Genomic DNA, 54541 nt, shown 5'->3' with positions numbered 1-54541 from the left:
AATACCTATTCCGCGCGGCGCGGGCCGTGGACCTGCGTCCGGTGCGCGCCAACCGCATGCGCAAGTCCGTGGGCGGGGAGCGCACTTTCGGGGAAGACCAGTCGGAAGACGGCGAATTGCGCGAAACGCTGGATCGGATCGTCGACATCGTGTGGGAGCGGATCGAGCGCGCCGGCGCCAAGGGCCGTACCGTCACGCTGAAGCTGAAATACAACGACTTCACGCTCCACACCCGGGCGAAATCGGTCGCGCAGCTGGTGGCGGACAAGGCGACCTTTGCCGCCATGGCACGCGAATTGCTGGAAGAGGAATTGCCCCTGCCCCGCCCCATCCGCCTGATGGGCCTGACGCTCAGCAACCTCGAAGGCGTGGTGCCGAAGGACCGGCGCCCGCCCGACGCGCAGCTATCGCTGCTCTAGGGTCAGGACCCATTACTGGCGCGGAGCGTGGTTGGGAGCAATTGGCCCCAGCGAAGCGCTGTGCAAGGAACGGGAGCGCGGGAAATGCCGTGGCATTTTCAAGCTGCCGTGACGCTGCACGGGGGCCAATTGACCCAATGCGAAGGACGGCCAGATGACTTCGATCTCGAACAAAACCGCGTTGGCGAAGGCATCCAGCCTTCGCTGCCCGCAGTTTCGTCCGATATCTTCGTCATCTTGCCGCCACGCCCGTGCCAGTAATGGGTCCTGACCCTAAGAAGGCCTGCATCCGCCGCCGGGTCAGCGGGCTCATGTCGTCCGGCAGGTCATCGACCCAAAACAGGCGTGCCGCCAGCACCTCGCGCCCGTCGGGGTCGAACCTGCCCGCGATCGGGGCGGAATAGAGATACGCCGTATGCGGGGAGCCGGAGATGACTTCCTCGATCCGTTCCACCAGCTGCAAGTCGCCCAGTTCGAGCCCCAGCTCTTCGCGCAGTTCGCGCCGTGCCGCTTGCGCCGGGTCCTCGCCGCCCTTGCAGCCGCCGCCGGGGAAGGCCCAGCCGGGCCGGGCGTAGCTGTGGCGGACCATAAGGACGCGCCCCTCGCCGTCATATGGGATCACGGAGACACCCTGCAGCGGCACCTTGCGCAGCACGCGCCAGCGATGGCGCAGCTTGTGCGCGGTGCGCAGGGCGGCGCGGTGGAGCGGGCGCGGGACCAGCCCGATGATCAGGCGAAGCATGTCACCTTCTGCCTCGCCGCAGCCAGCAGCCGCGCGATGGGCAGGTCGTTCTCGCCTGCGACGGCCGCGTCGAACACCGCGCGCTTGTCGGCACTCCCGCCCAGGGTAAACAGCAGTTCGCCGGCGCCGAGAATGCTCGGCATCGTCAGGCTGATGCGGTCGAACGGGGCTTCGGGCGGCAGCGGATCGGGCGTCAGGCGCACAATGGCGCGCGGATCGTCGGCCTGCGGATCGGTGTTCGGGAACAGCGAGGCGATGTGCCCGTCGGCGCCCATGCCGAGCCAGGCGAGCGCAAACGGCGGGATCTGCTCCATCACCGTCAACGCGGTCACTTCCGCGCCGACAGGCTCGAAAATCGCGCGGATGCGGCCTTCGTTGCTGGCCTCGTGCGATGGGTCGACCACGCGGTCATCGCCCGGCCAGATCACGATCCTGCTCCAGTCGAGATCGCGTTTCGCCAGCAATTCCATCACCGGGAACGGGGTCGATCCGCCCGGCACGGTGATGGTTACCGGTCCCTCCCCTTCGGCCAGCGCCGCGGCGAGGCGGTTTTCCAGCCAGTCGGCGATGACGGAATGGTCGGCGTTTTCGATGATGTCGACGTTGGTCATGGATGCTCCATAGCAAAGGGCCGCGATGCTGTGGAAGCACCGCGGCCCGATGAATTGCGTTGCAGGGGTGGGGTCAGCCGCCCAGTTGCGACTTCAGGAACCAGACCCGTTCTTCGGCCAAGTCGGTCCAGTCATCGATCAGCCCGTCGGTCGCGTTGTCGCCGGCCGCCTCGGCATGGGTCTTCAGCTCCTTCAGGCGCTTCACCATCCCGGCGTTGTCGTCGTGCAGTTCCTGCAGCATAGCGTCGGGCGACAGGGCGGTGTCGTCCTGGTCCACGATCTTGGTGTGCTTGGCGACCGAGGCGATGGAGGTCAGCGTCTTCGCATCCTGCTTGCGCACCCGTTCCGCAATCGCGTCGATCTGGTCGCGGATTTCGATGGCCTGCTCGTCGAACAACAGGTGCAGGTCACGAAAACGAGGGCCGACGATGTGCCAGTGGAAATTCTTGGTCTTCCAGTAGAGCGCAAGGTGATCGGCGAGGAGGCTGTTCAGTCCGTCGATCAGCGCGGTTTTGGAATTGTCGGTGTTGCTCATGGGAATGCCCTTATTTTCTCGTTGTGTGCTCGACCAACGGCCCGCGCGACGAAGGGTTTCCGCGATTTCGCGCGAGAGTTTCGATAAGTGTAATCGTTCAGACGATGCCGCGCGCGGCGAGCGCGAGCAACAGGCCCGTTATGCCAAGGAGCACGCCGATGACCAGGCGAATGGCCTCGAGCCAGCGCCATCCGGCAAGCTCGGCCCCCAGCATCCAGCCGAGCGTCAGCGCCGCGCCCGATCCCAGCGCCCCGCCGATGGCCGCAAGCGCGGGCATGGCGGCCCCCACGGCGACCGCAAAAACGAGGAACCGCGCCGCGTCGGTCAGCGCATAGCCGGACAGGACGATGGCGATCGCGCCCAGCGAGCGGGTCGGTTCGGCGGGCGCCGTGTCCTTGCGCGGCCAGCACAGTTCCACCGCGCTGAAGAAGAGGGCAATTCCGAGCAGCATCTGCTTGGCCGCCGGAAACAGCGTCTGGCCCATCAGCGCCCCCGCCCATGCGGCCAGTGCAGCGAAGGCGATGGCCACGGCCCAGCCGACGACCAACAGCCCTGCATGCGGGCCCAGCGCCTCGCGCAGCCGTGCCACCAGCAACTGGTCGCGCGCGCCCATTGAAGCGAGCGCAGCGGCGAGGAAGGCGAGGAACAGGGTCGGCACTTGGGCTTACCTCAGACCCTGCTCGGGTCTGGAGCGGGTGAGACCCCGCAAACGGCGGATTTCCGCCATTTAATGAAGCGCGAGTGCGCCACGAGGGTCTCCATAGTTTCCACAAGACAGACTATCGGGCTTCCCGCAGGGTTCGCCATCCGGTTCTTCGGTTTCCCCTTGAAGGGAACTCGTGCCACCTGCCAGGTTCAGGATCGCCGCCCCTTGATACAGGTGACTACTCATTAGGTGAACGTAACGCTCGGCCGTGATTTTGATGTCCGAGTGGCCGAGCCAATCCCGCAGCCCGAGCAGGTCCATCCCACCGAGCGCCAGGCGGGTCGCGCAGGTGTGCCGCATGGTGTGCAGGGTAACGTCCGACAGGTCGAAGCCGCGCTCCTCCATATCGGCCCGCAGGTTCAGCCACAGGTAGCCGGGGCCGCCCGAGCCGGGCTTCCACGGGAACCAGCGGCCCTTGATCGACAGCGCGTTCAGGGTTGGCAGCAGGGAGATCACCCGGTCGCTCAGCGGGACCTCGCGGGGCTTGTCGTTCTTCGTGGTGTAGCGGGCGAGCCCGAGGAACGTGGCGGAGCGCCCTTCCTTCGTCACGGGGTCGATCCACCGCTTCGTGGTCACGCTGGCCGGTCCGACGCTCAGCGCCTCGCCGATGCGGAAGCCGGTGTCGAGCATGACCGTGAGCAGCAGGCCCATCTGGCGCCAAGGGCGCGACGGTTCGTCCTCGATCCGCTGCGCAATGCAGGCGAACACCGCCTCCTCCTCGGCGTCCGAAAGGACCCGGTCGCGGATATTGCGGACCTTGTAGGTCGGGAAGTTCGGGGCGCGCAGCAGCAACGCCTTGCCGGTCTTCGGGTCCTCCTCTGTCGTCGCTGCATTCAGCGCAGCGCGGAGGGACCCCATGAGTTTCTTGACGGACGCCTCGGCGTAGTTGTGGCGATCCCGAAGCTGCGCCTCGATCGCGGTCACATGGGTGGACGCGATGTCCGCCAGCGCCAGCTCGCCGTGGCCGGCGTCATCGAGTGCCTGGGTGAGGAGGCGGACGTTGCTCTGGATCGTCGACTGCGACTTGCAGGTGCGCCACAGGCCGGTCTGGCATACGTCGAGCCACCGCGCGACGGTCATCACGCCGGTCGTGGAAATCCGTTTTGTGGAAGCGTCGGGGCCGCGTCCTTTCGCCGCGATGATCCCACCATTCCTCGGATGCTTCGGATGGGTGCCGGCGAGCCAGTCGGCGCGCTGCCGCTTGGCTTCGTCCATATCCCGCGTGTCGAGTGAGACGCGGCTACGCTTCAGCTCACCCGTGGCGGGGTCTGGCAAGCGCACTTCGATGAAGTGAATGCCGCTCGGTTTAGTGCGGATTTTCATGTCAACTCTCCGTGCCCGTCAGGGCCATAGCGACCTCGGCAACGATCTCCCGTCCCTGCGGGGTGAGGCGCAGGAACTTCTGCCGCTGGTCGGCGGGGTTCGTTTCGCGGGTCAGCCAGGCGAGCCCCTTCTGATGCTCACCCCGGCTGTAGCGGACGTTCTCGCGGTCGAGGAACGCCTGATAGGTGGAATGCAGGCTCCGACCGATGGCCGGGCCGATGGCTTCCTTCAGTTCAGTGAAGGTAGCTGGACGACCCGCAATGTCGGCAATCGCGGCGCTCAGGAAGAACGCGGTCTGCGCCACGGTGATGCGTTCGGGTGTCAACTCTGCCAGCACTATCAATGCCGTGGACAAGTCGGTTAAGTCGCCGACGTGCCGATAGAGCCGGTCGTTCGCCGCGTCTGCCGCCCGTTGGTTCATGTGTATTCCCCGCGCCTTCGGCGGCACTCCCGCCCTCCGGCTCGATATACTCTGTTGGTTTGTCATGTGAAGGTTTCCCAAAGTTTTTTTCGGTGTGACCCATGATAATTCGTTCCCATTCCATAAGTTCGATTGGAGAACAAGGCAGGAACAAATCCTACATTGCAAGCCATATCTTTGACCCCTTCCGAAAAGTCTGCGTAACGGAACCTTTCGGCTAAGTGAAGTATATTATTTGTTAATGACATCGGCCTCCTCCAGACGCCCCTCGACCGTCGAAACGGCCAGCATCAGGCCGCCGAGGATCGCCACCGCGGCGCCGACGAAGGCGAGCCCGGCGGCGTGGGCGTGTCCCGCCTGCGACAATGGGTGGACTAGGTGCCAGGCAGCAAGCCCGGCGGCGATGCTGAGGGCGGCGCGGGTCATGCCGATGCTTCCCGCGCTAGGCGCTCGGCGGCGCGTTTGGCACCGGCCATAGAGCCGCTTTCGACAGCCCCTCCGGTGCGATGGCAGAGCGCACGGAAGGTCCGACCCCGCCGGCTGGCCGATCCGATAGGCGTCCGCGGGGTGCCGGCGGGCTTGTCGAAAAGCCACCAGCCCCCGGACGGACAGCGGGTCCAGTGCAGGTCGGTCATGCCGCACCTCCCGCCAGCTCGATCGCTTCGCGCATGGCTTCCGGGGCCAGCTCCTTGGCGCGGGCCTCATCGCCTTTCCGCAATGCGGCGAAGAAGTCCGGGCAGGCGTCCTGCCATTCCTGCGCCCACTTCACGCAATCCCGCTTCAACGCATCGCGGCGATCCAGCGGCCCCATAGCGCGCCCGGCGGGTAGCCCGGTGGCGACGTGCGTGATCGTCCAGCCCTTGCCGACCGATACCTCGCCCTTCCAGACGGTATGCCGGCGGTGGACTGCCATATCCCCCACGACGGTGCAGGGCACTTCGACCGTCACGGGGTCCCCGCCGGTCCTCATGTAGGGGTGGATCGTAATTGCGACGGTCCCGCGCTTTGCGCCGCTCACGACACACCTCCTGCCGCGCTGCGCATTTCGCCGGCGCGCTTCTGGAGGGTCACGAGCTGCTGCGCTGCCTCGGCCCTCTCGGCGATCCGCGCGGCGACCTTCAGTCGATCCGCGGCGGACAGGGAAAGGCCTTCGACGCTCGCGTGGACCGACACGGCGGACAGCATGGCCCGCGCCTCGGCGTCCCGGTTGAACCGCTGCGTATAGAGCGAGGGCGCGGCGGCCCCTGCGTGTTGCGCGGCGCGATGGTGGAAGGCGGTCACGCCGGGGTTGTCGGATGCCATCACCTGATCGGCGAGGCGTTCAATGCGGGTATTCATGTGGGTTCTCCTGTTCTGTTTTGTGGAAGTGCCGGTCAGTCGGCAGAGAGCCTGCCGTCGGCCACGGCGAGCTGTTGAATGATCCCGCCGAACTCGCGGCGAAAATCCACGGCGGCCTTGCCGTCCATCAGGCGCAGCTTCGCTTCATCGGCGTCCAGCCACTCCCGCAGGGGGTGCGACTGGCAACCGGCGGTCATGTGCGTGTCGTCGAGGGTGACTGTGTAAGCAAGGCCGGAGATCACTAGGGGAGAGCGGGACGCTAAGCCGGAGACCCACGCATCGCCGGAGACCTGCGCATCGTCGTAGACCCGCGCATCGTCGTAGACCCACGCATCGCCGGAGACCTGCGCATTGCCGGAGACCCGCGCAGTGCCGTAGACCCGCGCATTGCCGGAGACCCGCGCAGTGCCGTAGACCCGCGCATCGTCGTAGACCCACGCATCGCCGTATTGAGAAAGGTTAGCTTCGGCCTCGACATACCCGCCGAGGGTGCCGGCGGCGATCCCAAGTCCCGCAATCGCGGTTACGGCGCGGATACGGTGCAGGGTGCGACCAGTCACCTTAATGGTGTCGTCAGTGAGCTCGTATTTGGTGGTCATTGAAATTCTCCTGTTCTGTCTTGTGGAAATTACTCGCCGAAATAGAAGGCGCCGGCGAAGGTCATCAGCGCGTCCGTGTCGGCCGTGTCGGTGTGCAGGTCGGTCCAAGGCGTTCCCCAGTCCTGCCATTCCAGCGCGGCAGTCGAGGCGTAACCGCCCGACAGATCGCCGGTGATCCTGAGGGCAGGCCCGCCGGTCGTCAGCAGGATCAGGTATTCCTCGGCCTTCAATTCCTTGCCGGCGTCCGCCCAATCGCTGCGCACCTGGACGCTCAGCGGGGCTTCCAGCATCGCGTCGATCGCGTCCTGCCCTTCGTATTGCTCGTCGGCTTCGTATGCCTTCACCATCGCGCGGATGGTCTCCAGCCAGCCTTTAGCGTTGTCGATTGCTGCATTCGTCTGTCCCATGAGGGTTCTCCTGTAATTCTCGGCCAGCTCGTCAGGCGCAGGCGGCCATCCCTGCGCGACCCGCCGGAGCGGGTTTCGCCGTTGTGTTGTCAGTCATAGGCCCGCGCTTCGCAGTCCTCGACGAACGCCTCCCGCGCCGCTGCCAGCGCCAGTCCTTCATCCAGACAGGCGGCGACGTGGTCCCAATCCTGCCCCGACGTGGTCGCCTTATGGTGGGGCCGCGGGTCGGAGCTCCCGGCATCGGCGGCGACGCGGAAGCCGCCTGCAAAGTGCTTTGTGGGCAGGCTGCGGTCGCCGCTGTGGTCGTTAAACCATGAGATCAGTGACAGGCCGCCTCCGAAAAGGCGGTTGAGATAAACCATCGCCCCGACCCCGTTGCAGCGGGCGATAAAGGTGATCGACGCGCCGTGTCCGCCGATCCGCGGGCTGTCGTGGCGGTCGACCGTCGCGCCGTGCTGTTCCGCCACGGCGGACAGGGCAGCAAAGAGCTTTTCACGGTCGGCCTTCCGGGAGGCGTTGAGGGTATTGAGGGTCATGGGGTTTCTCCTGTTCTGTTTTGTGGAAGTGTTAGGCGGCAGCGGCGCTGTCGGCAGGCTTGCCCCACTGCTGCCAAGGCATCTTGATAGGCTCCGCCGCCTGCATGGCATCCTCGGCAGTCGCATAGGCGATAGGCGTCACCTGCTGGACCGGCTCGAACTTGCCCGGCGCGTAGCCGATGAACCAGCAGCCGGCCTTGCCTGCGCCGAGTTCGTTGGCGCGTTCGGAGGTCGGGAAGGCATAGCCAACATATTTGTGGGTGGAATAGATGGACATTTGGTATCTCCTCTTTCTGTTTTGTGGAAGTTTTAGGCGAAGCCGACACGGGAAAAGCGCACCCGCTCCCGCCCAATGTAACGGCGAAGGAAGGCCTCTGCCTTGTCCGCGCCTTCGTTAATCGGCAGGCCGCCGCCACAATCGTTGCCTGCGTAGGACCACGTCACGTCGCCGACTTTCAGGTGCGGGGCGTCCGTGCTTTCCACCTGCTGTTCGTATGCTTCGATCCAAGTTTTGCCGGTACAGGTTTCAATCCGCATACGCCGGCCGGTTTCTTCAAAATTGGTCATAGGGTTTCTCCTGTTCTGTTTTGTGGAAGTGTTAGGCGGCAACGGTTGTGGCAACTTCGCGGTAATCCGCAAAAACCCACGCCATTGACAGCTCTAGATCATCCGTTGGCGCAGCTTCGATGGCGTCTACCAACGCCGTAGCTTCGTCCCCCTGCACAAATACGCTCAGGGTTTCGGTCCCGTTGAACCGAAGCTCAACCGCAGCCCCACCGCCCCACGTTATAAGGGCGTAGGCGCCGGCGGTTTCGTCATGGCGGGTCATAATCAATCTCCTAATTCTGGCAGGATCGCCGGGTGAAGGCCGCGGGTCACAGTCACGGCCCTCACCGGGCATCCCTGCAATATGCAGGATCGCTCATAGCTTCGCTTGCGGGACGGGCCGGAACCCGCCCCCGCAAACAACCGGCCCTTGCTATCGGGCCGACCGGCGCACCGGCTTTGGACCATCCCTAGGCCCCTCCCCGCTATGCGGTCGGGAGGACAACCTGGCCGGGTTCTCCCCGGCCCCTCAGCAATCCCGCTTGATCCTCGCGGGCCGCCTAGGGTGGCTATTCACAGTGACGTTGCCGCCGCTGTTGAACCCCATATGCTTCCACAAGCCGGATAGTGCAAGCAGGAAAGTGCGCTTAACGGAAACTTTTTTCACTTTCGATTGAAAACATTGGGAAACTTTCTGGAGATCGGCGGGCTGGACAGGTGCCAGCTCGGCTCGATCCGCCCCGAAACTTCCACAGGACGGATGGGAGGCCCTAGGATGGCCCAGGATGGCCGGGAGACGCCCTTGGCACCTACCGGGGCCGGATGGCTCCCGATGCAATCCTAGGGCGGTTTGCGGGCGGCTGAGGGCATAGATAGGCGGCAGGCCTTGGGCGGGCTCAGGGTGGACCTTGGGGTGGATCGAGGGTGGACCTTGGGGCGGACCAGCGGGAGGCCGGCGGGCGGACTTTAGGGCGGACCTAGGGCGGACCTCGGGTGGATCGAGGGTGGACCTCGGGCGCGTTGCGGGCTGGACCAAAAAAGCAGGGCAAAGCGCACGGAAGGGCGCACAGATCGACCATCTCAGGCCCGATCCCGCCCCTCGATCCCCTGCCTTCCCCCTAGATAGACCATCGAAACCCCGGATACGCTAAGGGGTGCGCCATAGGTGCGCCATATCGCGCCGCCCAGGGTGCGGCCGGCAGTATAGAGGACCGCGGCGCGCGGGCGCGGCACTGGCCGACCCCCGACCCACCCCCCACGGGGGGGAACCGGCGGCTGCTGCGGGGGGCGTATCCCGCTTCGTAATTTTGCACCGAAACCAATCGGCCCCACAACCCCGCGGAACTCCTGCGGTTTCAATTTCCACCCACCCTTGGAGGGCAGGATATATTGTAGGAAGTTCCTTAGGTATACCTTAGGTCGTCCTTAGGAGGTCCAAAGGAGGCCCTGCTGTTTTTTGTAGGGAGGAAGGTGGGGTGATCCCCCTTCCCTCCTCCCTTCATCACCTCCTACGGCCCATCCCTCGGCGTCCTCGGACACCACGGGCAGGCTTGCCGATCGAACCCATGACCTGCGAAGCGAAGAACCTCCGCTCCCACTCGGCCTCTGCCTTGGCCTTCCGGTCGCCTTCAGCCTTGATGGCGTCGGCGTTCAGATAGTCCGACCAGTGAGCAGCGGCCATCGCCAACACGTCGACCTTGTCGTCATGCTTCAGCGCGCCGCGGACTGCCTGCATATGCGTGAGCTGGAACAGGCCCCGGTGGGTGGTCTCCTGTGTTCGCAGGTCTTCCCGCAGGACCTCCAGGTCGACCACAAGGCGGTGCTGGCGCATTAGGGGTTCGAGGGAACGGATGATCCGCTCCTCCTTCATCCCATGCGCCCGCATCCCTTGGATGCCGGCAGGTCGGATGCGGTTGACGTGGGTCTCCAGCAGCTTGCCGAACATCCCGTCCCCGAAGTTGTCCTCGGGCACGATGACGTCGACCTTATGGTCCGCGCTAATCTGCGCCAGGGCGGCCAGCGTGTCGTCCCCGTAACCGTCCTTGAAGCCTCCCCAGGCCGTCAGGAAGACATACCCGGCGAGGAACTTGGTGACGGCGTAGGTGGTGCGGTCTCGGCCGCGCCCGGAGGGGTCGATGTGCATGGCGGACGCTTGGTAGGGCAGGAACTCCCCGCCGATGTGCATGGGGCGGAACAGGCGGTCGCCGTCGAAGCCCACATTCTCCACGTCCTTGATGACCTGGTCGGGACCGCTGCCCCACACGAGGCGGGCCGGAGCAACCTTTCGGTCGAGCTCCAGGACCATCAGGTCCCGCGTCTTCAGCGGGTATCGCTCGGCGTCCGACAGGGTCGTGTCGAGCTGGAACTGGAGCAGGAAGCCTGCACCCTTGTAGTCGGCCTCGCGCTCTATCAGGTCGAGATCGTCGAAACGTGCCGGGTCGGTTGGGGCGCCCCCGAGGGTTGAACCGCTGGGGTTCTGGAGGGTCTCGTCGGCCTCCATATCGGCGAGCAGCATGGGTGCGATTGCACCAGCATAGTTCGCCATCTTGGCCTTCAGCGGATACCGTGCAGGCCATATGCGGACCTCATAGCCGCGCTCCGGAAGGCCCCGGTAGATCGACTGCTCGGACTGCGGGGTGCCGAGGTAGACGATCTCGCCGCCCGGCTTGGTGATAGCCGCGTATTCCTTGGTCTTCTCGGCCAGCTTCTCCCGCATGGTCTCCGTCTCGGAGTTCTTCGGGACCTCGACGTCGTCGGAGATCGTCAGGTCGGCGCGAGAGCCGGTGAGCTGGCCCACGATCGACATAGCCTTGACCGACGGGGACTTGTCGGGCTTCGCCGCGCCCACGTCGAAGGACAGGGTGGACTGCCGCTGCCCCGGCCGGGCGCGTAGCTCGGGCCAGAGGTCGTCGCCGGCGGCGCTGTCGATGATCTGCTTGATGAACCCGGCGATCTCGGAGGCGAGGGTCTCGTTGGCGGAGACGATTGCCACCTTCAGGTCGGGGTTCTTCCAGAGGCGCCAGACAACGTAGGCGGCCGTAATGAAGGTCTTGCCGACCCCGCGGAACGCCTGGATGAACCGGCGGGCGGGGCCGCCGACCAGATACCGGGCGATGTCATACTGGACCCTCGTCGGCTCCGGGAGGGAGAGGACGTGGAGCCAGACATACCAGAGGAACTTCAGGAAGCTGCCCTGGAGCATTTCGCGTGATGTCAGAGGGTTGCCTTTCAGGGGATCTTGGGGCAGTCGGGGGCTATGAAGCCCGCCGCCGCTCTCGCCGCCGCACTCCTGCTGTCCGCCTGCGCGTCCCTGCGGGTGTTGCCGCCGGGCGTCGACGGCAACTCGGAGTTCGTCACGGTCTCGAATGTCTGGAACACGAACGACGCGCTCCCCTACGCGGAGAAGCACTGCGCGGAGTATGGGAAGGTGGCCCGCGCCTCAGGGCAGTCGGGCTACACCGTGACCTTCGACTGCGTTACCGCCGAAGGTCCATAGCTTCCTCGTCGAGGTCGAGGTCGGCCAAGGTCCCGGCCAAAGTGTCGACCCGCTCAGCTTTCGCCGGGGCGTCCACGCCGTTGTCCTTCAGGAACGCGCGGGCCTTGTCGATAAGCTGCGGGTTCAGCGGGGCGTAGTCGGGGTTGTCGACGAGATCGCCCTGCTCGTTTTTCACTTGGCGGGGTTGGGCGGCGCGGTGCATGGCGCGCTCCAGTTCGTCCTTCAGGCCGCCGGCGACGAGGCCGTGAATGGCGTCCATCAGGTCATCATTCGCTCTGGACATCAGGTGCCTCCACGCCGGTCTCTCCGGCCAATTCGCGCTCGATCCGATCGAGGCGGATGCGGGTGTTCTCGCGGAAGGAGTTAATGCCTCCCATCCACACACCGCGCTCTGTCAGTTCTTTCTGGTCGCCCTCTTGTAGGGTGACGATACGTTCTGTCGCCGCAGTGAGGCGATCGAGCCGCTCATCGTGCGAAAGCGTCATCGACCCGAACCACAGGACGACCGCGGCCACGGCACTCGCGCCGACGCCGTAGATGATCTTGTGGGGTTCGATGGGGTTGCCCGGCCGGATGGCCGCAGCGATCGCAGCGATGTCCTGCGAAGTCAGATTGCTCATTGAATACTCTTTCGGGACCGCCGGGGCCTCCCGGAGGAGACCCCGCGGTCGGTTATGTGGCGGCCGAAAGTTCGACCTTGATGTCACACGCGGGCTTGCAGGGGACGTCCCCGGTTGTCCGGGCGACGTAGAGATGCACCGCGTTGGTGCTGAAGGGGCCGACCTCAGTGGTGGCTGCGATGTAGTCGCTGCCCAGCTGGTCGACCGTCGAGGTCTTGGGGACGATCGTGGAGGCCACGCCGCCGGATGCCGAGACGAGCAGGCTTTGCGCGATGCGCGCCCCTCGAGGGAACGACGGGGACACGATGGTCCCCTTCACATCGACGCTCAGCGTGGCGCCGTTCGGCACCCGAAGCTGCATCACGCGCTGCTGCGAAATCGCCTGCGCGGCGGAGTAGCGAAGCCGCAGGTCCATCCGCAGGTCTCCGGTGATCTTCTCCGTGAACGGCTGGCCGACCAGCTCCTCCCACTTGACCGGGTCCGGGTTTCGCACCTCGGCGCTCACTTCCACCTTGGGAGAGGTGAATGCCGCGGATGCAGAGAACACCCTTTCGGCGTCCTTCGCGTCCACGGTGCCGAGCAGGCGGAGGTCCGAGACCGCCCCCTCGAACCGATAGACCGTCGTGCCGAGGTCGGCGGTATTGTCCACGCTCTCCTCGCCTGGGGCGTTTGCAGGGCGTTCGGCGGTCTTGTGGAACCCGCGAAGGATGCAAGTCGCCAGCGACCCGCCGATCATGTTGAAGACCCGGCGGGGGAACGTCGGACCCACGCAGTTGACCGTCAGGTCGATGTGGTGGTTGTTCCCCGCCACACGGATGGCTGAGCCGGAGCTATACAGCGAAGAGTAGACATAGGCACCTCCGGCGACCGTGCGCCGCAGCGAGCGCCAATCCCGGACCTCGATCGAGCCAGTGACGATCGTTTTATTCGTGTTGCCCTGGAAGTCCAGCGCCGCCCCGGTTCCCCCCTCGACCACGACGTTGTCCATGCGGAGCTCGTCGTAGGGAGCAAGGATCGCCGAAACGTCCTTCCGGCTTCCCGAGGTGGCCGCGCAGGCGTCCCGGTGGGCTTGGGTCGTCACGATGGTTACGTTCTTCAACGAGGCCTTTCGGCATTTCAAGCCGAGGACCGCTTCACCGCTGCCGGCGTCTTCGAGATAGACGTTCGACATTTCGAGGAAGGCCCCGCCTCGGCCGATGCCTTCAGCGTCGTCCATATTGGTCGTGCTGTCCTTCGGCCGCAGGCCGATGAACACGCTGTCGACGATCTTCTGATGGCCGCTGCTGTTGAAGATGAAGTGGGCGTCCGGGTCCGAACTCGTCAGATTGGTCACGTATTCCCGCATATCCACACCCTCGACGCGCATGAACACGTTGCTGGCGTGGTCGAAGCGGAAGCCTTCCCGGCCGCCGTTGCGAGCGATCACGTTGCGGATGCTGATATGCCGGATGGGATAGGACTGCTCGGACTGAAGCACGTCGTAGGGATACTTGGTGGTCTGAGTGGCCCGCGCGCTGAAATAGGCTCCGTCGAGGACGAACTTTTCGATGTAGCTGTCCGCGTGTTGCCCGGCGTCGATGAAGACCGCCTGAGACGACCAGTCCTCGAACCGCGTGGCTCCGAGGTCCCACACGAGCCCCTTGTAGGCCGTCGCGGGGCTCGACAGGAGCCGGAAGGCGCGCTTGAAGTTCCGCAGCAGCGGCGCTCCCTCAATCTTGATCGAGTAGCCTTCGCCCTTGAACATTTCGGTGTAGTCGATGTTGGCCCCGACGAGCGTCACTCCTTCGGCGAAGTGCAGGTGGACCCGCGAGCCGGCCGGTGGAACGATCGGGTTCTGGATGCGGTAGGTGCCGGGCCCGAACTCCAGCGGGACGCCCAAGGCCACCGCGCGGGCAATAGCGGTTGTCAGGATAGGCCCGTTGTCGCCGGTTCCGTTGCCGATCGCGCCGAAGGACCATGCCGACAGGGATTTCGCGTTCATGGTGTCGAACACCTGCGATCCCGACGCGAGGCGTTCGGCGAACACGATGGTGTTGCCGGAGCGGTAGAGGAAGAAGTCCCCCTGCACCGTCGCCGCTTCGCCCAGCGCCTTCGTCTGATAGACGTTCTCGGCCGCCGCGATCGCCTCCCGCGACACGTTCACCTGGTCGGCGACCAAACGGGTCTCGCCGAGCGCGGCCTGCGCCGGTGCCGCGAGGTCTTCTGGCGTGAGAACGCCCGGCTGGCCTTCGTCGTCGAACATCAGGAACTTGTTGGCCCTCTCGGCCGCCTTCGGGAGGTTCCGCAGGGCATCCTCGGAGGTCGGCCCGCGTAGGGCACGGGGGACCTCCTGCTCGATCGAGAAGCCCAGCTCCTCGGCTCGCTCGCGCGCCTGTCCGATAGCGTCGTTCAGGTCGGGACCGTTCAGGATCATCCCGTCGGTGAACTGCTCCTCGGCCTCCGACACGTCGGTCTTGCGATAGACGATGACTTCCGCGCCGGACGCGGGTGCTTCGTCGACAACCACACGGGAGGAGGACACGAAGTTGAACGGGACGTCGATGCCGTCCACCTTGACGTGGACAGTCGACGCCCGACGATAGTTGAACGTGATGTCGAACTCGCGGTTGGCGCCGTCCCCGACATAAGGGGAAATTGTGGACATTCAGATTTCCTTGGAAGGCCCGACGGCCTCCCGAAGGAGACCGTCAGAGCTCAGGTTGGGGAAGCCCTTCGGCTTCGACGTCTTCTTCCGCCCACCGCTCCGCTTGCTCGCGGGCCACGCCTTCGGCGATGTAATCGGTGAGGGATTTCGTGTAGCTGCGCTTGGCGGCATAGCTGGGACTGCGCTCGGAGAGGATTTCCCACGCCGGCTTGTTGAAGGCCCGCATGGTCTTCACGACCTCCGCCCGCTTCTGGTCCTTCGACGGGAGCGCCTGGAACCAGGGGTCAGCGAACAAGGCCTCGAGAGCCTCGTGCATCGTCTCCCCGTATTGGTTCAGGGCCTCCTTCGCGCGGACGCGGCGGACCTCGGACAGCTCCTCGCTGGTCAGGTCGAACCCGTCAGGGTCCGACTTGCGGATGGTGCTGATGTCGATGCCAAGGTCCCGAAGCTGACGCTTCACCGGCGACATCGGGCCGCCTTCGGACAGTTCGGAGTTCCCGAAGTTGATCCCCAGCGTCCGCCCCTTCACTTCGTCCCCGAGGGGGTCGATGCGCGGGGCCATGCCGTAGCCGGCCCCTGGGATGTGCCGAAGGATTTGGTCCATGAAACCGACGGCCTCTACGGAGGACGACCGGAAGGTCTCGTTGAACTGCCGGCCGATACCCGCCATTGGCATGAACCGAGCGACGGCGCCGGTGGCGACCTGCTCGATCCTGCGCCCGGCCTCAGCGTCGGATTTCGCCGTGAAGATTTGCGTGATCTCCTGAAGGCCCTGCAAATAGGACTTCTCCAAGATCACGTCCTTGGCCCCGAGGAACGCTGTGGCGAGGCCCGTCTGAAGGGCCTGCTGCTGGTCGTATTCGGTGCCGTCGGCGAAGCCGTCCTTGAACGCCTGCCCGATGATCGCGCCCATCCCGAGGGTGAACGCAAAGGGGTCCAGACGGCCGAACTCGATGAACCCCCCGCCAGGGAAGTTCAAGCGGTTCGGCGGACCCGCGTCGAGATTGCCAGAGTTCTCATAGCCGCCGTTGGTAGCGACCACGATCCCCGCCGCACCCGCCGCCAATCCGGCGTTGAACACGGTGGTCCCGACTTCGACCTTCGCCTTCATCAGCTCGGCCGCCAGCTTCTCGTCGGCGCTGGCACCGGGCCGCGCGCCGCGCGCCAGCACGTCGGTGACTTCCCGGCTTGCCTCGGCGAAGGGGCCGTAGTTCACGACCCCCTGCTCGAACAGGCGGATGGGCGTCTTCACGTAAGGAAGCACGACCCCAAGCCGATCCATCTTGGACAGGAAGGTCGATGAGGCCTTGCCGAGGGACGACTGCGGGCCATCCATGAACAAGACCTCGTCGGCCTCCTTCTGGATGATGCCGTGGAGGTCCGCGAGGAACGCTGCCTCGCCCTTCAGGTCATCGCCGGCGACCAGCGCCGCGTCCACGCGGGCCATAAGGTCGGCCGTCGGGAGCTCGGAGAGTTCCATCGCCCGGCGCTGGGCGTAATCCGCCAACTCCTCCTGCGGGACCCCGACCTCCAGCGCCTCGCGCACAGCGAAGCGGGTGGCCTGGGAGTAGGTCTCCTTGACCCGGATGAACTCGCGGCCCCAATCGTCGATCGCCCCGGTAAAGAGCTTCATCGACGCGCCGCCGAGTGCATCGACGGTGTTGGTCGCAACCGCGCGGGCGCGGTGCAGGTGGTAGACGATGTTCCCGAAAGCGGTGTCGCCCCGCTGCTGCTCGATCCGCTGGTTGAACTCGTCGGCGTCCGAGACGTCCAGACGGACCCGTTCGCGGAACTCGCGGAGCTGCGGCGGCACGTAGCCACTGGACAGCATCGTCGACCGCTTCATTCGGGCCTTCTGCGCGACCTTGCCGGACCCCCAGCCAACGGCGGCGATCTTCTCGACATCGGTCCAGAACTCCCACTTGATGCGCTGCACGAGCGCCGAGAGCCCCTTGCGGTGCGCCTCCCAATAGACCGACCGCCCGGCCTGCCGCTCCAGTTGGAGGGCCAGCCCTTCGTCGGCCCTGCCGGCCTTGATGAGGCCGCGGGCGGCCCAGCCCTTCGCCAGGTCGTTCCTGAAGAAGTCGTGGAGGACCATCGAGATCGAGTTGAACAGGCCGGTGGCGGGAGTGAGGGCGTTCGAGCGCATGAACAGCGACACGGAATTGACCGCGCGGGTCCACGTCGAGAACGCCTTGGCATTTTCGGGATTGAGGAGGACCTGCTCCAGCTTGTCCGCGTCCGCCAGCGTCCGCACCTTGCCGAGCAATTCGCCCAGCGCCGTGTCGTCCATTTCGCGGAGGGACTGATCGACCCGCTGCCGGATGACTTCAGGGTCGGCCGCCTCGTAGAGATCGTCCATGACCTCGACGCTGCGTGCCTTGGCCCCATGGGACAGCATCCCCAGGGTCCGACCGGCGTTCGACAGGATGCCGCGGGCCAGCGTGAACCGCTGTGCGGCGTCCGTCAGCTCCTCGGCAAGACGATCGCGAGCGCCTTCGACGCCCTTCACCACGTCCGGGTAAAGCTCCTCGCGGAGCCGGATGACCTTTGCGGTGGTCGTGAAGACGACGTGCTGCGCGATGCGGGTCTTGACGTAGCCCTTCTTGCCCGCCTCGAAGGCGTCCTCCAGGTCGTCGAGGGTCACACCGCGCTTCAGCTCGGCCGACACCTCCTGCTCCATTCCCTTCAGGGTCCGGGTGCGGATGCCTGCCTTTGCGGCGAGGGCCTCGGTTGCCTCCTCGAACAGTTCGGCCGCTCCGACGAGTTGCTCGGAGGTGAGCGTTTCGTCGCCCAGGTCGAGCATCAGGAGCGAGCGGTAGTGCGGATCGTCCACGACCTTGCCGGTGGCTTCCGCCTGCTCGATCTTCTGCATCAGGCGCTGGGCCTGCTGCGGGCTGATCTCGCCAAGTCGCTTCGTGAGCGCCGCGCGGGCCGCACCGGGATCGCCGAGGAGTTCTCGGGCGGTCAGCAGCGCGCCTTCGGGGAGTTCGTCGGTCACGCTTTCGGTCGTCTCGCGGGCGCCCATCTTGACGCTCGTGTCGAGACCGGCCGGGTCCTTGACGGCTTCGCGGGCCGTGCGGGCCGACGCGAGTTCGATACCCTCGTCTTCCAACTCGACTGCCGCGCGGGACGGCAGCGCGCCCGGCTCGAACTCCACGGCCTTGCCGCGGCGAAACAGGGTTGCCCCCTTGCCGATTGCAGCGCGCCCCGCAGGTGCGAGGATCGCCCCGAAGACGTAGCCGCCGAGTGCGCCGGTCGCGCCGTGGACCACTGCGGAACCGAAGCGGTCCCCGAAGTCGCCGTCGCCGGCCCCGAAGCCGTAGGCCGCCCCGTAGAGCGCCCCGGCCCGGCCAAGCTCGAAGCCACGGGCGGTTGCGCCCATGACCCCGCCGGCCTTGACGGCCCGTGCGGATGCCGCGGTGCGCCCGCCCCAACCGAGGAAGGGGACGAAGCCGCCCACGACCTGGCCGCTCAGGTAGGACCCGCCGTTCTCATCGGATGCTTGGCTCAGGGTGGCGCGGTTCTGCTCCACGTTCTCGTCGTAGAGGTCCCAAAAGGGGCGATCCGAGTTCCAGACGTTGGCCCGGCCCTTGGTGCCCCCGAGGGCGTCGACGAACGCCCCGGCCTCGTCGAGGAAGCCGAAGGTTACGGTGTCGCCCACGCCGAGGCCGAAAGCCCCGAAGCCGTCCACTTCCTCGCGCCGGACGCGCGATGCGGCGACCGTTCGCCCCGGAGCGGGCCGTGAGGTAGTCTTGGGGGAGGCCGACGACTGCCGGCGGCGTTCTTCAAGGAACTGCTTGGTTGGCACGTCGGCCTCCTGTGGTTGGTTATTGGCTGGGGAAGGTGGCGGCGAACCAGTCGTCCATCGCCTTCTCGAACCCGTTCAGGTTCAGGGACTTGGGGTCATAATGCCCGCGGCCCATACGGACCCGGACCTTGTCGAGCTTGCTCTCGATCAGCCGTGCGGCCTGTTCGCGGGTCATCCCGCGGGGGAGCCGCCGGGGCAGCAGGCCGACATAGACGTCCTGCCAGCGGTCCAACGTGTCAGCCGCTTCCGCATACTCAGGCGATGCCTGGCGCAGGGTGACGTTCTTGGACAGTTCCGACGTGACGCCGGAGAGGACTGCGGCTCGGATTTCGGGGTCCGTGATGCCCGGCAGGAGGTCCGTGAGCCGGCTGCTGGCTTCCGAAGGCGTCAGCCGGCCGGCGTAGAACGGTCCGAGGATGGACGCGATGTAGTTCTCGGCCTGCGCCTCGCGGCCTTCGTTACCGACCTGCTCGACCTCCCGCTCCGCGCGCTGAACCTCGGCGCGTTCGCGGTCGAAGTCCTGCCGCATTGCGGAGATCAGGCGGTCGCCTTGGTCCGGCCGGATGGTGCCGTCGCGGATGGCTTCCTGCACTTCGGTGACGGTGGGATAGGCCCCCATCCCGTTCATGCGGGAAATGTATCCGAGCGTGGCGTTCTGCTGGCTATCGGCGAGGTCCTGCTCGAACTTCCGGTCGACCTGGTTGGACAGAGTGCGGCGGAACTCTTGCAGACTGAGGCGCTGCTGCGAGGACAGCGCGAGGTTGCCCTGCGGGTCGTCCACGAGATAACCGCCGGCCGCCTTCGCCGCCTCGCTGGGGAGCGTCGGGTCGAGGACCGAGGGGTCCACCGCGGCGCCTTGGGGGATGTCGAAGGCTGCTCCGCCGCCCCCGCTGCGCGGGCCTTCCGTGCCGACCTTGCCCTCCATGTAGGAGGAGAAGGAGACCTTCTTGCCGTCCGGGGTCGTAGTGGTGACGTGGAAGTGCGGTCCCGTGGACCGGCCGGTGTTGCCCGACAGGGCCACGACCGACCCGGCCTCGAAGCGGTCCCCTTCTTTGAGGACCTGCGAGGACAGGTGGGCGATCCCGAGGATGGTCCCGTCGTCCAACTTGATCCGCATCTGCTTACCGCCGCGGCGACTGGACCACGCCTTCACGACCTCACCGCCCAGCGGTGCCTTGAACTCCGTCCCGACCGGGACCGGATAGTCGTCGCCGCTGTGCGGCCCGCTGGACCGCTGCGCGCCGAACTGGCTGGACCGGGTGATGGTCCCGAAGCCGTCGAAGGGCGAAGCGTAGGTGGCTTTCGCCGGGACCTGCGCAGCGCGGGCTTCCGCGCCGGCCGCGGAGCTCCCGAAGTCAGACGCGAGTTGCGCGTCGGAGGCGCCGGGGTCGATCGTCTCGATCGCCCGCGGGATGTCCGGACTGCCCCCGCCGGCCCGCTCGGAATACCCGAGGAGGCTGTCGAGGATGCGCAAGGCGTTCTCGCCCTGCCCCTGATCCACCATCGTCGCGGCAACGTCCTTCACGGTCGTCACGAGTTCACCCATAGCCACCCGCCGGTCGACCGTGGGGAGCAAGGTCGACAGGGCGTCGTCCCATTCGATGTCCTGCCCGGCGAGCATCTGCGCCCGAACGGTGCCGGTCATATCGAGGACACTCTCCTCCGCCATCTTCTCGTCGATCAGCGCGTTGGCGCTGGCGAGGGACGAGGTGCGGGTGGAGGCCATCTGCTCGGCGATCCATCGCTGCGCCGCGGGGCTCTCGAAGGAGCGCACATTGCCCTCCTCATCGACCGCGAACTCCAAGAAGAAGTTCTCGACGTATTCCGCCACCGCGGCCTTGCGGTCTTCGGGGTCCGCCGCCGTCTGGCCGGCAATCAGCTCCTTCAGGCCGGTGTCGAAGTCCGGCAGGCGTTCGGTGAACTCCCGCTTGGCGCGGCCGAGGCCCACGTTCTCACGATACGCGCGAGACCGGGCGGCGCGCTCTTGGTCGATCTGCCCGGTCGTGCCGTCCACCAGCCCGTCCGCACCGGCGATTTCCTCGCTGCGCTGGAACTTGGCGTCGGCGAACTCCTGAAACCCTTCGGCGCCGCGCTGGGCGAGGCCGAGGGCGTCCCGGAGTGCCTGCGTATCGTCGGCCCGTGAGGCGTTCCGCTGGTCGACCTGATAGTTTCGGCGGGGGGCGTCGGTGTCCTGCTGGCGGAACATCGCCGAGCGGTTCCGCGTGATGCGGTCCTGCCCCGTCTGGCGTTGCTGAACGCGCGAAAGGTCTTCTGCCATAGCTTAGTTCGTCCTGATCTTGGCCGCCTGGATGCTGGAGAAGCCCTGTGCGGCTGCGCCCCCAATCTGGAGACCTGCGCCGAGCGCGGTGGGCTTCTGGATGCGGGAAGCCATGCTCTCCGCTTCGGCCATGTTGGAGCGGTGCCGGCTCTCCATGTTGCCGATGATGCGATCCTCCCGCAGCTCGGACTGCATTGCGCTGTCCAGTAGGAGGGCCTCGACGGACCCGGAGGCGAGCGACAGCCCGCTTTCGCCGGCCTGCGCGCGGGCCTTGCCCTGCTCTCGGCGGGCTTGCCGCATACTGTCGAAAAGCTCGGCCGAGGCGACGTCCTTGGTCTCCTCGCGGGCCTGCGCCATCTGGTCGCGCAGCGCGGCCTCCTGCCTGTTCGCAGACTTGATGCTGCTGATCGTGGAGGCGGCCGTCGAGGCCACAGTGATCGCGGCCGTAGCGATGGTCGCCGTTACAGGGTCACACATGACCGCTCCTTGCGTATATCTGAAAGAGGTGCCCCGAGGGGGTGAGGTGGTCCGCCCGCGCCGTGAACCCGCCCCACTCCAGCCAGCGGCGGGAGACGGTGTTACGGATGTCGACGTAATTCCACAGGACCCCGTAGGCGTCCTGCATGACCTGCACGAACCGGGGGGTCTGGCGAGCGACGGAAAGGCCGTCAGCGGCGAGGTCGTCCGTCCCGAGCAGCCATGCGACCCCCACACCAGGGAGCAGCGACGGGGCAGCGCCGAAGACACCTGCCGGCTTGCCGCGGGCTTCGATAAGCCAACCGTGGGAGGACAGCAGGACGGACTGAGGGAGGACAAGCTCCGGCGCGATGCCGTGCATTGCCTCGATCTCATCCCGGTCCTGCTGCCTGAGGTTGCGGGCGATGTGCGACAGCGCAGCAGCCGCCTCGGCCGCCGGTAGATCGGCCAAGTCGTGTGCGGTCGCCATCAGCGCCTCCTGTTGTAGAACCCCTCCCATTCGGCAGAGGTGAAGGTTGTGCCGCCGTGTCCGCGGTCGCTCAGCTCGATCACTGCCGCTTCGGCGCGGCCGGTAACGGTGAAGGAGAAGCTGCCGCTCCCGACAGGCGCCTTCCCGGCAACCGATGTGGATGTGCCGAGCTTCCCGCCGTTGAACCGCGAGACCTTCGCAGGGAGCTTTGCGGTCAATTCGGGGATCGGAGGGACGCCGTAGGGCCAGACCGTAGCGGTGAACCCCATCGACGACGCATAGTTCACGGTGAACTGGCGCAGCATCAGGGACCCGGTCGTTACCGGGACGCCCTGCGGGGTGACTTGGAACTGCTCCGACACGCGGACGCGGAAGTCCCACAGGATGCCGGCGGTGACGGTTCCGTAGCCAGTTCCCGGAACGGTGACGGTTCGGTCGTCGGACCAGATGGCTTCGGCCAACTCGATCGAGCCGTAGGCCTGCATTCCGTCGTTCCCGCCCACCAGCGCGAGGGTGTCCTTCGCCTCCCCGGCGAGGTCCCACGGGAGCGTGTAGGTGGTCGTTCCGTCAGCCTCAACGCCGGCGATCTCCGCCTGTCGGTCCAGGTGGACCAGGTAGTCCTGCGTGTCCGGTAGGAAGCCGTCGGCAAGCTGGATGGTTTCGAGGTAGACCCCGTCCGCCTCCTCGACCACGAGGAAGACCTCGCTGTCGACCGAAGCAGCCGCGCGGGCCGCGCCGGAGAACTGCCAGGGGCGCCAAGCCGACATCAGCTTCTCATCGCCGCCCCAATAGAGCTGGTAGCAGTAGACCTCGCCGGTCCCGGTGAGAGCCAGCAGGCCCCGCGGGAGCGCGACGAGTTGCGTCAGCCCTGCCGGGATGAGGCCGGGGACGTGCGCGGTAATCTCCGCGGCGTTAGTGTTATCCGAGGACGCCTGTCGGGTGTATTCGTAGAGGACCGAGTATCCCGCCGTATCGCCGGCGAAATAGACCTCCGTCCCCACCACAACCGGGCGCGTCTTCCGATTGAGCGGATAGCGCGTGACCGGCCGGATGGCGACCGAGGAAGGCGTCACACCGTCCTCAGCGTTGCTCAGGCCGAACTGCGTCTGGTCCGCGAACAGCAGCGCGCCGTCGTTGAACAGGGTGATGAAGTCGAGGATCGCCACATTGGCGGTCGTTACCGCAACATCCACCACGTCGCTTGCGATGAGGTCCAGCACAGTGCTGCGCCAGAAGTTGCCGAAGTCGCCGGCCCCCGACATAACCACGCTTTCGTCCACGAGGAACACGAGGCGGTTCTGGTAGAAGGCGACATCGCGGATCGAGCGGCCCACGAAGGTCGGCGCGGGGTTGCTGGTGTCGTCTCCGACCCGCCGCGGCGCCCACGAGAACGGCGCGAAGGTGAACGTGCCGTCCGCCTCGCGGATGAGGCAGTGGGGCATGGTGGTTTCGTCGATCGCGTTGCGCAGGCCGGGGGCCACCGTCTCATCCCACACCCCGCCGTTGGCGCGGACGTAGTAGTTCAGGAACCCCTCGCCGTTCGCGTTGCCGGACACCTTGTAGGTCCCGTTGGGGGGATCGGGGAGGTCCTCCATCCGGGCCACTGTCCCGGTCAGGGTCGTGGCGGGCGGGTTGGCCGGGTATTGCGTCTCCGACCCCGCGTAGAGGAAGTCATCGTCCGGCAGTTTCCAGTAAGGTATCTTCGAGGGCTGGCGTAGGTATGCCGCCGGCGCCGCTTCGTCCTCGCCCTGGTCCTTCAGTGATACCGTCAGGCTGCGGTTCACGATGAACGTGTAGTCGGCAACCGTGACTGCGGCATACTGGCCGCCGGTGAGGTATCCAAGACCGCCCGGCGCGTTCACCGTCCGCTCGACGCCGTCGAAACCGAAGACGCGGATGGAGCCCTCGTCGATCAGGACGAAGTAGCGTTCCGAGACGTCGCGGTTGATCGCGTGGACGAAAGTGGTGGCAGGCAGGCTGTCCGCCAGACGCGCGATGTTGCGGGTTCCGGGACGCTTCCCGACACCTGATGCCAGCGCGGCCCAGGTGTTCAGTTCGTCCTCGGTCTGGTCGAAGGACCGGAGGATTGCAGGCTGGCGCGAGACCCCGTTGAACAGGGTCGGCAGCGTCCGCTGGATCAGGGACATCAGTATCTCCGGTTGTTGACGCTGCCGGAGACCGCGGGGTTGTCGCGGAGGACATTAGCGCGGCGGCTCTTGGCTTCGCGCTTCTCCAGCATCATAAAGAGGCGGCTCTCATCCTCGGCCTCGAAGCGGTCGAGTATCTGCGCACCCACGCTGCCCTGCTGGAACTGCCGGCCGGCGCTGGTGGTGATATAGGCCCTTGCGGTCTCGGGCAGGTCGATGAACTCGAAGCCCCACACAATGTCACAGGCAACCGGGCCGTCGAAGGCCCAGGTCTTGTCCGCCTTGTTCCACAAGCACAGCGCCCCGTTGGGGTGCCGCCGGGCGACGATGGACTGAGAGTTGTCCGACGGGTCGATCTCTAGGACGCCCGTGGGGAGCTTGATGAGCCCCTCGCTGTCCGGGCGGAGCTCGTAGCCCTCGTCGGTGTTGAAATCGTAGCCGCGCGTCAGGACGCCGCGCGTGGTGGCCCGTAGGGTGTCGCGGGCGCGGTTCGCGTCCTCGATCCCGCTATCATCCAGGCCGGGGACCGGAGACTGCCCGATGCTCGCAAGCATGGAGTTCACGGCTTCAAGTTCCGTGGTGAACGAAAGAATAGCCATCAGGCCCTCCGAAGGAAAAAATAGGGGGAGCCCCGTGTGGAGCTCCCCCAAGGGGTTATGCCGGGATGGCGCCCGTGCGCAGTTCGACAGCGCATTTGGTCAGCATCTTCCGGGTGCCGGTCATCATACGAGCGATCAGCAGGGTGCCCTGCTTCTCCGGCTGGTCGACGATCTGGAAGCCGACGTCCTGCACGATGGCCGAAGCCGCAGCGTCCGGGGTCCACACCGCACCCACAGTCGTCCCGAACTTGCCGCGATACGGCGTCGGGATGAACTTGGAGTTGGTGTTGTCGACGTAATCGCCGGCGGCGTTGTCACGGCCGTAGACTTCCGCAGCGTTGTTCGACTTGTGGATCATCACGCCGTCGATGGTTTCGAGGGCCATCCGCTTGATGTCCGCCTGGCCGCCGTTGGTGTCGCGGTTCAGGTTCTTTTCGGTGCGAGCCATCAGGCTCCACTGCGCCGGCTTGAACATGGCATGGACCGGGACCGAGCCGACCGGCACGTCCTTTTCTTCCATCGCCAGCTTCGCAGCCGAAATGCCGTCCAGGAGGACCGCGCCGTCCGTGCCGTAGGAGGCGTTCTCCAGAGCGGAGCCGCCCTGATCTTCCGCGAACAGCGCGCCGCCGCGAGCGGCGAGCAGGATGGTGCGGAGGACGTTGGCGTCGTAGTGACGCGCGAGGAACTCACCCAGCTCCTTGGTGTAGGGCTGGCGGACGTCGTAGTGGTTCAGCAGTTCGTCGATGTCAGCCACGAACACGTCGGAGACGAGCTTGTCGTCCGGGTCGATCGTGATTTCGGTGTGCTTGATCTGACGGCCGACGATTTCCTTGCCGGGGGTGTGATAGCCGCCGCCCGCGCGCCAGATGGCCGGGAACTTGAACGACTTGCCCTTGGAGAGGGTCTTGGTCCGGTGCTTGTCGCGGAGGATCGTCGACGTTTCAAACGCCGTGATGACCTCGCCACCGAACAGGTCCAGCATAAGGGCGCGCGGATCGGCGCCGAGCTGGTCCGCGCCGGGGCGCGAGGGAGTGGAGTTTGCCACTGTCTGTTCTCTTTCGATGAGTGCGTTGGGTATGGTTATCCGCGCGCCTCAAAGGCCCCACGATCTCCTCGGTTATCCCGATGAAGGGGCCGAAGGTCGCCAGAGGGTTGTCTCAGGGTGTTGCGGTGGGGTGGGGAGGAAAAGGGACGAGCCCTCCCCAAACTCAGGCCTGCTTACCCTCCCGTCGGAGGATCAGGCCACCCTCAGTTCTGCGGTCAGACACCGTCGCGTCTGGTCCCGTGAGGGGTCAATTCGATTAGCTGGAAAGGACCTGCCGCCCGAACATGGGCTGAGCGAAAGCCTGGAAGCCCGCCTTCTGCGAGCGGGCCAGCTTCTCCGCCACTTCCTTCCGGTAGGCCGGGTCAGTTTGGTAGCGAGGGTCCTTCTGCGCCGCCACGAGTTCGTCGCGGGAAGCGAAGACATCGCCGCCGGCGGAACTGTCGGTGGGCTGCACGAGCTTTCCTTCCGAGGGGTTGGCGCGGGCGTGGCGCTGCATCAAGCCGAGGATCGCGCCTTCACGACCCGCGGGGTTTTCGAGGGCCGCGTTGAACGCCTCGATCTCCTCCGCCTTCAGGGCCTTCGCAGCCCACGTCGTTGCGGCCTCATAGGCGTCCTTGCCGCCGGCGATCTCGTGGATCGAGGCAACGTCGCGCTCCGTCTGCGCTTTCACACCTTCGAGGTATAGGTCGAGGATGGAGCGGGGGATACCGGCCTTTTCGAGGGACGCGAAGGTGTCCTCGGACAGCTCGCCGCTCTCGGCCCACTCGGCCGAAGCAGCTTCCATCGCGGCCGCCATGGCCGGTGTTTCGGCCGCAGCCTCCTCGCCTTCCTTCGGGGCCTCGATCTTGCCATCCAGGCGCGCGGGGGCGGACTTCTCGTCGCCCGCCTGTTGCTTGCCTTCGGCAGGAGCGGCGCTGTTGCGCTTCTCCAGCTCGGCATACGACTTGGCGAGGCCTTCGAGGTCGGCCTTGCCGTCCTTCCAGAACTTCTCCGGGATGTAATCCGGGCGCTCTCCGGCCGCCGGCGCGGGTGCTGCGGGCTGCTGCTCGCTCAGGCCTGCCTGGCCCTTCTCAATCGCTGCCTGCTCCTCAGCCGTGAACTGCTGCTCCTGCTGCTGTTCCTCGGCCTGCTGGTTCTCCTCGGCCATCAGGTGTAAGTGACCAGCTTCGTCTTGCCGTCGAGGTCACGGGTTTCGGCCTTCGCCTGCGTTTCCGCGGCTTCCTGCACGTCCGTGTTGTCGATCAGCTTGGTTTCGCCGGCGACCTGCGTGGTCTCGGGGATGTTCTCGGGGTCCGGATTGGGAACCGTCTGGCCTTCGGTGGCCTGTTCCGTCTGGCCTTCGGTGGCCTGTTCCGTCTGGCCTTCGGTGGCCTGTTCCGCCGCGGCCGGGGCCGGCGCGGTCTTCTTACTCTTTGCCATCAGGCAGTTCCTTCTTCAGGTTGGGCTTGCGCAGCCTGATCGACCACGGCCTTGACCGCCTGCGGGGCGGCCTGCTGCATGGTCTGCTGGGCGGCTTCAGCCTGCGCCTCCTGCTGGAGGGCCTCTGGTGATTTGATGAGGGCGTCGAGCGCCTCGATCCCGTAGGACACGCCGAACCGCTTCCCGACCTCGGAGGGGTCAGTGATCTTGCGGACGACCTCGGGGCCGTAGATGTCCGTCATATCCGCCATCCACGCCCGCAGCTTGTTCGCGGAGTGGTTGCGGCCCATCGCCTCGAACCCCGTGACGATCATCGGGATAACCGATTTGGGGAGCTTGGGGGCTTCGTTAGACCGTTCGAGGAGGTAGAGGAGACGGCGGACCAGCGGGAGCTGAAACTCCGCGCTCAGGACAGTGTAGACACCGCCAAGCACGTTCTCCAGTTCCTCGGCCATCGCCCGGATTTCTTCGGCCGTGACCCGCTCCGCGTTACGGACGGTCCCCGACTGAAGCATGAAGGCGTGGCTCAGGCGCAGTTCGATACGCTCCGCCACCTCGCTTGCCACCCGGAAGTCCATCGTCTTGTCGAGCTGGACGGCCTTGACCCTGTCCGCGTCTCCTGAAAGGAAGTCGCCGGTCTCGGCCTGCGCCAGGTCGTCAACGTCGATCATCGACTGCGGGTCGACCAGGTAGATGATGCGGGAGGCAACAGCGGCGAACTGAACGATCGCCTTGTTCAAGTCTTCAAGGGACAGCAGGTCGCCAATGTATTCGGAGACGTGCGCCCGACCGTAATCGGAGCCCGGAACGGACTGCCAGCGAAGGGCCATCCACCCGGAACTATCGCGGGGGCTCTTGCCCTCGCTGTCGGGGACGACCTTCGCGTTAATCTCTTGGTGGTGGACCATATCCTCCCCCGACACGCGGATGTGCGTGTAGAGGTCGAGCTTCTTGGTCTTCGCTTCGCCTTCCGCCACGTCCACACCGCAGGCGGCGAGGGTCTCAGGCGGAAGGGAAGCGGGATAGACCTGCTCGTGGATGACGGCCTCGATCAGGCGGCCTTGGTGGTCCCGAAGGAGGGCGTATTGGTCCAGGCGATACATTCGCGGGGGACCGCCTTCGAGCGGGAAATAGAGGAGCGCGTTGCCGGCGATGATGAGGTGGCGGGCCGTCTCCATGAAGACCGGCCGAGAGGCGCTGGTCTCGACAAGGAGTTGCGCCTTGCCGGAGATACGGGCGAGCGCGGCCTCAGCATCAGACAGCTCCGACCCCAACCCCTCCGCAGCATCCTCGTGGATGCTCAGGCGGAAGAAGTGCTGGTCGGGCGGGAACAGCGTCACCAGCAGCCAGGCAGCGAGGTTGTTCACCGCGCGGGCACCGAGGCTCTGGTAGGGCTGCTCGAAGGAGGCGTTTGCGTCCTGTCCGTCCTCAGGCACAAGGCCGGGGATGGTCAGCTTCGAGTTCGCACGGGCGCGATCGAGGGCCGTGTTGCGGGTGAGCTTCAGGGTCTCGTAACGTGCCTTGGCGATCCCGGTGGGGAGTTCTTTGGGCTTAGCCATCGTTCACCTCATCGGGGCGCGGCGGTGATGCCGGCGCGGGACCGGAGGGGGGACGTGGGCGGGACCATGCCGACCTTGCGGGCGGGGTCCTTCAGGTCGATACGCAGCGCCGATCGGCCGTTGCGGGCCAGTGCGGTCTCGCCGCGGTTGTCCAGATACTCATTCCGGATCACGACCGGCTTGGGCGGCTTCTGCGCCTCCGGCGTCGAAATCTTGGGTGTCTTAACGGCGCACATGGCTCTTTCCTCTCGGGGAAGGCTCACGGCGCGCGTGGTCTCGGCGCTGTTTGAGCTTGATGATGAGTTGGCGGATGCCTCCGCGGGCGAGGTCATCCTCGCGCGAGGTCTCGGGCGAACTCGGCTGCTCCGGGTAGGCGGCGTCGAGCTCGTCGATGAGCTCGTTTACCGAGCCGGGAAGGGGCTTCATGGGCGCCTCCGGTGCAACATGAAAAAATAGGGACGCCCCTGCACCGAAGTGCTGGAGCGTCCCTTGACAGGAGAACCTTAGGAGAACCTAGGGGAGGGAATGTTCATTCCCTCCAAGGGTGGGGGGTAATTAGGCAAATACCTAAATAGCGGGTTTCCATAGGCGGACCTGGCGGCCCTGAAGAAAGCCGTCCCGCAGGATGAAGGCTAGGCGCGCTTGGCGCAGAGCGGCTTCCTCGGTCTGGCCGAAGCGGGCGTAGGCGTTACACACCCGTTGCCAATCCGACAGGCCTTCCTCGTCGTCCACAAGGCGCCATGCAGGGACCCACTGGCCCTTGCGAGGGCCTCTCGTGATCTCGCGGCCTTGATCCTCGAACACCTTCCCCGACAGGATCGCGTCGGCCCCCTTCGGGCCGCATCCGGCGCAGCCGGGGTATCCGTCGACTGTGTCGCCGGCGAGGGTCTGCCAGAGGTGGAAGCGGTTGGCCTCCTCCTCACTACTCTCGACGATCTCCCACTTGTCGCCCGCCTTCAGCGGCGGCCGGCACAGCAAGCCGGGGATCGTCTTCATATCCTTGTCGAGGGAGACCATGACCCGCTCGCCCTTGTGGGGTTCGGTTGCCATGATCCCCATGACATCGTCGGCCTCCAGACGCGGGAGCAGCCGGGACGGGAAGACGCTGCCAAGGTGTTCCTTTACGTCGTAGAGGTGGACAGGCCGCTCCGTGCCACCACGGGACGCCTTGTAGGTCGGGTCGATGTCCTTGCGGAAGTTCTCGACTTCGTCCGACAGGCAGACGATCAGGTCGTCCCCCTTCAGCTTGTCCATCATTTGATCGACTGTGTCCTCGGCGGCCTTCTTGGCTTCCTTCTCGCGCCCGTTCATGGACACGCAGAAGCCGTCGCCGTTCCAGTCGATTTCCTGCTGGAGCGCCGCTGAGGCACGGTAGGCGATCAGGTCGGCGTCGATGAGGAGAGTGCGGGTCATTCGTCGATCTCCCCTCGGCCGTTGCAGGTGTCGCAGGTTTCCTCGGCCGGCCCGTCGCACCTGCTGGTGCCGTAGCCGGACCCGTAGGTCGTTATCCGGCCGCTCCCGTGACATTCGGTGCAAACCGGAGCTTGATGCTTGTCCATACGGACCTCCCGTTAAACAGGCGCCGGAGCGCGTAGGAGCGGACGATCGAGACGACTGTGAAGATGCCGGTGATGAGGAAGTTCTCGCCCCACGTCATGGGGATGCTCAGCCACCAGGCGACCGCAATCCACGTTGCCAGCGACACGAGGAAGCCCACTGCGGTGTTGCAGAGGGCCTCCATGAAGCTGTCCATGCGGGACTGCGGGGTCACGACGCAGCAAACCGTTGAAGTGCTTCGGCGAGGTGGGACGCGCCGGCGCGGGTCAGCCAGAAGGTATTCTCAGCGGTGTCCTTGATCACCAGAATATCTTCCTCCACATCAGCTTCCTCGGCAGGGAGTTCCGTTAGCGTGAGATCGTCGCCGGGGTCCGCATCGGTCAGCGCAGCGTGGAACAGGTATCGGGTCTTCACTGCGACACCTCCGGACACGGGCCGGCGTTGGCCGCCCGCAGCTCCTCGTTGTCACCCAGCAGCACCCGGCGGGAGGCCGCGGCGATCTTGGCGAGCGTGAAGATGTCGTCCCCGCGGCGGGCTCGGGTGGCCGGGTCGGGCGCTTCGGGGACCTGCCGGACCTCGCAGGGCACCGGCACGATCACCTCGGCAATGACAGGTTCCTCAGGCGGAGCTTGGATCATCCCCGGCTCGGGGTTTCCCGCGCAGCTTGCCGTTGCGGCGAGGCCGAACAGGATCAGGCCGCGGCGCAGCCAGTAGTCGAGTATCGTCATATTCACTCACTCCCATCGCTTCGAGGCGGTTGGACAGGTCGAGGTCGAGCCCTTCGAGGACTGCCTTGGTGGACCGCTTGTCCACCTCGATCTTGCGGGTCTTCCCGCCGGGCAGATGCAGGACCAGCGTGGCCCCTGCCACTCCCCCGTCGCGGGCAGCGGCGCGGGCGTGTTTCCGGACCAGCGCCATCGTGCCCGCGCGGATTGCCTGGTCGCCGTTCACGGGACCAGCTCATCTTCGAGCAACTGGCGGGCGGCGCGGCACTGCTCCAGTTCACCTTCGGGCGGCTGAAGGGCCAGCAGGGCGTCGGCGCGGGACTTGTGGGTTGCCGCGCGGGCCTCCGCCTGAGCCAGCCCCGCCTCGTAACGCTGTCGGGCGGCCGCGGCGGCCGTGCGGATCGCGTGGATGCTGTCGTTCTGGCGGCGGATGGTGTCGTCGCGGGAGGACACCGCTTCGGCGTAGAGGCCGAGCATTTCACGGGCGGCGTTCCGCTCCTCGGTCCGCGTCTCCAAGCTCGCCCGCAGGTCCCGCTTGTCTCCCATCGCGTCGGACAGGAACATTGCGAGGATCGCCACAGCGACCCACGGCCCGATTTTCAGGGCCAGGCTCAGGTAGTTCATGGGGTTCTCCTCAGGGAGTTCGTTTGTCGACCGACCGGGCGACCGTGTATCCCAGCCCCAGCGTCCCAAAGAGGGCGTAGAACTCGGACGGGACGGACGTCAGGAAGCCGGCGGTGCCTTTCGTGAAGGCCACGCCCAGCCCCGGCACGATCGCCTCCATGACCCCGCTGAGCAAAGCGCAGCAGAGCAGGAAGACGGCCAGCAGGGCGGGCAGCATGGGACGGATGAAGTCCCGGATGCGTTCGAGGGTCATACCCACAGCTCAGGCCGGCGAAATGCCTTCCACCACGAGCGAAGTTCGGCGGGGGTGTAGGCACCCCAGCTCTCTTTCCAATCACGGAAGGCGAACAGGAACGCCCAAGGCGCGGCGAGCAGCGTAATGGGCGCCATGAGGAGCAGGAATGCGATGAGAAGGGCGCGGAGCTTCAGGCGGTATAGGAACAGTTTCATAGCACTTTCGTCCTTGGTCCGTCGTGCCAGCTCCCGCAGTCCTGACAATGCATCCTCTGGATGAGCATGGTGCGGGTGCGGCGGGGGCCGCGCCGCTGGACGTGAAGGGAGCCGCAGGACGGACAGGCGCCGACCTCTTGGCCGACCATGTGGGGGTGGTTTCGGATGTAGGGCAGGACCCGCTTGTAGAGGTCCTCCAGAAGGCGGACGTCCTGAACGCAGTAGCGGCCCATCTTGCGCTCGGCCTTAGCGTCTCCGGCCATGACCCCCTTCCAGAGGTCGAAGCCTTCATGCTTCATCTTCTCGCCGACGCCGAAGCGTTCACCCACGTAACCCAGCTTGGAGCTGCCGAGCTTCAGGGTGCGGATGGTCTTGAAGACGTCGACGCTTGCGGCGGGAGCCGGCGGGGCCATACCGGCCAACGCGAACTCGCCCCGCAGGATCGGCAGGTCGAACTTGTCGCCGTTGTAAGTGACGATCGCGTCCGCCTCGGACATCATTGCGTGGATTTTGGCGAGCATTTCGGCGTGACCGTGTTCCCACTCGGAGAACAGTTGCGCCTTCTCGCCGACGAACTTTGCGCCGACGCAGATAGTGCGGCCGGGCTCAATAATGCGGTCGACCGGGATGTTCTCGTCGAACAGGCGCCACACATAGGCCACCGTGGGCCTCGTCTCGATGTCGAGGACGAGGACCTTGGGGCCGGTTTTCTTCTTCGGGATAGGGATGTCTCCTCAATGGCTGTCGGCCCACGTCTCGCCGACCTGGTAAGCGCCCGCCATCGGACACCTCAGGCTGAACTCGACGCCTGCCTGCTGGATGGCCCAAGCCATCGTCTTGCCGATTTCCTCGGCGATTTCGGGGTCAGTCTCGAACTGGACTTCGTCATGGACGTTCGCGGCGAAGCCGAGATACGCCCCGGAGGGGGATCGAAGGACGCCTGTCAGGGCGCTCTCCAGCGTCCATCCGTCCGCGAACAGCTTGTCCACGAACACGACCAACGCCTTCTTCATCAGGACCGCGCCGCCGCCTTGCAGCAGCGTATTGAGCGCCGCATGGGCGCTGCGGACCTTTAGCCGGCCGGTGTCGAGCGCCTTCAAGTAGCCCTTCGCGGACGCCCGTTTGACCGCCCCCTGGACCTTGCCGAGGGCGGGGAGGCCTTCCTCGATACGCTTGCGGGCGCGGACGCCGAGGCGGATCAAGGCCTTCTCGCGGGCTTCGCCGGGCGGGTTCTTGGCGTTGAAGGCCGTGCGGGTCTTCTCGGCCATGTCCTCGTAAATCACCGTGCCGAGCTTCAGGTTGCCCGCACCGTAGAGGTATGCATCGTTGTGTTCAGGGAGAGCCGCCACGCTCTCCCCCGCCTCGCTAAGAAGCTGCCCGACGTTGCCGCCGGGTCCAGACTATATCTTCACCCTTCTGCTGAAGGGGCCTTGCGCTTCGGCCGCCAGTAGCTTGCGGCCTACTCCCTTTCGGGATAGTCGTTGCACCTTCCCTGTGCGCCTCGATGTATTCTGCGGCTTTCACCATGACTTCTGGATCATCCTGAAGTAGCCCTAAGGCTCGGTTGCAGTTGTGGCAGAGCAGACCTCGCACCTTCCCTGTCGTGTGGCAGTGATCCACTACAAGCGGGACCCGGTGGTGGTCGGCCATTTTGAAACCCGGCCCGCCGCATAAGCAGCAGCGGTGTGCTTGGTTCTCGAACATCGCGCGGACCTCTAACAGCGATATGCCGTAAGTCCGCATATAATAGGCGTGTGCATTGCCGCTGTCCCGACAGGGTGGCGAGCAATAGAGGTTGGAGGGCGCTTCCGGTTGAAACTCCTGGCGACATACGCGACAGGGCTTACGCCGAAACCGCCCGTTCGGGTGCTTCATTCACGTCTCCCGTTTGGAGACGCACAGGGCTTGGCTCAGGATTGCCCGCGTGGGGTTTCCCCTGAGTTCACAAGGTTTTAATCGAGGGGTCTCCCCCAAGTCATCCCATTGAGATGAAGGTCTTCGCGGCGGATCGCTGGGTCAGGCCGACGATCTTCTGGTTAAGGGTGTGCGCGTCGGTCCCGTCGGAGGACTTGCCGTTGACCACGGCCTCCGCATAGGCGCCGCCGTCGTGCCGAGCCATGTAGTGGCCGAGCATCCGCAGCTCCAAGCCTTCGGCGTCACAGCCGACGATCTTGTGACCGGGGTCAACCCGGAACAGCTCGCGGCACTCCCGCCCGAATGGCACAGGGCCGGAGGCGTTTACCAGCGAGGGGACCTGCGCGACATTGGGGGTCGAGTGGGTCATCCGCCGCGTCACCGCGCCGAGCGAGTTTACCCGCCCGTGGATGCGGCCGTCTTCGCGGACGGACTTCATCCACGCCTGCCGACCTTCGGCGAGCTGGCCAAGGCGCTTGTCAACCGTCAGGTATTCGACCAGCAGCTTAGCCTCAGGATAGTCGAGACCGGCCAGTGTGGTTTCGTCGACCTTCGGCTGGCCGCCTTCGGTGAACTCCACAGGCTCCCAACCGAACAGCGTTTGCATCCGATTGGCGATGTGGGCACGGGAGGAGGGGTTGAAGGCGATGAGCTTGGTCTTCGTCATCGGCACACCGGCGACATACCCAAGGCGCTTGTTGTCGCGCTTCGGGGTGAAGACCTCGACCTCGCCTTTCTTCCGGACAGGCTCGAACCACGGCTTGAAGGTCTCCCGGAGCTGGTCCTCCAGTTCCGCCTTGCGGCCTGTCAGGACCCGCAGGAGGTCGTCGGCCTTGTCGGTGTCGAACCGGAAGCCGTGCCGCTCTTGCCAGAAGATGATCTCGGCGACCCGGTGTTCGAGCCGCAGGGCGTCTGCGGGATACTGCTTGCCGTCGAGGACCTTCCAGAGCTTGTCGGTCACGACCACGTCCTGCGCGGCGTATTCCTCCATTTCCGGGTTGAAAGTCCCCCACACGAAGCGGGAGAGCTCCTCGCCCTTCAGGCCCAGCTTCTTGCCTTCGGCCTTTCGGACCTCGCCGTAGTCGCCCTTGTTCTCCCCAAGGCGGATACCCCAGGCTTCCAGCTTGTGGGAGCCGACGAGCTTCCCGAAACCCTCCGGACGCTTGCGGCGGCGGATGGCCTTCAGGTCGATCTCGGAGAGGTGTGGGTAGATCAGCCGGGCGTATACGAGGGTGTCGTGGACCCGGTCGATCGGGAAGGTGAAATCGGGGTGGAGTTTCTGGATCGCCGGGATGTCAAACGTCAGAATGTTGTGGCCGACCAATCCGTCAGCCGCAGCGAGCATGGCGATCCCCTCCTCGATCGAGCCGTCCCGCGCTGCGGGAGAGCCGTCGTCGAAGACCCCACCGTTGAAGCGGTAGGCCCGGCCGTCGTCCGTATCGAGGACGTGGAGGGTGTGGATGCGCGTCAGCTCGTCAAGGAGACCGTCCGTTTCGAGGTCAAAGATTAGCATGGAGCTTCTCCAAGTCGGCCAACACCGCGTCCCGGCGCTTTCTAGCGACGGGGGGCATTGCATTGTGGACATTCAGCCATCGAATGAGGTGAGGGTCCCGGCGCAGGCGGTGCGCTTTCCCCTCAGGTTATCCGGTCGGTGCCGGCGGGAAGGCCTCGGCTTACTTGCCGAGCAGTTTGTTCAGCCGTGCGCGGACGTCGTGTGCGCGGCAGGCTTCGGTGTAGGCGCCGGCGCTACGATCCCGAGCCGCTTGGCGGAGCTCCTGCTCGCGGGTATCGAAAGCCGCCTGCCGCGCGTAGCTTTCGCCTATGCGGCCGTCGTTGTGGTCCATGATCGCGTTCTGGCGGTCGATGAACGCCTCCAGTTTCGCGTCGAGGCGGTTGAAGGTCCCGAGCAGCCCATCGAGCCCGCGGTCGAAGCGCGAGAAGACGGCGATCAGGATGGAGGCGATGAGCCGCTGCGCGGCGAGATACAGGTTCTTCATGGTGTGATCCTCAGGCTGTCGTGGGTGCGTTGCGGGAGGCGCGGCTCGGCGGGAGACCTTCGTCCCTTTCGAGTTCCTCCTGGAGCATGGCGAGCGCCCGCCAAGCGACCATCGTGGAGTGGCGGTGGCCCTTATCGTCACGGCCGCCGCGATCGACGAGGTGGCGCATGATCTTGTTGGCGTGGTCGGTCGACTTCGAGCGGTCCCAGTGCATGGGCTCTTCGGGGTGGTGCTGCTGTGTCGCGTCGAACGACAGGCGGCTCACCTCGGCGAGGGCGTTGGGGAAGTAGTCGAGGAGACCCTCGGCCATCGGCAGGCCGTTGCGGGCGTCGGCGGCTTCCGGGAGGGAAGGCAGGAGACCGCCAGCGTTACCAATGCCCTTCCGGACGTTGCGGAGGGTGTGGAAGGCGGCAGCGTCGTGACACCCGCTCTTAAGGCCTGTCGCCCGCTCGTAGGTCCAATCCGGCATATGAACCCAATCTGGATTGTCCGGCTCCCCGCGCAGGGGGTCTTTCGCGCGGAACCCGGCCGCGTATCGCACGACCAGCTCGTCACCACACTCTTTGACCAACTCCACCGGCGTTCCGTCATCCAGTTCCATCGGCAGGCTCGGATCGACCGGCCCGGTTTCATATTTCGTCATCGGTTTCATCCTTGAACGTCCCGCCGTTCCCATCGGGAAGGTCGGTCTCGACCATCAGGCCGGTCTCTCTGTCGTATTCGAGGGCAATGAAGGGGCCTACGGCGTCTCCCGTCAGGCGATCCTTCAGACCCCGGATGGTGGTCGGGCAGTCCCGATCCTGCTTGTTGCGCTCCAGCCCCACGAGGTAGTGTGACCAGAAGGCGATGGCGCGGGAGCCGCGGAAGTGCTTCTCCTGCACCCGGCCGCCGTCCTCGTGGCTCGTGCCATCCGGCGTTGCCAGGTGGCAGACGATGTGGATGGTGATGTCGAGGTCTTCGGCGAGGTCCGCCATTTCGGCCATGATACCGTCGAGGGCGCGGCGCTCGTCATCCGAGGTCGCCGTCAGGGCCGTCATGGGGTCGATGATGAAGTCCCGGACGCCCTCCGCATTGCAGAGGTAGCGCACCGTGCCCTTTACCGTCTCCCAATTCCGCGCCCCCTTCAGCGACACCGATTTCAGCAGCGGCCGGAGACCTTCCATGATCTCGCGGGCCTGCGCTTTGTCGTAATCGGTGCCGGGCACGTGGATACGTTGGGCCATCGCCATCCCGGCGAGGGTCTTCAGCGTCCGCTTCGCCGGCTCCTCGTAGAGGATCGTGGCGACGGGTCGCGGGGCAGGCATTGGCATGAAGTCCGAGTGGTCCTCGCCAAGGTCCGGCCGGATGGCCGTAAGCGCGAGGTGCTTCATCAGCGTGGTCTTGCCGGACCCGGTGCCAGCGCCCCAGCCATAGACGGCCGACCGCTGGATGCCGTAGGTCGCCTTGGTCATCGTGACCCACGGCCACGGCAGGCCCCACTCCTGCTCCTCGCAGGCCGCTTCGAGCAAGCTGTCGTCGAGGTCGTTCAGGACGTCGGGGGTCCATAGCCGAGCGCCCCACACCGCATCCACCAGCTCCTTCGAGCGCCCCGCCTTGACCATATCGGAGGCGTCTTTGAGCGGGAGGGAGCCGATGTAGGCCTTGCCGGGGGACAACAGCGGGACGCATTCCTCGACTGCCTCCCGGCCGGGGGCGTCCTCGTCGAACAGGAAGACGACCTTGTCGAACTTCTCCAGCCACGAAAGGCCGGCGCTGACTGCCTTCTTGGCCCCGCTGGCCCCGTTGGGGACCGACACAGCGGGCCATGAAAGGCCCATCGCCTGCGTGACCGACATCGCGTCGATCTCGCCTTCGGTCAGCACGATCATTTTCCCGCCGTCCCGGCAGAGCTGCTGCCCGAAGAACGGCAGGGCCTTCTTCAGGTCCCCGAGGACCGTGAAGTCCTTGCCGGGGAGCCTGATCTTCTGCGCCACAGCCTTGCCGACCGCGTCGTAGTAAGGGGCGATGTGGCACTTCTGCCCGCGGAACTCCCCGACCTGGTAGCCGAACTTCTCGCAGACACGGTTGTCCAGCTTGCGGGAGGGGATCGCTTCTGCGGTGCCGCGAATGAGACCCTCGGCGGACTTGCGGGACTTGGGCGCATGCCCCTCCTCACCATCGGCTGCGCCGTAGGCTTGACAGACGTGGCAGTAGGTGTGGCCGTCGGAATAGACGGCGTTCCCGTCGGACGACCCGCAGGCTTCGCAGGACGTGTGGTGGAGGAACTCGCTGTCGCTTTCGTCGCTCACCGGCGCCGCCTCGGCCGGCGGTCTCGCTTGTCCCTCCGAGTGACCGTCCAGGCCGGTTCGGTCTTCGCTTTCACAGTCGCGTTGCTCGTGTCGATGCCCGCCTTCTGGCAGGCAGAGAGCATGGCGTCCGCCATCGCCGTCGTGCGGCGGATGAGCGGCTTCGGCGCCGGCTTGGGCGCATTGGTTGCTTCGGTCACTCGGAGGGCTCCTTCAGGTCATCAGGCGCACGGGCAGGAACAGTCCTTGTCGGGACCGTCCTTGCGCGCTGCCGCCCACCATTCCTTCACGTCGAAGGACGGGCAGGCTTTGCGGACGCCCTGCACGTCCCGGTGGCCGAGAACTTCGGCGCCGGGGTGCTTCGCCGACAGCTCCAGCAGGAGCTTCTTCAGCGAGGCGAACTGTGCGGGCGTGTAGGTGTTCTCCCCAAGACCCCGCTTGTATTCCGCCGAGCCGACCGGGGGGCTTCCCCCCACGAGGCACACGGCGATGGAACTGCGGTTGATCTTGGGTTCGTGGGCGCCCGGCATATCGTCGGGACGGCCCTTCTCGATCGTGCCATCCAAGCGGATGACGTAGTGGTAGCCGATGTCCTTCCAGCCTTTGGCGCGATGCCACTGGCGGATGTCGGCTGCACCGATGTCCCGGCCTGCCGGCGTTGCGGAGCAATGCACGGCCAGGTAGGAGATACGGGTCATTGGTCGATAGTTCATGCTTCTCCGATGAGCAGCTCGATCTTCCCGGCCTCGCCCCATTGTTTGCGGGCGCAGAGCTCGGAGACCTGAGCGTCGTCGATCCAGAAGCGGCCGTCGGACGTCACGACGTCGAGGACCGCCTTCACAAGGTTGTCGAGGTCCGGTCGAGGATGGGGGAGCTTGGTCGTCTTCGGCCGCTCGGCCGTGAACACCAACTCCACACGCAGGGGACCCTCCAAAGGCGCCGGCGGGGCTTCACACCCCGCCAGCAGCTTGCCGACGTGCGTCTGCCAGGTCTTGTATTCCTTCGGGGAATAGAAGGAGGCCAGCGGGCGCCGCCCCTTGACCGCAATGACGCGGGCGCGGGGTCTTGGGGTCGGCTTTGGGTCCGCGTCGAGAGTGACGCGGATGGGGAGTGTCAGGCGAAGTCCTCGTCGTCTTCCGCGTCACCGCCCTCGGAGCCACCGAAGGTCGTGTCCTCCATGTCCTCCAGTTCGTCGCCGTCTTCTTCCTCGAAGCCGTAGCCACCGGCGTCACGGTTGCCGCTGGAGACCAGCTTCAACACCTGCACGGCTTCCAGACGGAAACTGACGCCCACCGTCTTGTCGTTCGCGGCGAAGTAGGGGAACAGCTCGACCGAGAGTTTCACCTCGGAACCGCCGCCGATGATGGGCGGGTTCGACAGCTTCTTGCCCTTCGCATCGAAGATCGCAGGCTTGCGGGACCACGGCTTGCCGGTCTTGCGGCTGGTGCCGCTGGCCGTCATCTTGGCATTGATGAGGATGTTGCCGGTTTCCTCGCCGGTCTCCGGGTCCTCCTCGGCCACGAACGGGTCGGCCTTCGAGACCTTCTTGGCGACAGCGCCCTTCCCGTCTTCCTTCAGTTTCGCCACGACCTCGTCGAACTTCTCGTCGATGAGTTCCTGGGTCTGCTTGCGGAGCGCGGCGAGGCCTTCATCGTCGCCTGGGACGGCGATCTTGCAGGTGTATTTCCCCGCCGGGTCGAACTTGGTGTCCGGCGTATTCAGGCGGGGCCAGATGGCCGTTCCCTTCGGGGTGACGGCTTCGGTCTTCTTGGATGCCATGCAGGCCTCCTTCAGTCTTCGGTGGGTTGTTCGGCGCGCGTCCGCACGTCCGAGAGGAATGTGTCGCCGTCGAACCCCTGGGTGACGGCCTGCGCGAGGCAGGCGAGATCGACCACTCCACGCTCGCGGTAGAACGGCAGGGCTTGGTCGATCAGGCTCTCGTAGGGGTCGAAGGGGTGTAGGCGGCCGCCGTTCACACGATCTCCGCGGCGACCGGCCGGCCGTCCTCGAAGGTGAGCTTCAGGACCGGGCCGGTGTAAGGCATTGCGTGGGACCCCTGTGCGGCGAGCTTCGAGAGGGCCTTGGGTCCCAATGCGCCGTCCGGCTGGATCGAGCGGTAGGCGTGGGTGCGTTCGGGGACGTTGATGAGGTCGTGCGGCATTTCTCGGCCGGCGCGTGAAACGTGTCCGTCCGCATATCGGGAGACGAGGACTTCACCAGCGCGGTCAGTCCGTTGGAGCGCAACGACCAGGGGCTTCTCCCCCGGCCCTTCGGTCGACAGGATGCGCGCCTTGCGGCCGTCGCGGGTCTGGACGGGCTTCGTCGGGTCGAACGTGGGGACTGCGGTATTGCGGACACGCTGCGGCCCGCCGTGAAACCATTCGGTTCCGTCCGGCTGGGCGATGAGGACATCGCCCGCGCCACGGGTCTGACCTTCCGTAAATCCCAGCCCGTCGCTTCGGACCAAGTAGTAGTCACCCCTGCTGTCGGGATTGTTCAGATGTCCGGGGTCCAGCTTCACCGGCGTCCCGTCCGTCAGCTCCAGCGGCTTCGTCCAGTCGATCTTCGTCATTTCAGTTCTCCTGCGGCATAGTCCGCAATCGCTTCGATGTGTGGGTTGCGCGTGGCGTCCGTCTGGACGAGCTGCCGGTTCGCGCGGGTGATGAGTGCGTGGGGGTCGATGCCGAGCGGGCGGCAGAGGGCGGCCAGCGTGAGCGCGATGGCTTCAAGCTGACAGTCCTTCCGAACGTCCTGCACCGCATCCAGAACGCGGAAGGCGGGGACCTTCAGCCGTCCGAGGTCGGAGCTGAAGACGATCCCGTCGCGCACTGAGGCGGGGCTCACGCCGCCTCCATGAAGTCCCGGCGGAACCTGACCGAACGGCAGCAGGTAATCCGGGTGTCGAGCTTGATACGGGCATTGCGGCCCCGACCGACACGGCGCGGTGCGTCGATGCGGTAGAGGGCGGTGCCGTCACGATCCGCGAGCAATTCAGCGCGCAGGCCGTCGGCCCGCCGGCAGTGGGTGCGGGTGAGCATTTCAGGTTCTCCGTGGGTGTCGGTGGGGTTCATTCCCCGATGGTGGGGGTTAATTCCCTGTGAGGCCGGCGAGGACCGCGTGACGGCCCTGCTCGATCCTCAGGGCGACCCGCTTGGCACTCGTGCGCCGCCACCCCTTCGTCGGGTGCAGCGTGGAGATCGAGCCGTCGGGGTTCAGGTGGGAGATCGAGCCGCCGCGGGGCCACCGGCGTTCCTTCTCCGGACGCTTGCGGTCGGCGCGGCGGGCGATGGCGCGGGCGGTGATGTTCATGCGCCCTTCTCCCGTTCTCCGGTCGCCGCGGCGGTCGCGTCGTCGATCCTGACGACCGTCCCCGGATTGGTCTCGGCAAGCTGGCGCGCGAGGCGCATGGCAAGTGTCTCTTTCATCGTCATTCTCCTGTCAGCGGGATCACTCCCCAATGGTGGGTGCTAATCCCATTGTTCCGTCTTGTGGAAGTATTATGCGAAGGTGTATTGGGCGAGCTTGACCTGGCTGAGGTCGAGGTCGCCCATCGCCGGCGGCTCCGGCAGGCGCTTGGCGAGGTCATCGCCGAGCTGGCCCACAAGCTCCCGGTAGAGGTCCTTCAGGACGTCGCCGGAATACTGCTCGACGAAGGTCTCCCGCAGGATTTCCCCAATGCGCCCCGTGTCCGCCGCATGGGTCCCGAAGCTGTCGTGGATCACCGCGAGGTGGGCGATGCCCTCCCGTCGGCACCGCAGGGCGACCGCCTGAAGGTGCGCGGCGTCGAGCGAGTGGATAAAGTTCGGCGCCACGCCGTTCGCCTGCGCCCGGTTATCGAGCGCCTCGACGTCCACATTAATTGTCATGCGGACCCGGCGGCCCGCCCAATGGACCTCCACGCGCTCCCCCTTCTGCCGGCGGTATTCCTGAAGGATCGGCAGTCCGAGCGGGGTGGTCCACCACAGCGGCAGGCCTTCCTGCGAGGCGACCGCGGCGGCGTCCCGCAGCCATCCCATTGCCTGCTCCGCGGCAGTGACGGTGTCGCCGACGGCGCGGTAGAGGACGTGGCTGAGCCAGGTCGCCGCGTGGTAGTTGTCCGCGCCGCCGAGATACGGTTCCCCACCGCGAGCCTCGGCTTCCCGGTCGATCTCCCGCAAGGTCTCGACGATCATCCCCTGCATCCCGAAGCGTGTGGCGGAATAGCAGTAGGTCATCGTCGGCCGTTTGGCGATCTTGCGGGACACCTTCCCCCCTCTCCACGGGTTCGGGATACGGATGGTCCCCGCAGGGTCGGCGGGGTCCGGCACTTCGATCAGTGTCTCCGTCTCGGCCACCTCCTGCGCACGGGCCGCGACCATCGTGTAGATGTCCGCCGGGCTGTCGCACGGGAGGAGGTTCACCGCCGCACCGCCGTCATGGTCGCGCAGCATGGCCGAGAAGTGCTGGAGGCCGGAGCAGGAGCCGTCGAGGGCGATCGGCAGCCGGGAGACGAAATCCGCGCCCTGATCCAACGCGCCCTCGAACTCCATGCAGGCCGCCAAGGCCATCCACGGGTCGTCCGCGGAGGTCCAGAAGCGTTCCCCGTCGAGCGGGTTCATGGCGCTGTCGAGGAGTTGCGGGGCGTGGCTCAGCGTCCACTCCACCCGCTCGTCGAAGGACACCTTGTCGACGCCGAACAGGTTGGCGATGTGGATGTAGAGCCAGCGTCGGCCGTCGGTTCCCAGCGGCTTCCCGTCGGCGAACTCGATCAGCGCCTTCTGCCAATCCGAGCCCTGCGGCGAGGGGCCGAAGGACGGGATGGGATACACCCGGCCGCGGAAGTCCAACTCGTGCGGGAAGTAGATCGCAGGCTCCTCGGCGAACCGGCGGGCGACCCACAGGCCCTGCTGGATGGCGACACGGCCGGAAATCCGCTCAGCGTTGCGAGAGTGTGTGGCTGCCGCTTCGCGCTTCCACGCCGCCTTTGCGTCCTCGTTGAAGTCGATGTCGTCAGGCTTGGCGGGGACCGGGTCGTCCTCGCGCTGCGGCAGGCCCCCGAGACATCCTCCCCCGTCCCACACCTGCGTCATCAGGTCGAGGATGCGGGCATTGATGCGCCAAGGGGTGTCTTGAATGTGGTTCACCGCGTCGTAGACGTCGTCCATGAGGATGTTCCGGAGTTCCTCGTGGTAGGGCTTGTTGCGCTGTTTCACGAGCCGGTTGCCGGGGCGTGGGGTGAGATACCCGCCGTAGCTGGGGGACCGCCACCGGCGCGGCCGGACCAGCATCGGGAGGTGGATGGGGTCCAGCAGCGAGCAGCGGGCGTGTTGCTTGTCCAGCCAGTCCTGAAGGGTCTCACTCGGCCGGATCGTGTAGGCGAAGCCGCGGGCGCGTGGGGCCTTCTCGATGGTCCACAAACCTGTCGCCTCGACCGCCAGTTCGACCAGCTTGGTCCCACGGGCGACCTTCTGGCTTGTGGAAGTTTCCACCAGCACGCCTTCCTCGGTTAGCAGCGAGCGCACGGCGGCCCGCCGCTGTCGGGTGTAGCCGCGTTGCTCCTGCGATTTCAGGAAGCCCTTGTAGCCCTGCCGGTTGATCTCGCGGAAGCCCGACAGGCTCAGGTGGTCGTCGATCGCGTCGGAGACCTGCACCGCAATCCGTTGGAGCTGCACCTGGGCGACTGAGGCGTTCACGAGGACGCGACAGGTCAGGTAGGCGGCCTCCATCGGCTCGATCAGGAGCAACATATCGGCGGCCGAGTGCTTCCTCCCTGCCTTGCCCGAGCAGGCCCCGTCGATGAACCCGCGGATGGCGTCAGCGGTGGGTTGTAGAGCGGCTTTGAGGAGCTGCTTGCCAGGCGGCAGGTTGGCCTCCTCCTCGGCCGTGCCGGCCTCGAAGCGCCACGGCAGGTCCCGGTTGGCGTATCGACGGGCACCGAGGGCACGGCTCTCGTCTTCGAGTTCGAGCTGCCGGCGGATGCGGTCGCGTAGGTCGTTCATTCGTAGTCCTTCCTGTCAGGGATTAGGGCGTCCGATGCGGACGCACGGAGGGGTTCCGCCGGGAGGGTCCGGGCGGTAAGAGGCGGTCATGGGAGACCGCGAGTTCGTGTTGTTGGTGGCCGGCGCGGCCTGGTTATGGTCGCTGTGGGCGGCGTTTAGGGCCGGTCAAGATCACCCGCGGAAGTGAGGGGCGGGTGAGGGCGTCTAGGATCGCCAGCAGGTCTTTCTGTAGATCTTTACGCACCTTGAAATAGCTGGCGTCCGGGTTGTAGTTATCAGCGATGAAGTGGGCGTTCCAGAGCCGGCTTCTTGCACGGCGCGCCGCAACTATAAGCGAACGCTCCACATCGGGGCGGTTGTTCAGCGCAGTCGCCACAGCAGAGGCGTGACTATGCCATTCGTTGGCCGTCAGCTTCGGCGGGCGCGGTATGATCCTTGTTGCCAGACACCCCTTCGCGGCATTGATGGTGCCAACGTGTTGGTCGTCGAAGGACCACCGCTCCACCTGTTCAGATACCTTGTCAGTCATTTTGCTGTTCCTTCTGTTCTTCCTAGGGTTGGGGCCTTTCGGCCCTCCAATGATGGGTGATAATCAACCGCACCGCGTCGGGATGGCGCGATTTTCCGTCTTGTGGATTTATCGTGCCAATCGTGCCAACTAGCCGTGGGGGAACATCGCGCCGCTTGGCACGATCATATTTTCGGGCTGGAGGCCGCGGCTGTGCTGGAGAGTTCTGGAGCGGGTGAAGGGAATCGAACCCTCGTCTTAAGCTTGGGAAGCTTCTGCTCTACCATTGAGCTACACCCGCGAAAGGCCGGGCTGCGCTTTGCCGTGGGCGGGGCTGGCGGTCAAGCGGGTCAAGCGTCGGCCGGGCGCTTCATTTGCAGGCCGGCGCGCTTGCAGCTGCCGACCAGTTCATCGCGCTGGTTGTAGGCGCGGTGGGCGAAAGTGACGATCCCGGCGTTCGGGCGGCTCTTGCTTTCGCGCAAATCCACCACCTCGGTCTCGATCCGCAGCGTATCGCCGACGAAGACCGGCGCGGGGAAGCGCACCTCGTCCCAGCCCAGGTTGGCGACCGCGGTGCCCAGCGTAGTGTCGCCCACCGAAACGCCGACCATCAGCGACAGGGTGAAGCACGAATTGACCAGCACCCGGCCGTAATCCGTGCCCTTCATGTATTCCGCATCGAGGTGCAGCTGGGCCGGATTGTGAGTCATGGTGGTGAACAGGACATTGTCCGTTTCCGTCACCGTTCGCCGGATATCGTGGCGGAACACCTGCCCCACCTCCAGTTCGTCGAACCACTTGCCTGCCATCGCTTCCTCCTGTCATCGCTTCCACCTGACTGGGCCCGCCCTGCCGCGCCCACGTTCCGCTGGCAAGGGACGGCAAGGCGATTGCGGCCATACGCCGGTCCGTGCATTGTGCGCCCGACCGCTTTTCGCATCCGGAGGCCCCATGTCCGATCCCGCCGCCCTCGTTCCCGTGCCCGCCGATGCAAGGCAAGACGCGCGATGTTCCGCCGACGAATACACGGCGATTTATCAGCGCAGCCTGGAAGACAGCGACGCGTTCTGGGCAGAACAGGCGGAGCGGCTCGACTGGTTTGAAAAGCCCGCCAAGGTTGCCGATTGGTCGTTCGACCCGGTGGACATTCGCTGGTTTACCGGCGGCAAGATCAACATCTGCCACAATGCGGTGGACCGCCACGTTGAGGCCGGGCGCGGCGAGACGACCGCGATCATCTTCGAGCCCGACGATCCGGCCGGCGAGGTGCGTACGCTCACTTACGCCGAATTGCAGGCCGAAGTGATCCTGATGGCCAATACGCTGAAGAAGATGGGCGTGGCGAAGGGCGACCGGGTCACGCTCTACATGCCGATGGTGCCCGAAGGCGCGGTCGCCATGCTCGCCTGCGCCCGCATCGGCGCGGTACATTCGGTGATCTTCGGCGGCTTCTCCCCCGATGCCATCGCCGGGCGGATCGAGGATTGCGCCAGCGACTGGGTGATCACCGCGGACGAGGGCCTGCGCGGATCGAAGCCCATCCCGCTGAAAGCCAATGTCGATGCGGCGCTGGAAAAGGTCACGGTGAAAGGCGTTCTGGTCCTCCGCCATACCGGAGGCGATGTCGCCATGACCGAAGGGCGCGACCACTGGTACCACGAATATTCCGCCGGCCTGTCCGACGAATGTCCGTGTGAGCCGATGGACGCGGAAGACCCACTGTTTATCCTCTACACCAGCGGATCGACCGGCAAGCCCAAGGGCGTGCTGCATACGACCGGCGGCTATGCCGTGTGGACCGAGACCACGTTCCGCTATGTGTTCGATTACCGTGCGGGCGAGGTCTATTGGTGCACCGCCGACATCGGCTGGGTCACGGGGCACAGCTACATCGTCTATGGCCCGCTCCAGAACGGCGCGACCGCCCTGATGTTCGAAGGGGTGCCCAACTATCCCGATCACGACCGGTTCTGGCAGGTGTGCGCCAAGCACAAGGTCAACATCTTCTACACCGCGCCCACCGCCATCCGCGCGCTGATGCGCGAAGGCGATGCGCATGTGGCGAAGCACGACCTGTCCGCCCTGCGCCTGCTCGGTTCTGTGGGCGAACCGATCAATCCGGAGGCGTGGCGCTGGTATCACGAGACCGTGGGCGGCGGGCGCGTGCCCGTTGTCGACACGTGGTGGCAGACCGAAACAGGCGGCGTGATGATCACCACCCTGCCCGGCGCGCACGCCATGAAGCCGGGCAGCGCGGGCCTGCCGTTCTTCGGAGTCGCGCCGCAGCTGGTCGACAACGACGGCGGCGCGCTGGAAGGCGCTGCATCGGGCAACCTCACCATCACCCGCAGCTGGCCCGGCCAGGCGCGCACGGTCTATGGCGACCACGATCGCTTCATCCAGACCTATTTCAGCACCTATCCCGGCAAGTATTTCACCGGCGACGGCTGCCGCCGCGACGATGACGGGTATTACTGGATCACCGGCCGGGTGGACGACGTGATCAACGTGTCCGGCCACCGCATGGGCACGGCCGAGGTCGAAAGCGCGCTGGTGCTCCACCCCAAGGTCGCCGAAGCGGCGGTCGTCGGCTATCCGCACGACATCAAGGGACAGGGCATTTACTGTTACGTCACGCTCAACGCAGGCGAGGAGCCTTCGGACGGCATGGCGGCAGAGCTGCGCCAGTGGGTACGCAAGGAAATCGGACCGATCGCGACGCCTGACCACATCCATTTCACCCCCGCCCTGCCCAAGACGCGCAGCGGCAAGATCATGCGCCGCATCCTGCGCAAGATCGCCGAAAACGACTACGGATCGCTGGGCGATACCTCCACGCTGGCCGACCCTTCACTGGTCGAAGGGCTAATCGAAGGACGGCAGAACCGCCCCGCCGGCGAGTAATTTCGCACATGCAGCATTTTTAACGAGCCAGAACCGCCCGGATCGTGTAGGGGCGGCGCGGGCACGATCCGGCCGCGCGCTGACCGCCGCCGGACACGACCCATCCCCTGCACCGGATCATCGCGCTCGTGCTGCGCCCCCGTGCCCGTTCGACTGCGAGTTTTGCGATGCCTTTTACCGACCTTCCCACCCTTCTGGCCGATGCGCTGCAAGAACGCAGCTATGCCGAACCCACCGCCGTGCAGGCGGCGGTGCTGGAAAAGGAGGCGGCGGGCCGCGACCTCGTCGTGTCGGCGCAGACCGGTTCGGGCAAGACCGTCGCTTTCGGGCTCGCCATGGCGGAAGAGCTCTTGACCGACGGTCCGCCCGCCGGCAACCGCGGGGCGCCGCGCGCCCTGGTGATCGCGCCGACGCGCGAACTCGCCCTGCAGGTCAGCAAGGAACTCGCGTGGCTCTACGCCCGCGCCGGCGCGCGCATCGCGACCTGTGTCGGCGGCATGAACCCGCAAGCGGAGCGCCGCGCGCTCGCCGCCGGCGCCACGATCGTGGTTGGCACGCCGGGCCGCTTGCGCGACCACCTCGAACGCGGTGCGCTCGACCTTTCGGCGCTGGCCGCAGTGGTGCTCGACGAAGCGGACGAGATGCTCGACATGGGCTTCCGCGACGACATGGAGGAAATTCTCGATGCCACGCCCGACGGGCGTCGCACCCTGCTGTTCTCCGCCACCATGCCGCGCGCGATCGAACGGCTTGCCGCACGCTACCAGCGCGATGCCTTGCGCATCGACACGATGGGCAGCGAACGCGGCCACGGCGACATCGCCTACCAGGCGATGCTGACGCCGCCGCACGAGGTCGAGAACGCCGTCGTCAACCTGCTGCGCTTCCACGATGCTGACACGGCCATGCTGTTCTGCGCCACGCGCGACAACGTGCGCCGGCTGCACGCGACCTTGCAGGAACGCGGTTTCGGCGTCGTCGCGCTGTCGGGCGAGCATTCGCAGTCGGAACGCAACCAGGCGCTGCAGGCCCTGCGCGACCGGCGTGCCAGCGTGTGCGTGGCGACCGATGTCGCGGCGCGCGGCATCGACCTGCCCTCGCTCAGCCTCGTCGTCCACGTCGAGATACCGCGCGATGCGGAAACCTTGCAGCATCGCTCCGGCCGGACCGGCCGCGCAGGCAAGAAAGGAACCGCGGTCCTCGTGGTGCCCTACCCGCGGCGCAAGCGCGTCGAATCCATGCTGCGCCACGCGAAGATCGAGGCCGAGTGGATCGATCCGCCGAGCCGGGAAGCGGTTCTGGCAAAGGATGGCGAGCGCCTGCTCGAAAAGCTGCTCGCGCCTGTCGAGCCTGCTGACGAGACCGAAGCGGAAAGCCGCGTCGCGCGCGCAGATGCGGCCCTGGCCCGGCGATTGCTGGACGAGCGGACGCCCGAACAGATCGCTGCGATGCTGGTTCAGGCCCACCGCGCAAAGCTGCCGGAGGCCGAGGAGCTGACGCCGAACACCAAGGAAGCGCGGGAGGCCTCGAAAAAGGAGCGTCACCGTCCCGGTTTCGAGGATACCGTGTGGTTCCGCATGGACGTGGGGAGGCGACAGAATGCCGATCCCCGCTGGATCCTGCCGCTGCTCTGCCGCCGCGGCCACATCACCCGCAACGAAGTTGGAGCAATCCGGATCGGACCGTCCGAAACGCATTTCCAGATCCCGCGCACGATCGCCGACAAATTCGCGGACGCCCTGGTGCGGACCGCCGGCGGCGAAGATCCGCAGGACTCGATCCGCATCGAGCCCTCACCCGAAGCGCCGCGAGAGCAGGCCCGTGGCAACAGCAAGCAAGGCCAGCGAGGCGGAAGCAAGCCTTTCGTCAAGTCACGCGGCGCGCAAGGCGGCGGCGGCAAGCCGCGCTTCCCGAAAAAGGGCGGCGCCCCGCACAGTGGCCGCAAGGACAAGGGCCCGCGCAAGGGCTGACGGGCGTTATCCCTCGCGCTACGTGTCACCGCAAACGGCATTCGAGCTGATTTATTCGAGTATGACCCTCGGCTATTGCTGCCCTGCCACCGTCCTGTGGACAATGCGGGATCTGCCCAAAAACGGATCTGACCGCATTCAGAATTACGCGGACGGTCTCTCGAATTAAGGCCGAAACCCGACGGTTGCTGCCGGCCAATCCTCGAAAGAGCTGAAACCTGCCACGTTGGCTGGCCGGGGCTTTGCAGAGCAATGGTTCCCCGACGTGGAGTTTTATTGCCTGGCATCAGGCCTGCTAGACGCGTGCTATCAATCGATTTCTCGTGCACGCGTTGAGCGTCACAAGCCGCCGAACCGACCTGCCTGATAATCGTGGATGGCCTGGGCGATTTCCGCCTCGGTATTCATTACGAAGGGGCCATGGGCGACGACAGGTTCGCCAATTGGCTCTGCATGGCCAAACAGGATGCGACACCCTCCAGCGCTCGAGCATTCCACCTGGTCCCCGTCCGTCAATCGAGCGGCGGTATGTTCGGGTACAGTTTCCTTACCGATGTCGGCTTCACCGTCGATCGTGTAGAACAGCACGTTTCGTCCCGGCGGCGCTGGAAGGACTGCACGGCTGCCAGGCTCAATCGACACGATTGCAAGCATCACGTCCGTAAGGGAGCGGAAAGGTGCGTCGTCCGTGCCGGATACTGTCAACATAGAGGCACCGCAGCCCGGCTCGCTCTTCGACATTTCCGCCGCGGCCAACGGCACATATGCCGGGTCCGTCATCTTCAGCCGCGCCGGCAGGTTTATCCATAGCTGCAGGATTTCAAGCGCGCCGCCACTGCGCCTGAACCGCTCGGGCGAAAGCTCGGCATGAACCAGTCCGCTTCCCGCCGTCATCCACTGGACACCGCCCGCCTCAACCACGCTTGCGCCCGAACCGCTATCGTGATGGGCGAGGCTGCCGGCAAGGATGAAAGTCACTGTCTCGAACCCGCGATGCGGATGGGGTCCGAAGGGCAGACCGTCGTTGTTGGCCGGATACGTCTGTGGTCCGTGATGATTGAGAAAAAGAAACGGGTCGATCTGGGGCAGGCCTGGCCCCGGCAAGGGGCGGCGGGTAATCAGATCCCGGATATCGTCGCGGGTCGCGACATGCAGCGAGATGACTTCCCGATTGCTCACGACTGGCTTTCCGGGATCAGCGGCTGAGGGCCCTTAGGAACGATCCCGTGCGGATTTATGCGCTCGTGGCTTTCATAATAATGATGCCGAATGTGCCGGAAATTGACCGTGTCCGCGATCCCGTCCCGTCCGTATAGCCGCCGTGTGAAGGCGGCGAGATTGGGATAATCGGCAATTCGGCGAACGCTGCACTTGAAGTGCGTGTGGTAGACCGGATCGAAACGGATGAGGGTGGTCCAGAGACGGATATCCGCTTCGGTGAGGCGGTTGCCCACAAGCCAGTCCGCTTGCTCCAGCCGCTCCTCCATCTCATCGAGCATAGAGATCAGTGGCCCGACGGCTTTGTCGTTGCGAAATGCCCTTCCGTCTCGCTCGAACTCTCCGCTGTCCTCGTCGTTATGGGCCCACTGGTCGTGCCAGGTGCCGTCCTTCAGGAAAACCATCGCTTACAGACTCTTAGCCGAGAAGGGAAACTGGCGCTTGCCATGCTGGACGGAAATCCAACGGGTGCTCGTGAAAGCCTCGATCGCCCAGCGCCCGTTGAAGCGGCCCAAGCCCGAATTCTTGACCGCACCGAAAGGTGAGAAGGGGCTGTCATTGACCGGCTGGTCGTTGATATGCGTCATCCCCGCTTCGATCTGCTTGGCGAAGGCGAGCGCGCGGCTCTCGTCACGGCTGAAGACGGAACTCGACAGTCCCATCTCGGTGTTGTTCGCCAGTTCGAGCGCATGGTCTTCGTCCCGTGCGCGCTGGACGGGCGCAACGGGTCCGAAGATCTCGTTTGCGACGAGGCAATTGTCATCTGCGACGTCGGTGAAGACGTGCGGCGGGATGACCAGCCCGTCGGGCTCTCGGCCCAGCGCGCAGGTCGCGCCCTGGTCCTTCGCCTTGGCGATCATTTCCATGATCCCGTCGAACTGGTCGCGGTTCACGACCGGCCCGATAAGGCAGTCCGCCGCATCGCGCTGGCCGACGACCAGCTTGCGGGTGCGCGCGACGAATTTCTCGACGAACTCGTCGTGCACTGCGTCTTCCACCACGATGCGATTGGCGATCATGCAGATCTGGCCCTGATGCATGAACTTGCCCCAGACGCTGGCCTCGACGGCATAATCGATGTCCGCATCATCGAGGACGACAATCGGAGAATTGCCGCCCAGTTCAAGTTCGAGCGACTTGATCCGCTTGCTGTCCAGCGCGGCCGTGGCGACGCTTCTTCCCACCGAAGTCGAGCCTGTGAAGCTGACCACCGAAGGCACTGGATGCCGCACCAGCGCCTCGCCAATCGTCGATCCGCCTCCGGGAAGGACCGAAACCAGGCCGGCGGGCAGGCCCGCCTCTTCGCAGATCGCAGCGAAGATCGTCCCGCCGGTAACAGGCGTATCGCTGGCGGGTTTGATGACCACGGCATTGCCAAGGGCCAGAGCCGGGAACAGGGTGCGCGCGGTAAGTTGCAGCGGGAAGTTCCAGGGACTGACCAGCGCGACGACGCCCGCCGGCTGCCGATAGGCCCGGCTTTCCTTGCCGGGAATGTCTTCGGGAAGGATGGCACCTTCGACCATATAAGGCAGCGTGGCGGCTTCCTGCCTTGCGACTTGCGTCACCAGCATCAGCTCCAGCGCAGCCTTCAGCTGCGTTCCGCCGGCCTCACGCACGATCCACCCGGCGATCTCGTCCTTCCGAGCCTCTAGAATGTCGCCGATCGCCAGCATCTTCGCCGCGCGGGCAGAAGGTGGTAGCTTACCCCATTCGCGCTGCGCTTCCGCCGCCGCATGGCACGCCTTGTCCACATCGCCGGTCTCGGCGGTCTTCATCGTAAAGATCGCGCTCTCGTCCCACGGGCAGATGTTCTTGAAGGTTTCGCCTTGTCCTTCGCGCCATTCACCGGCGACAAAGAGGCGGTCGAGTTCTTCATATCGTTTGGGCATATGGGAGTAACGGGGCCAACCTGAATTCGTTTCGCCCCGTGCCGCGCCGACGAAGCCAGTGTGCGGAAGGGGACAGTTGAAAAGCCGTCGTGCGCAGGTCGCGGCCTTGCGGTACCAGTCGATCCGGCGTGACAACCGCGCCATGCCACGGTAGCTGATTGCCAGTGAGTATCCCCCGTTCCAACGCGATTGAAACGACCGCTCGCACCGCCGTGCCCGACCCTCGTGAATTGGTGCGCGACCTTCAGGAGTACCGGGACCCGAATCCGGCGCGCAGCAGTGGGCCGCTAGCGAACCGTCCGTTTTTGGACGCTTCGTCGGCAAGATGGACATCCGTGGCTCCATTAGGCGGTGCGAGACGTTACCTTTACATGACCATGCACCACCCGCGCACCGGGCGCGGAAAACCCCTCCTCCATGGACTAGGGGCGACCTGCCGCTCGTGGGATACGATTACGCCCGCGCTTTCCCAAGTCAGAGAGGTGATCGCCGTGGACCTGCCCGGCCACGGGCAGACAAGCACCTAGGAGAATGCGTCGACTTGCCGGCTGTTGGATTTAGGGCCGAAGCAGCCGCTAGTCCCGTTGCGCAGGAGGTAAGGCTGGCCGCGAATACCTCGCACGAGCGTTTGGTATGGCAATGACTTACATGTCCGATATGTATGGTTCGCAGCCCTCGGTCGTTAACATCTGACCGTGTTTCTGGTATTTAAGCTGCACATGAAGCGGACGTGCAGAACGGCAGCCGCTCCGGGGATGATCCATGCACGAGACCGCAAACGCAGACGCTTCGGCGCATTTCGACCACCCGGTCGTGGCTGTCGGCACGTCGGCTGGGGGCGTGGAGGCGCTGAAGAGCTTCGTCGCGGAACTTCCTGCGATACGCCCGGGAGCTTCGTGATCCTTCAGCATCAGGCTCCCGATCACGAGAGCCAGCTTGCAGACATACTGTCCCGATCTTCCAAACTTCCGATGCAGGAAGCGGACGAAAACATGTCTGTCGCTTCGGGCCATATCTATGTCCTGACCCCGGACCGTTATCTGACAATTGTCGATCATGGACTTTTCGTGGAGCCGCCGAACCAACCGCGCGGTTTACGCATGCCAATCGACCATTTCATGCGATCGCTTGCCGAACCGGCAAGTGCGCGTTCCGTCGGCGTTATCGGGTCCGGTACCGGCAATGATGGGACCGCGGGGCTTCAGACGATCAAGGGCGTAGGCGGGGTTGCGCTGGCGCAGGACCCACAGACCGCGCTCTACGACGGCATGTCGCAAGCCGCGATCGATGCCGGCGTGGTTGATCGGGTCGGTGGGATACCTGATCTGTGCTCAACGGTTGTGGAAATCGCCAACCGGCTGAAGACCGATCCGAGCGACGGCGCTTTCTCGCGGAGTGATCTGAAGGGTGTGCTGACGTTGCTCAGCGCGCGCATGGGGCATGACTTCGCCGCCTACAAGCAAGGCCCGATCGGCCGACAGTGACGTGACCCCCAGCTTTCCCCCAGCTGGGATTAGAGCCGGGCGGTTGTTTTGCGCATAAGCGCGGTTGAAGCAATGGGCTGCGTAGCGGAGCCCGTAGGGCGTAGCGAAGCAGGCCATTGCTTATCCAGTTCAGCGGCGAACGCCGCCGGTGTGTCGTAGTCGAGGGAGGAGTGCGGTCGCTCCCGATTGTAGTCATCCACCCAGGCCGCAATCTCGACACGGGCATGGGCCAGGCTCATGAACAGCGTCTCGTTGAGAAGCTCGTCGCGCATGCGACCGTTGGAAGCGCAG

At 65.5% G+C, this 54541-nt stretch carries 65 protein-coding genes, 1 tRNA gene, 1 other RNA gene and 1 pseudogene (2 of these 68 cut by a window edge); 5 read left to right on the top strand and 63 right to left on the bottom strand.

All coding sequences use genetic code 11. The features are described from left to right. Positions 1-419: the final stretch of a DNA polymerase IV gene (dinB, locus tag QQW98_RS08560; protein ID WP_290134551.1), read on the top strand. Its footprint begins 715 nt before the window's first position; 419 of the gene's 1134 nt are visible here — the last part of the coding sequence; its start codon lies off the left edge, out of view; it ends in the stop codon at positions 417-419. Between the two features lie 232 nt (positions 420-651). Here the strand turns inward: dinB and QQW98_RS08555 are convergent, their stop codons facing one another. The 17 genes from QQW98_RS08555 to terL form a co-directional block, all read right to left on the bottom strand. Next, entirely contained in the window at positions 652-1161 is a 510-nt protein-coding gene (locus QQW98_RS08555) for an NUDIX domain-containing protein (protein ID WP_290134550.1), read from the bottom strand. After that, positions 1149-1772: a 6-phosphogluconolactonase gene (locus tag QQW98_RS08550; protein WP_290134549.1), complete on the bottom strand. Its 624-nt coding sequence runs from the start codon at positions 1770-1772 to the stop codon at positions 1149-1151. Before QQW98_RS08550 ends, QQW98_RS08555 begins: the two co-directional genes overlap by 13 nt. Before the next feature lie 73 nt (positions 1773-1845). Beyond that, positions 1846-2307 (bottom strand): Dps family protein, encoded by a 462-nt coding sequence (locus QQW98_RS08545; RefSeq protein ID WP_290134548.1) that lies wholly within the window; start codon positions 2305-2307, stop codon positions 1846-1848. A 97-nt stretch (positions 2308-2404) separates the two neighbouring features. Continuing rightward, the gene (locus QQW98_RS08540) at positions 2405-2965 is read right to left on the bottom strand and encodes a hypothetical protein (protein ID WP_290134547.1); all 561 of its coding nucleotides are present in this window, start codon (positions 2963-2965) and stop codon (positions 2405-2407) included. A 69-nt stretch (positions 2966-3034) separates the two neighbouring features. Continuing rightward, positions 3035-4336, bottom strand: coding sequence for a tyrosine-type recombinase/integrase (locus tag QQW98_RS08535; RefSeq protein ID WP_290134546.1), 1302 nt, complete (start codon positions 4334-4336; stop codon positions 3035-3037). Between the two features lies 1 nt (position 4337). Next, the gene (locus tag QQW98_RS08530; RefSeq protein ID WP_290134545.1) at positions 4338-4757 is read right to left on the bottom strand and encodes a helix-turn-helix domain-containing protein; all 420 of its coding nucleotides are present in this window, start codon (positions 4755-4757) and stop codon (positions 4338-4340) included. Between the two features lie 231 nt (positions 4758-4988). Next, entirely contained in the window at positions 4989-5183 is a 195-nt protein-coding gene (locus tag QQW98_RS08525) for a hypothetical protein (protein ID WP_290134544.1), read from the bottom strand. A gap of 205 nt (positions 5184-5388) precedes the next feature. After that, positions 5389-5775: a hypothetical protein gene (locus tag QQW98_RS08520; RefSeq protein ID WP_290134543.1), complete on the bottom strand. Its 387-nt coding sequence runs from the start codon at positions 5773-5775 to the stop codon at positions 5389-5391. Continuing rightward, positions 5772-6095 carry a hypothetical protein gene (locus QQW98_RS08515; protein WP_290134542.1) on the bottom strand — a complete coding sequence of 108 codons (324 nt, stop codon included), beginning with the start codon at positions 6093-6095 and terminating at the stop codon, positions 5772-5774. The genes QQW98_RS08520 and QQW98_RS08515 overlap by 4 nt, the downstream gene beginning before the upstream one ends. A 35-nt stretch (positions 6096-6130) precedes the next feature. Beyond that, complete coding sequence (locus QQW98_RS08510; RefSeq protein WP_290134541.1) at positions 6131-6694, bottom strand: hypothetical protein; 564 nt, start codon at positions 6692-6694, stop codon at positions 6131-6133. Between the two features lie 29 nt (positions 6695-6723). Next, positions 6724-7101, bottom strand: a complete 378-nt coding sequence (locus tag QQW98_RS08505) for a hypothetical protein (RefSeq protein WP_290134540.1) — start codon at positions 7099-7101, stop codon at positions 6724-6726. 18 nt (positions 7102-7119) lie between these two features. After that, an RNA gene (locus QQW98_RS08500) (hammerhead ribozyme type II) lies at positions 7120-7182 on the bottom strand. An 8-nt stretch (positions 7183-7190) separates the two neighbouring features. Beyond that, complete coding sequence (locus QQW98_RS08495) at positions 7191-7637, bottom strand: hypothetical protein (protein WP_290134539.1); 447 nt, start codon at positions 7635-7637, stop codon at positions 7191-7193. A 31-nt stretch (positions 7638-7668) separates the two neighbouring features. Beyond that, positions 7669-7914, bottom strand: a complete 246-nt coding sequence (locus QQW98_RS08490) for a hypothetical protein (RefSeq protein WP_290134538.1) — start codon at positions 7912-7914, stop codon at positions 7669-7671. Positions 7915-7946: 32 nt separating this feature from the next. Further along, positions 7947-8204 (bottom strand): hypothetical protein, encoded by a 258-nt coding sequence (locus QQW98_RS08485; RefSeq protein WP_290134537.1) that lies wholly within the window; start codon positions 8202-8204, stop codon positions 7947-7949. A 31-nt stretch (positions 8205-8235) separates the two neighbouring features. Further along, positions 8236-8466 carry a hypothetical protein gene (locus tag QQW98_RS08480; RefSeq protein ID WP_290134536.1) on the bottom strand — a complete coding sequence of 77 codons (231 nt, stop codon included), beginning with the start codon at positions 8464-8466 and terminating at the stop codon, positions 8236-8238. Positions 8467-9684: 1218 nt separating this feature from the next. After that, on the bottom strand, positions 9685-11385 hold the full coding sequence (gene terL, locus QQW98_RS08475) for a phage terminase large subunit (protein WP_290134535.1): 1701 nt from the start codon (positions 11383-11385) through the stop codon (positions 9685-9687). Between the two features lie 54 nt (positions 11386-11439). Here terL and QQW98_RS08470 point away from each other — a divergent pair, with 54 nt between their 5' ends. Beyond that, positions 11440-11679 (top strand): hypothetical protein, encoded by a 240-nt coding sequence (locus tag QQW98_RS08470; protein WP_290134534.1) that lies wholly within the window; start codon positions 11440-11442, stop codon positions 11677-11679. On the opposite strand, the gene QQW98_RS08465 is transcribed toward QQW98_RS08470, so the two are convergent. The 42 genes from QQW98_RS08465 to QQW98_RS08265 form a co-directional block, all read right to left on the bottom strand. Further along, complete coding sequence (locus QQW98_RS08465) at positions 11660-11962, bottom strand: hypothetical protein (RefSeq protein ID WP_290134533.1); 303 nt, start codon at positions 11960-11962, stop codon at positions 11660-11662. The genes QQW98_RS08470 and QQW98_RS08465 overlap by 20 nt on opposite strands. Next, entirely contained in the window at positions 11946-12299 is a 354-nt protein-coding gene (locus QQW98_RS08460; protein ID WP_290134532.1) for a hypothetical protein, read from the bottom strand. The genes QQW98_RS08465 and QQW98_RS08460 overlap by 17 nt, the downstream gene beginning before the upstream one ends. 52 nt (positions 12300-12351) lie before the next feature. Then, positions 12352-14943 carry a phage tail fiber domain-containing protein gene (locus QQW98_RS08455; RefSeq protein WP_290134531.1) on the bottom strand — a complete coding sequence of 864 codons (2592 nt, stop codon included), beginning with the start codon at positions 14941-14943 and terminating at the stop codon, positions 12352-12354. Positions 14944-14986: 43 nt separating this feature from the next. After that, positions 14987-18754 (bottom strand): hypothetical protein, encoded by a 3768-nt coding sequence (locus QQW98_RS08450; protein WP_290134530.1) that lies wholly within the window; start codon positions 18752-18754, stop codon positions 14987-14989. 19 nt (positions 18755-18773) lie between these two features. Further along, positions 18774-21032: a M23 family metallopeptidase gene (locus tag QQW98_RS08445; RefSeq protein WP_290134529.1), complete on the bottom strand. Its 2259-nt coding sequence runs from the start codon at positions 21030-21032 to the stop codon at positions 18774-18776. 3 nt (positions 21033-21035) lie between these two features. Beyond that, positions 21036-21509 carry a virion core protein, T7 gp14 family gene (locus QQW98_RS08440; RefSeq protein WP_290134528.1) on the bottom strand — a complete coding sequence of 158 codons (474 nt, stop codon included), beginning with the start codon at positions 21507-21509 and terminating at the stop codon, positions 21036-21038. After that, complete coding sequence (locus QQW98_RS08435) at positions 21502-21978, bottom strand: hypothetical protein (protein ID WP_290134527.1); 477 nt, start codon at positions 21976-21978, stop codon at positions 21502-21504. The genes QQW98_RS08440 and QQW98_RS08435 overlap by 8 nt, the downstream gene beginning before the upstream one ends. Continuing rightward, positions 21978-24125, bottom strand: a complete 2148-nt coding sequence (locus tag QQW98_RS08430) for a phage nozzle protein (RefSeq protein ID WP_290134526.1) — start codon at positions 24123-24125, stop codon at positions 21978-21980. Before QQW98_RS08430 ends, QQW98_RS08435 begins: the two co-directional genes overlap by 1 nt. After that, positions 24125-24724 (bottom strand): hypothetical protein, encoded by a 600-nt coding sequence (locus tag QQW98_RS08425; protein ID WP_290134525.1) that lies wholly within the window; start codon positions 24722-24724, stop codon positions 24125-24127. Before QQW98_RS08425 ends, QQW98_RS08430 begins: the two co-directional genes overlap by 1 nt. Before the next feature lie 55 nt (positions 24725-24779). Then, the gene (locus QQW98_RS08420) at positions 24780-25769 is read right to left on the bottom strand and encodes a major capsid protein (protein ID WP_290134524.1); all 990 of its coding nucleotides are present in this window, start codon (positions 25767-25769) and stop codon (positions 24780-24782) included. A gap of 256 nt (positions 25770-26025) precedes the next feature. Then, the gene (locus QQW98_RS08415; RefSeq protein ID WP_290134523.1) at positions 26026-26916 is read right to left on the bottom strand and encodes a capsid assembly protein; all 891 of its coding nucleotides are present in this window, start codon (positions 26914-26916) and stop codon (positions 26026-26028) included. Beyond that, complete coding sequence (locus QQW98_RS08410) at positions 26916-27188, bottom strand: hypothetical protein (RefSeq protein WP_290134522.1); 273 nt, start codon at positions 27186-27188, stop codon at positions 26916-26918. The genes QQW98_RS08415 and QQW98_RS08410 overlap by 1 nt, the downstream gene beginning before the upstream one ends. Further along, positions 27188-28747, bottom strand: a complete 1560-nt coding sequence (locus tag QQW98_RS08405; protein ID WP_290134521.1) for a portal protein — start codon at positions 28745-28747, stop codon at positions 27188-27190. Before QQW98_RS08405 ends, QQW98_RS08410 begins: the two co-directional genes overlap by 1 nt. Positions 28748-28755: 8 nt before the next feature. Further along, positions 28756-28983, bottom strand: a complete 228-nt coding sequence (locus QQW98_RS08400; RefSeq protein WP_290134520.1) for a hypothetical protein — start codon at positions 28981-28983, stop codon at positions 28756-28758. Then, entirely contained in the window at positions 28970-29173 is a 204-nt protein-coding gene (locus tag QQW98_RS08395; protein ID WP_290134519.1) for a hypothetical protein, read from the bottom strand. Before QQW98_RS08395 ends, QQW98_RS08400 begins: the two co-directional genes overlap by 14 nt. Before the next feature lie 141 nt (positions 29174-29314). Next, positions 29315-30160 carry a hypothetical protein gene (locus QQW98_RS08390; protein ID WP_290134518.1) on the bottom strand — a complete coding sequence of 282 codons (846 nt, stop codon included), beginning with the start codon at positions 30158-30160 and terminating at the stop codon, positions 29315-29317. 91 nt (positions 30161-30251) lie between these two features. Then, a complete protein-coding gene (locus QQW98_RS08385; RefSeq protein ID WP_290134517.1) occupies positions 30252-30500 on the bottom strand; it encodes a DUF7220 family protein in 249 nt (82 codons plus the stop codon). A gap of 14 nt (positions 30501-30514) precedes the next feature. Next, a complete protein-coding gene (locus tag QQW98_RS08380; protein WP_290134516.1) occupies positions 30515-30718 on the bottom strand; it encodes a hypothetical protein in 204 nt (67 codons plus the stop codon). After that, on the bottom strand, positions 30715-31032 hold the full coding sequence (locus QQW98_RS08375; protein ID WP_290134515.1) for a hypothetical protein: 318 nt from the start codon (positions 31030-31032) through the stop codon (positions 30715-30717). Before QQW98_RS08375 ends, QQW98_RS08380 begins: the two co-directional genes overlap by 4 nt. 219 nt (positions 31033-31251) lie before the next feature. Beyond that, complete coding sequence (locus QQW98_RS08370) at positions 31252-31653, bottom strand: hypothetical protein (protein ID WP_290134514.1); 402 nt, start codon at positions 31651-31653, stop codon at positions 31252-31254. A 10-nt stretch (positions 31654-31663) separates the two neighbouring features. Further along, positions 31664-31906 carry a hypothetical protein gene (locus tag QQW98_RS08365; RefSeq protein ID WP_290134513.1) on the bottom strand — a complete coding sequence of 81 codons (243 nt, stop codon included), beginning with the start codon at positions 31904-31906 and terminating at the stop codon, positions 31664-31666. Next, the gene (locus tag QQW98_RS08360) at positions 31903-32103 is read right to left on the bottom strand and encodes a hypothetical protein (protein WP_290134512.1); all 201 of its coding nucleotides are present in this window, start codon (positions 32101-32103) and stop codon (positions 31903-31905) included. The genes QQW98_RS08365 and QQW98_RS08360 overlap by 4 nt, the downstream gene beginning before the upstream one ends. Then, a complete protein-coding gene (locus tag QQW98_RS08355) occupies positions 32100-32765 on the bottom strand; it encodes a ribonuclease H-like domain-containing protein (protein WP_290134511.1) in 666 nt (221 codons plus the stop codon). Before QQW98_RS08355 ends, QQW98_RS08360 begins: the two co-directional genes overlap by 4 nt. A gap of 72 nt (positions 32766-32837) precedes the next feature. Continuing rightward, positions 32838-33452 carry a DNA polymerase gene (locus QQW98_RS08350; protein WP_290134510.1) on the bottom strand — a complete coding sequence of 205 codons (615 nt, stop codon included), beginning with the start codon at positions 33450-33452 and terminating at the stop codon, positions 32838-32840. Between the two features lie 16 nt (positions 33453-33468). Beyond that, positions 33469-33846: an endonuclease VII domain-containing protein gene (locus QQW98_RS13985; RefSeq protein ID WP_404800888.1), complete on the bottom strand. Its 378-nt coding sequence runs from the start codon at positions 33844-33846 to the stop codon at positions 33469-33471. A 232-nt stretch (positions 33847-34078) separates the two neighbouring features. Then, positions 34079-35530, bottom strand: a complete 1452-nt coding sequence (locus tag QQW98_RS08345) for a DNA polymerase (protein WP_290134509.1) — start codon at positions 35528-35530, stop codon at positions 34079-34081. Positions 35531-35690: 160 nt separating this feature from the next. Beyond that, the gene (locus QQW98_RS08340; protein ID WP_290134508.1) at positions 35691-36014 is read right to left on the bottom strand and encodes a hypothetical protein; all 324 of its coding nucleotides are present in this window, start codon (positions 36012-36014) and stop codon (positions 35691-35693) included. Between the two features lie 10 nt (positions 36015-36024). After that, a complete protein-coding gene (locus tag QQW98_RS08335; protein ID WP_290134507.1) occupies positions 36025-36657 on the bottom strand; it encodes a dATP/dGTP diphosphohydrolase domain-containing protein in 633 nt (210 codons plus the stop codon). Beyond that, a complete protein-coding gene (locus tag QQW98_RS08330) occupies positions 36644-38302 on the bottom strand; it encodes an AAA family ATPase (protein ID WP_290134506.1) in 1659 nt (552 codons plus the stop codon). The genes QQW98_RS08335 and QQW98_RS08330 overlap by 14 nt, the downstream gene beginning before the upstream one ends. Next, positions 38299-38499 carry a hypothetical protein gene (locus tag QQW98_RS08325; protein ID WP_290134505.1) on the bottom strand — a complete coding sequence of 67 codons (201 nt, stop codon included), beginning with the start codon at positions 38497-38499 and terminating at the stop codon, positions 38299-38301. The genes QQW98_RS08330 and QQW98_RS08325 overlap by 4 nt, the downstream gene beginning before the upstream one ends. 21 nt (positions 38500-38520) lie before the next feature. Then, on the bottom strand, positions 38521-38997 hold the full coding sequence (locus QQW98_RS08320) for an N-acetylmuramoyl-L-alanine amidase (RefSeq protein WP_290137050.1): 477 nt from the start codon (positions 38995-38997) through the stop codon (positions 38521-38523). An 11-nt stretch (positions 38998-39008) separates the two neighbouring features. Further along, entirely contained in the window at positions 39009-39404 is a 396-nt protein-coding gene (locus tag QQW98_RS08315; protein WP_290136903.1) for a RusA family crossover junction endodeoxyribonuclease, read from the bottom strand. Between the two features lie 8 nt (positions 39405-39412). Further along, entirely contained in the window at positions 39413-40078 is a 666-nt protein-coding gene (locus QQW98_RS08310; protein WP_290134503.1) for a hypothetical protein, read from the bottom strand. An 11-nt stretch (positions 40079-40089) separates the two neighbouring features. Then, positions 40090-40275, bottom strand: a complete 186-nt coding sequence (locus QQW98_RS08305; RefSeq protein WP_290134502.1) for a hypothetical protein — start codon at positions 40273-40275, stop codon at positions 40090-40092. Continuing rightward, positions 40272-40871 (bottom strand): hypothetical protein, encoded by a 600-nt coding sequence (locus QQW98_RS08300; protein ID WP_290134501.1) that lies wholly within the window; start codon positions 40869-40871, stop codon positions 40272-40274. The genes QQW98_RS08305 and QQW98_RS08300 overlap by 4 nt, the downstream gene beginning before the upstream one ends. After that, positions 40868-41143 (bottom strand): hypothetical protein, encoded by a 276-nt coding sequence (locus QQW98_RS08295; RefSeq protein WP_290134500.1) that lies wholly within the window; start codon positions 41141-41143, stop codon positions 40868-40870. Before QQW98_RS08295 ends, QQW98_RS08300 begins: the two co-directional genes overlap by 4 nt. Further along, positions 41140-41370, bottom strand: a complete 231-nt coding sequence (locus QQW98_RS08290) for a hypothetical protein (protein ID WP_290134499.1) — start codon at positions 41368-41370, stop codon at positions 41140-41142. Before QQW98_RS08290 ends, QQW98_RS08295 begins: the two co-directional genes overlap by 4 nt. Before the next feature lie 16 nt (positions 41371-41386). Then, positions 41387-41608, bottom strand: coding sequence for a hypothetical protein (locus tag QQW98_RS08285; protein ID WP_290134498.1), 222 nt, complete (start codon positions 41606-41608; stop codon positions 41387-41389). Positions 41609-41796: 188 nt separating this feature from the next. Further along, positions 41797-44277, bottom strand: a complete 2481-nt coding sequence (locus QQW98_RS08280) for a DNA-directed RNA polymerase (protein WP_290134497.1) — start codon at positions 44275-44277, stop codon at positions 41797-41799. Between the two features lie 133 nt (positions 44278-44410). Then, on the bottom strand, positions 44411-44806 hold the full coding sequence (locus QQW98_RS08275) for a hypothetical protein (RefSeq protein ID WP_290134496.1): 396 nt from the start codon (positions 44804-44806) through the stop codon (positions 44411-44413). A 206-nt stretch (positions 44807-45012) separates the two neighbouring features. Continuing rightward, positions 45013-45086: transfer RNA gene (locus QQW98_RS08270), tRNA-Gly, on the bottom strand. 49 nt (positions 45087-45135) lie between these two features. Further along, the gene (locus tag QQW98_RS08265) at positions 45136-45594 is read right to left on the bottom strand and encodes a MaoC family dehydratase (RefSeq protein WP_290134495.1); all 459 of its coding nucleotides are present in this window, start codon (positions 45592-45594) and stop codon (positions 45136-45138) included. Between the two features lie 142 nt (positions 45595-45736). Between QQW98_RS08265 and acs the strand changes: the two genes are divergently transcribed. Continuing rightward, on the top strand, positions 45737-47689 hold the full coding sequence (acs, locus tag QQW98_RS08260) for an acetate--CoA ligase (RefSeq protein ID WP_290134494.1): 1953 nt from the start codon (positions 45737-45739) through the stop codon (positions 47687-47689). Positions 47690-47856: 167 nt separating this feature from the next. Beyond that, positions 47857-49659 (top strand): DEAD/DEAH box helicase, encoded by a 1803-nt coding sequence (locus QQW98_RS08255; RefSeq protein WP_290134493.1) that lies wholly within the window; start codon positions 47857-47859, stop codon positions 49657-49659. A 339-nt stretch (positions 49660-49998) separates the two neighbouring features. Here the strand turns inward: QQW98_RS08255 and QQW98_RS08250 are convergent, their stop codons facing one another. From QQW98_RS08250 to QQW98_RS08240, 3 genes are read right to left on the bottom strand one after another with little or no spacing between them, the layout of a single operon-like run. Next, positions 49999-50838: a pirin family protein gene (locus tag QQW98_RS08250; RefSeq protein ID WP_290134492.1), complete on the bottom strand. Its 840-nt coding sequence runs from the start codon at positions 50836-50838 to the stop codon at positions 49999-50001. Continuing rightward, the gene (locus tag QQW98_RS08245) at positions 50835-51281 is read right to left on the bottom strand and encodes a glutathione S-transferase family protein (RefSeq protein ID WP_290134491.1); all 447 of its coding nucleotides are present in this window, start codon (positions 51279-51281) and stop codon (positions 50835-50837) included. Before QQW98_RS08245 ends, QQW98_RS08250 begins: the two co-directional genes overlap by 4 nt. Positions 51282-51284: 3 nt before the next feature. Beyond that, complete coding sequence (locus QQW98_RS08240) at positions 51285-52766, bottom strand: aldehyde dehydrogenase family protein (protein ID WP_290134490.1); 1482 nt, start codon at positions 52764-52766, stop codon at positions 51285-51287. A gap of 719 nt (positions 52767-53485) precedes the next feature. Here QQW98_RS08240 and QQW98_RS08235 point away from each other — a divergent pair. Next, positions 53486-54250, top strand: a complete 765-nt coding sequence (locus QQW98_RS08235; RefSeq protein ID WP_319023342.1) for a chemotaxis protein CheB — start codon at positions 53486-53488, stop codon at positions 54248-54250. Positions 54251-54279: 29 nt separating this feature from the next. On the opposite strand, the pseudogene QQW98_RS08230 reads toward QQW98_RS08235, so the two are convergent. Then, positions 54280-54541: pseudogene (locus tag QQW98_RS08230) on the bottom strand (IS3 family transposase) (it continues 952 nt past the right edge of the window).

It is taken from the genome of Alteriqipengyuania flavescens, assembly GCF_030406725.1.
GTDB classification, from domain to species: domain Bacteria; phylum Pseudomonadota; class Alphaproteobacteria; order Sphingomonadales; family Sphingomonadaceae; genus Alteriqipengyuania_B; species Alteriqipengyuania_B flavescens.
The sequence above is the reverse complement of the archived record's forward strand: the minus strand, read 5'-3'. Positions and strand labels throughout refer to the sequence as shown.

Coding starts and splice junctions, on each gene's coding strand:
- QQW98_RS08555 (WP_290134550.1), bottom strand. CDS start 1,161: ATGCTTCGCCTGATCATCGGGCTGGTCCCGCGCCCGCTCCACCGCGCC.
- QQW98_RS08550 (WP_290134549.1), bottom strand. CDS start 1,772: ATGACCAACGTCGACATCATCGAAAACGCCGACCATTCCGTCATCGCC.
- QQW98_RS08545 (WP_290134548.1), bottom strand. CDS start 2,307: ATGAGCAACACCGACAATTCCAAAACCGCGCTGATCGACGGACTGAAC.
- QQW98_RS08535 (WP_290134546.1), bottom strand. CDS start 4,336: ATGAAAATCCGCACTAAACCGAGCGGCATTCACTTCATCGAAGTGCGC.
- QQW98_RS08530 (WP_290134545.1), bottom strand. CDS start 4,757: ATGAACCAACGGGCGGCAGACGCGGCGAACGACCGGCTCTATCGGCAC.
- QQW98_RS08525 (WP_290134544.1), bottom strand. CDS start 5,183: ATGACCCGCGCCGCCCTCAGCATCGCCGCCGGGCTTGCTGCCTGGCAC.
- QQW98_RS08515 (WP_290134542.1), bottom strand. CDS start 6,095: ATGAATACCCGCATTGAACGCCTCGCCGATCAGGTGATGGCATCCGAC.
- QQW98_RS08510 (WP_290134541.1), bottom strand. CDS start 6,694: ATGACCACCAAATACGAGCTCACTGACGACACCATTAAGGTGACTGGT.
- QQW98_RS08505 (WP_290134540.1), bottom strand. CDS start 7,101: ATGGGACAGACGAATGCAGCAATCGACAACGCTAAAGGCTGGCTGGAG.
- QQW98_RS08495 (WP_290134539.1), bottom strand. CDS start 7,637: ATGACCCTCAATACCCTCAACGCCTCCCGGAAGGCCGACCGTGAAAAG.
- QQW98_RS08490 (WP_290134538.1), bottom strand. CDS start 7,914: ATGTCCATCTATTCCACCCACAAATATGTTGGCTATGCCTTCCCGACC.
- QQW98_RS08485 (WP_290134537.1), bottom strand. CDS start 8,204: ATGACCAATTTTGAAGAAACCGGCCGGCGTATGCGGATTGAAACCTGT.
- QQW98_RS08480 (WP_290134536.1), bottom strand. CDS start 8,466: ATGACCCGCCATGACGAAACCGCCGGCGCCTACGCCCTTATAACGTGG.
- terL (WP_290134535.1), bottom strand. CDS start 11,385: ATGCTCCAGGGCAGCTTCCTGAAGTTCCTCTGGTATGTCTGGCTCCAC.
- QQW98_RS08470 (WP_290134534.1), top strand. CDS start 11,440: ATGAAGCCCGCCGCCGCTCTCGCCGCCGCACTCCTGCTGTCCGCCTGC.
- QQW98_RS08465 (WP_290134533.1), bottom strand. CDS start 11,962: ATGTCCAGAGCGAATGATGACCTGATGGACGCCATTCACGGCCTCGTC.
- QQW98_RS08460 (WP_290134532.1), bottom strand. CDS start 12,299: ATGAGCAATCTGACTTCGCAGGACATCGCTGCGATCGCTGCGGCCATC.
- QQW98_RS08455 (WP_290134531.1), bottom strand. CDS start 14,943: ATGTCCACAATTTCCCCTTATGTCGGGGACGGCGCCAACCGCGAGTTC.
- QQW98_RS08445 (WP_290134529.1), bottom strand. CDS start 21,032: ATGGCAGAAGACCTTTCGCGCGTTCAGCAACGCCAGACGGGGCAGGAC.
- QQW98_RS08440 (WP_290134528.1), bottom strand. CDS start 21,509: ATGTGTGACCCTGTAACGGCGACCATCGCTACGGCCGCGATCACTGTG.
- QQW98_RS08435 (WP_290134527.1), bottom strand. CDS start 21,978: ATGGCGACCGCACACGACTTGGCCGATCTACCGGCGGCCGAGGCGGCT.
- QQW98_RS08430 (WP_290134526.1), bottom strand. CDS start 24,125: ATGTCCCTGATCCAGCGGACGCTGCCGACCCTGTTCAACGGGGTCTCG.
- QQW98_RS08425 (WP_290134525.1), bottom strand. CDS start 24,724: ATGGCTATTCTTTCGTTCACCACGGAACTTGAAGCCGTGAACTCCATG.
- QQW98_RS08415 (WP_290134523.1), bottom strand. CDS start 26,916: ATGGCCGAGGAGAACCAGCAGGCCGAGGAACAGCAGCAGGAGCAGCAG.
- QQW98_RS08410 (WP_290134522.1), bottom strand. CDS start 27,188: ATGGCAAAGAGTAAGAAGACCGCGCCGGCCCCGGCCGCGGCGGAACAG.
- QQW98_RS08405 (WP_290134521.1), bottom strand. CDS start 28,747: ATGGCTAAGCCCAAAGAACTCCCCACCGGGATCGCCAAGGCACGTTAC.
- QQW98_RS08400 (WP_290134520.1), bottom strand. CDS start 28,983: ATGTGCGCCGTTAAGACACCCAAGATTTCGACGCCGGAGGCGCAGAAG.
- QQW98_RS08395 (WP_290134519.1), bottom strand. CDS start 29,173: ATGAAGCCCCTTCCCGGCTCGGTAAACGAGCTCATCGACGAGCTCGAC.
- QQW98_RS08390 (WP_290134518.1), bottom strand. CDS start 30,160: ATGACCCGCACTCTCCTCATCGACGCCGACCTGATCGCCTACCGTGCC.
- QQW98_RS08385 (WP_290134517.1), bottom strand. CDS start 30,500: ATGGACAGCTTCATGGAGGCCCTCTGCAACACCGCAGTGGGCTTCCTC.
- QQW98_RS08375 (WP_290134515.1), bottom strand. CDS start 31,032: ATGACGATACTCGACTACTGGCTGCGCCGCGGCCTGATCCTGTTCGGC.
- QQW98_RS08370 (WP_290134514.1), bottom strand. CDS start 31,653: ATGAACTACCTGAGCCTGGCCCTGAAAATCGGGCCGTGGGTCGCTGTG.
- QQW98_RS08365 (WP_290134513.1), bottom strand. CDS start 31,906: ATGACCCTCGAACGCATCCGGGACTTCATCCGTCCCATGCTGCCCGCC.
- QQW98_RS08360 (WP_290134512.1), bottom strand. CDS start 32,103: ATGAAACTGTTCCTATACCGCCTGAAGCTCCGCGCCCTTCTCATCGCA.
- QQW98_RS13985 (WP_404800888.1), bottom strand. CDS start 33,846: ATGCGGACTTACGGCATATCGCTGTTAGAGGTCCGCGCGATGTTCGAG.
- QQW98_RS08345 (WP_290134509.1), bottom strand. CDS start 35,530: ATGCTAATCTTTGACCTCGAAACGGACGGTCTCCTTGACGAGCTGACG.
- QQW98_RS08340 (WP_290134508.1), bottom strand. CDS start 36,014: ATGAAGAACCTGTATCTCGCCGCGCAGCGGCTCATCGCCTCCATCCTG.
- QQW98_RS08335 (WP_290134507.1), bottom strand. CDS start 36,657: ATGACGAAATATGAAACCGGGCCGGTCGATCCGAGCCTGCCGATGGAA.
- QQW98_RS08320 (WP_290137050.1), bottom strand. CDS start 38,997: ATGACCCGTATCTCCTACCTGGCCGTGCATTGCTCCGCAACGCCGGCA.
- QQW98_RS08310 (WP_290134503.1), bottom strand. CDS start 40,078: ATGGCATCCAAGAAGACCGAAGCCGTCACCCCGAAGGGAACGGCCATC.
- QQW98_RS08300 (WP_290134501.1), bottom strand. CDS start 40,871: ATGACGAAGATCGACTGGACGAAGCCGCTGGAGCTGACGGACGGGACG.
- QQW98_RS08290 (WP_290134499.1), bottom strand. CDS start 41,370: ATGAACCCCACCGACACCCACGGAGAACCTGAAATGCTCACCCGCACC.
- QQW98_RS08285 (WP_290134498.1), bottom strand. CDS start 41,608: ATGAACATCACCGCCCGCGCCATCGCCCGCCGCGCCGACCGCAAGCGT.
- QQW98_RS08280 (WP_290134497.1), bottom strand. CDS start 44,277: ATGAACGACCTACGCGACCGCATCCGCCGGCAGCTCGAACTCGAAGAC.
- QQW98_RS08275 (WP_290134496.1), bottom strand. CDS start 44,806: ATGACTGACAAGGTATCTGAACAGGTGGAGCGGTGGTCCTTCGACGAC.
- QQW98_RS08265 (WP_290134495.1), bottom strand. CDS start 45,594: ATGGCAGGCAAGTGGTTCGACGAACTGGAGGTGGGGCAGGTGTTCCGC.
- acs (WP_290134494.1), top strand. CDS start 45,737: ATGTCCGATCCCGCCGCCCTCGTTCCCGTGCCCGCCGATGCAAGGCAA.
- QQW98_RS08255 (WP_290134493.1), top strand. CDS start 47,857: ATGCCTTTTACCGACCTTCCCACCCTTCTGGCCGATGCGCTGCAAGAA.
- QQW98_RS08245 (WP_290134491.1), bottom strand. CDS start 51,281: ATGGTTTTCCTGAAGGACGGCACCTGGCACGACCAGTGGGCCCATAAC.
- QQW98_RS08240 (WP_290134490.1), bottom strand. CDS start 52,766: ATGCCCAAACGATATGAAGAACTCGACCGCCTCTTTGTCGCCGGTGAA.
- QQW98_RS08235 (WP_319023342.1), top strand. CDS start 53,486: ATGAAGCGGACGTGCAGAACGGCAGCCGCTCCGGGGATGATCCATGCA.